The 57671-nt window shown below is 36.6% G+C and carries 58 protein-coding genes and 1 other annotated feature (1 of these 59 running past the window's edge); of the genes, 36 read left to right on the top strand and 22 right to left on the bottom strand.

Annotation, left to right across the window (positions count from 1 at the left end; all coding sequences use genetic code 11):
- Positions 1 to 281: the 5' end (the start) of an aminopeptidase gene (locus BR72_RS19365; protein WP_035435778.1), read on the bottom strand. The gene continues 835 nt to the left of window position 1, outside the view; only the first 281 of its 1116 coding nucleotides appear in the window; it begins with the start codon at positions 279 to 281; its stop codon lies beyond the left edge, outside the window.
- Between the two features lie 223 nt (positions 282 to 504).
- Positions 505 to 1521: a trypsin-like serine peptidase gene (locus tag BR72_RS19360; RefSeq protein ID WP_035435775.1), complete on the bottom strand. Its 1017-nt coding sequence runs from the start codon at positions 1519 to 1521 to the stop codon at positions 505 to 507.
- 645 nt (positions 1522 to 2166) lie between these two features.
- Here BR72_RS19360 and BR72_RS19355 point away from each other — a divergent pair.
- The 4 genes from BR72_RS19355 (at position 2167) to ccpA (ending at position 5760) form a co-directional block, all read left to right on the top strand.
- Entirely contained in the window at positions 2167 to 2712 is a 546-nt protein-coding gene (locus BR72_RS19355) for a DUF948 domain-containing protein (RefSeq protein WP_035435771.1), read from the top strand.
- A gap of 1 nt (position 2713) precedes the next feature.
- Complete coding sequence (gene ytxJ / locus BR72_RS19350) at positions 2714 to 3040, top strand: bacillithiol system redox-active protein YtxJ (protein WP_035435769.1); 327 nt, start codon at positions 2714 to 2716, stop codon at positions 3038 to 3040.
- A 221-nt stretch (positions 3041 to 3261) separates the two neighbouring features.
- Positions 3262 to 4332: a bifunctional 3-deoxy-7-phosphoheptulonate synthase/chorismate mutase gene (locus tag BR72_RS19345; RefSeq protein ID WP_035435766.1), complete on the top strand. Its 1071-nt coding sequence runs from the start codon at positions 3262 to 3264 to the stop codon at positions 4330 to 4332.
- Between the two features lie 429 nt (positions 4333 to 4761).
- The gene (gene ccpA, locus BR72_RS19340; RefSeq protein WP_035435764.1) at positions 4762 to 5760 is read left to right on the top strand and encodes a catabolite control protein A; all 999 of its coding nucleotides are present in this window, start codon (positions 4762 to 4764) and stop codon (positions 5758 to 5760) included.
- Between the two features lie 108 nt (positions 5761 to 5868).
- Here the strand turns inward: ccpA and BR72_RS19335 are convergent, their stop codons facing one another.
- Entirely contained in the window at positions 5869 to 6459 is a 591-nt protein-coding gene (locus tag BR72_RS19335; protein WP_035435761.1) for a GNAT family N-acetyltransferase, read from the bottom strand.
- 151 nt (positions 6460 to 6610) lie between these two features.
- Here BR72_RS19335 and BR72_RS19330 point away from each other — a divergent pair, with 151 nt between their 5' ends.
- Complete coding sequence (locus tag BR72_RS19330) at positions 6611 to 6883, top strand: DUF3917 domain-containing protein (protein ID WP_035435758.1); 273 nt, start codon at positions 6611 to 6613, stop codon at positions 6881 to 6883.
- Between the two features lie 41 nt (positions 6884 to 6924).
- On the opposite strand, the gene mscL is transcribed toward BR72_RS19330, so the two are convergent.
- The 6 genes from mscL to BR72_RS19300 all read right to left on the bottom strand — a co-directional run bounded on the left by mscL (position 6925) and on the right by BR72_RS19300 (position 11779).
- On the bottom strand, positions 6925 to 7323 hold the full coding sequence (mscL, locus tag BR72_RS19325; RefSeq protein ID WP_035435756.1) for a large conductance mechanosensitive channel protein MscL: 399 nt from the start codon (positions 7321 to 7323) through the stop codon (positions 6925 to 6927).
- A gap of 156 nt (positions 7324 to 7479) precedes the next feature.
- The gene (locus BR72_RS19320; RefSeq protein ID WP_035435752.1) at positions 7480 to 8361 is read right to left on the bottom strand and encodes an alpha/beta fold hydrolase; all 882 of its coding nucleotides are present in this window, start codon (positions 8359 to 8361) and stop codon (positions 7480 to 7482) included.
- Positions 8361 to 9218: an alpha/beta fold hydrolase gene (locus BR72_RS19315; RefSeq protein ID WP_035436354.1), complete on the bottom strand. Its 858-nt coding sequence runs from the start codon at positions 9216 to 9218 to the stop codon at positions 8361 to 8363. Before BR72_RS19315 ends, BR72_RS19320 begins: the two co-directional genes overlap by 1 nt.
- Positions 9219 to 9322: 104 nt before the next feature.
- Positions 9323 to 10489: an acetoin utilization protein AcuC gene (locus BR72_RS19310; protein ID WP_081904942.1), complete on the bottom strand. Its 1167-nt coding sequence runs from the start codon at positions 10487 to 10489 to the stop codon at positions 9323 to 9325.
- Positions 10486 to 11130, bottom strand: a complete 645-nt coding sequence (locus BR72_RS19305; protein ID WP_035435746.1) for an acetoin utilization AcuB family protein — start codon at positions 11128 to 11130, stop codon at positions 10486 to 10488. Before BR72_RS19305 ends, BR72_RS19310 begins: the two co-directional genes overlap by 4 nt.
- A 16-nt stretch (positions 11131 to 11146) precedes the next feature.
- Positions 11147 to 11779 (bottom strand): GNAT family N-acetyltransferase, encoded by a 633-nt coding sequence (locus tag BR72_RS19300; RefSeq protein ID WP_035435743.1) that lies wholly within the window; start codon positions 11777 to 11779, stop codon positions 11147 to 11149.
- Positions 11780 to 11967: 188 nt separating this feature from the next.
- Here BR72_RS19300 and acsA point away from each other — a divergent pair, with 188 nt between their 5' ends.
- The 8 genes from acsA to BR72_RS19260 all read left to right on the top strand — a co-directional run bounded on the left by acsA (position 11968) and on the right by BR72_RS19260 (position 18737).
- Positions 11968 to 13686, top strand: coding sequence for an acetate--CoA ligase (gene acsA, locus BR72_RS19295; protein WP_035435741.1), 1719 nt, complete (start codon positions 11968 to 11970; stop codon positions 13684 to 13686).
- A 205-nt stretch (positions 13687 to 13891) separates the two neighbouring features.
- Positions 13892 to 14491 carry a LysE family translocator gene (locus BR72_RS19290; protein ID WP_035436351.1) on the top strand — a complete coding sequence of 200 codons (600 nt, stop codon included), beginning with the start codon at positions 13892 to 13894 and terminating at the stop codon, positions 14489 to 14491.
- 295 nt (positions 14492 to 14786) lie between these two features.
- Positions 14787 to 15242 carry a hypothetical protein gene (locus BR72_RS19285; RefSeq protein WP_035435738.1) on the top strand — a complete coding sequence of 152 codons (456 nt, stop codon included), beginning with the start codon at positions 14787 to 14789 and terminating at the stop codon, positions 15240 to 15242.
- Positions 15223 to 15768 carry an RNA polymerase sigma factor gene (locus tag BR72_RS19280; RefSeq protein ID WP_035435736.1) on the top strand — a complete coding sequence of 182 codons (546 nt, stop codon included), beginning with the start codon at positions 15223 to 15225 and terminating at the stop codon, positions 15766 to 15768. The genes BR72_RS19285 and BR72_RS19280 overlap by 20 nt, the downstream gene beginning before the upstream one ends.
- Entirely contained in the window at positions 15749 to 15991 is a 243-nt protein-coding gene (locus BR72_RS19275) for a hypothetical protein (protein ID WP_035435734.1), read from the top strand. Before BR72_RS19280 ends, BR72_RS19275 begins: the two co-directional genes overlap by 20 nt.
- A gap of 81 nt (positions 15992 to 16072) precedes the next feature.
- Positions 16073 to 16299, top strand: a binding site (T-box leader).
- A 65-nt stretch (positions 16300 to 16364) separates the two neighbouring features.
- Positions 16365 to 17621 (top strand): tyrosine--tRNA ligase, encoded by a 1257-nt coding sequence (tyrS, locus tag BR72_RS19270; RefSeq protein ID WP_035435732.1) that lies wholly within the window; start codon positions 16365 to 16367, stop codon positions 17619 to 17621.
- Between the two features lie 60 nt (positions 17622 to 17681).
- Positions 17682 to 18248, top strand: a complete 567-nt coding sequence (locus BR72_RS19265; protein WP_035435730.1) for a mechanosensitive ion channel family protein — start codon at positions 17682 to 17684, stop codon at positions 18246 to 18248.
- A 330-nt stretch (positions 18249 to 18578) separates the two neighbouring features.
- A complete protein-coding gene (locus tag BR72_RS19260) occupies positions 18579 to 18737 on the top strand; it encodes a hypothetical protein (RefSeq protein ID WP_035435728.1) in 159 nt (52 codons plus the stop codon).
- Between the two features lie 163 nt (positions 18738 to 18900).
- Here the strand turns inward: BR72_RS19260 and BR72_RS19255 are convergent, their stop codons facing one another.
- The 5 genes from BR72_RS19255 to rpsD all read right to left on the bottom strand — a co-directional run bounded on the left by BR72_RS19255 (position 18901) and on the right by rpsD (position 23020).
- Positions 18901 to 19422: a hypothetical protein gene (locus BR72_RS19255; protein WP_035435726.1), complete on the bottom strand. Its 522-nt coding sequence runs from the start codon at positions 19420 to 19422 to the stop codon at positions 18901 to 18903.
- Positions 19423 to 19440: 18 nt separating this feature from the next.
- Positions 19441 to 19704: a hypothetical protein gene (locus BR72_RS19250; RefSeq protein WP_035435724.1), complete on the bottom strand. Its 264-nt coding sequence runs from the start codon at positions 19702 to 19704 to the stop codon at positions 19441 to 19443.
- A gap of 247 nt (positions 19705 to 19951) precedes the next feature.
- Positions 19952 to 20425 carry a hypothetical protein gene (locus BR72_RS19245; RefSeq protein WP_035435722.1) on the bottom strand — a complete coding sequence of 158 codons (474 nt, stop codon included), beginning with the start codon at positions 20423 to 20425 and terminating at the stop codon, positions 19952 to 19954.
- Between the two features lie 815 nt (positions 20426 to 21240).
- Positions 21241 to 22050: a hypothetical protein gene (locus BR72_RS19240; protein WP_035435720.1), complete on the bottom strand. Its 810-nt coding sequence runs from the start codon at positions 22048 to 22050 to the stop codon at positions 21241 to 21243.
- Between the two features lie 367 nt (positions 22051 to 22417).
- On the bottom strand, positions 22418 to 23020 hold the full coding sequence (rpsD, locus tag BR72_RS19235; protein WP_035435719.1) for a 30S ribosomal protein S4: 603 nt from the start codon (positions 23018 to 23020) through the stop codon (positions 22418 to 22420).
- A gap of 350 nt (positions 23021 to 23370) precedes the next feature.
- Between rpsD and megL the strand changes: the two genes are divergently transcribed.
- On the top strand, positions 23371 to 24546 hold the full coding sequence (megL, locus tag BR72_RS19230) for a methionine gamma-lyase (protein WP_035435716.1): 1176 nt from the start codon (positions 23371 to 23373) through the stop codon (positions 24544 to 24546).
- A 235-nt stretch (positions 24547 to 24781) separates the two neighbouring features.
- On the opposite strand, the gene BR72_RS19225 is transcribed toward megL, so the two are convergent.
- Positions 24782 to 25261: a GAF domain-containing protein gene (locus tag BR72_RS19225; protein WP_035435714.1), complete on the bottom strand. Its 480-nt coding sequence runs from the start codon at positions 25259 to 25261 to the stop codon at positions 24782 to 24784.
- Positions 25262 to 25432: 171 nt separating this feature from the next.
- Between BR72_RS19225 and refZ the strand changes: the two genes are divergently transcribed.
- The 8 genes from refZ to BR72_RS19185 all read left to right on the top strand — a co-directional run bounded on the left by refZ (position 25433) and on the right by BR72_RS19185 (position 35132).
- Positions 25433 to 26071, top strand: a complete 639-nt coding sequence (gene refZ, locus BR72_RS19220; RefSeq protein WP_035435712.1) for a forespore capture DNA-binding protein RefZ — start codon at positions 25433 to 25435, stop codon at positions 26069 to 26071.
- A gap of 385 nt (positions 26072 to 26456) precedes the next feature.
- Entirely contained in the window at positions 26457 to 28166 is a 1710-nt protein-coding gene (ezrA, locus tag BR72_RS19215) for a septation ring formation regulator EzrA (RefSeq protein WP_035435710.1), read from the top strand.
- Between the two features lie 259 nt (positions 28167 to 28425).
- Positions 28426 to 29568, top strand: coding sequence for a cysteine desulfurase family protein (locus BR72_RS19210; RefSeq protein ID WP_035435708.1), 1143 nt, complete (start codon positions 28426 to 28428; stop codon positions 29566 to 29568).
- A gap of 6 nt (positions 29569 to 29574) precedes the next feature.
- Complete coding sequence (gene thiI / locus BR72_RS19205; RefSeq protein WP_035435706.1) at positions 29575 to 30786, top strand: tRNA uracil 4-sulfurtransferase ThiI; 1212 nt, start codon at positions 29575 to 29577, stop codon at positions 30784 to 30786.
- Positions 30787 to 30865: 79 nt separating this feature from the next.
- Positions 30866 to 31060 (top strand): alpha/beta-type small acid-soluble spore protein, encoded by a 195-nt coding sequence (locus BR72_RS19200; RefSeq protein WP_035435704.1) that lies wholly within the window; start codon positions 30866 to 30868, stop codon positions 31058 to 31060.
- Positions 31061 to 31261: 201 nt separating this feature from the next.
- Positions 31262 to 32848: an acyl-CoA synthetase MbcS gene (gene mbcS, locus BR72_RS19195; RefSeq protein ID WP_035435703.1), complete on the top strand. Its 1587-nt coding sequence runs from the start codon at positions 31262 to 31264 to the stop codon at positions 32846 to 32848.
- A gap of 129 nt (positions 32849 to 32977) precedes the next feature.
- Positions 32978 to 33550, top strand: coding sequence for a 2'-5' RNA ligase family protein (locus BR72_RS19190; RefSeq protein ID WP_035435702.1), 573 nt, complete (start codon positions 32978 to 32980; stop codon positions 33548 to 33550).
- A gap of 19 nt (positions 33551 to 33569) precedes the next feature.
- On the top strand, positions 33570 to 35132 hold the full coding sequence (locus tag BR72_RS19185; protein WP_035435701.1) for an amidohydrolase: 1563 nt from the start codon (positions 33570 to 33572) through the stop codon (positions 35130 to 35132).
- Between the two features lie 147 nt (positions 35133 to 35279).
- Here the strand turns inward: BR72_RS19185 and BR72_RS19180 are convergent, their stop codons facing one another.
- On the bottom strand, positions 35280 to 36083 hold the full coding sequence (locus BR72_RS19180) for an NAD kinase (RefSeq protein ID WP_035435700.1): 804 nt from the start codon (positions 36081 to 36083) through the stop codon (positions 35280 to 35282).
- A gap of 155 nt (positions 36084 to 36238) precedes the next feature.
- Here BR72_RS19180 and BR72_RS19175 point away from each other — a divergent pair, with 155 nt between their 5' ends.
- The 6 genes from BR72_RS19175 (at position 36239) to BR72_RS19150 (ending at position 45451) form a co-directional block, all read left to right on the top strand.
- Positions 36239 to 36868, top strand: a complete 630-nt coding sequence (locus tag BR72_RS19175; protein ID WP_035435699.1) for a DUF2953 domain-containing protein — start codon at positions 36239 to 36241, stop codon at positions 36866 to 36868.
- Positions 36869 to 37011: 143 nt separating this feature from the next.
- Positions 37012 to 37407 (top strand): GerW family sporulation protein, encoded by a 396-nt coding sequence (gene ytfJ, locus BR72_RS19170; protein ID WP_035435698.1) that lies wholly within the window; start codon positions 37012 to 37014, stop codon positions 37405 to 37407.
- A 502-nt stretch (positions 37408 to 37909) separates the two neighbouring features.
- Positions 37910 to 42028 carry a right-handed parallel beta-helix repeat-containing protein gene (locus BR72_RS19165; protein WP_035435697.1) on the top strand — a complete coding sequence of 1373 codons (4119 nt, stop codon included), beginning with the start codon at positions 37910 to 37912 and terminating at the stop codon, positions 42026 to 42028.
- A gap of 154 nt (positions 42029 to 42182) precedes the next feature.
- The gene (tpx, locus tag BR72_RS19160) at positions 42183 to 42683 is read left to right on the top strand and encodes a thiol peroxidase (protein ID WP_035435695.1); all 501 of its coding nucleotides are present in this window, start codon (positions 42183 to 42185) and stop codon (positions 42681 to 42683) included.
- 286 nt (positions 42684 to 42969) lie between these two features.
- On the top strand, positions 42970 to 43956 hold the full coding sequence (locus BR72_RS19155) for a class I SAM-dependent methyltransferase (protein ID WP_035435693.1): 987 nt from the start codon (positions 42970 to 42972) through the stop codon (positions 43954 to 43956).
- A gap of 301 nt (positions 43957 to 44257) precedes the next feature.
- A complete protein-coding gene (locus tag BR72_RS19150; protein WP_035435691.1) occupies positions 44258 to 45451 on the top strand; it encodes an acetate kinase in 1194 nt (397 codons plus the stop codon).
- 39 nt (positions 45452 to 45490) lie between these two features.
- Here BR72_RS19150 and BR72_RS19145 read toward each other — a convergent pair whose 3' ends face one another.
- The gene (locus BR72_RS19145) at positions 45491 to 45922 is read right to left on the bottom strand and encodes an NUDIX hydrolase (RefSeq protein ID WP_035435689.1); all 432 of its coding nucleotides are present in this window, start codon (positions 45920 to 45922) and stop codon (positions 45491 to 45493) included.
- A gap of 125 nt (positions 45923 to 46047) precedes the next feature.
- Here BR72_RS19145 and BR72_RS19140 point away from each other — a divergent pair, with 125 nt between their 5' ends.
- Positions 46048 to 46878 (top strand): EcsC family protein, encoded by an 831-nt coding sequence (locus BR72_RS19140; protein WP_035435687.1) that lies wholly within the window; start codon positions 46048 to 46050, stop codon positions 46876 to 46878.
- 27 nt (positions 46879 to 46905) lie between these two features.
- Here BR72_RS19140 and BR72_RS19135 read toward each other — a convergent pair whose 3' ends face one another.
- The gene (locus BR72_RS19135; RefSeq protein WP_035435686.1) at positions 46906 to 47556 is read right to left on the bottom strand and encodes a YitT family protein; all 651 of its coding nucleotides are present in this window, start codon (positions 47554 to 47556) and stop codon (positions 46906 to 46908) included.
- Positions 47557 to 48422: 866 nt separating this feature from the next.
- Between BR72_RS19135 and BR72_RS19130 the strand changes: the two genes are divergently transcribed.
- Entirely contained in the window at positions 48423 to 48638 is a 216-nt protein-coding gene (locus BR72_RS19130; RefSeq protein ID WP_035435683.1) for an aspartyl-phosphate phosphatase Spo0E family protein, read from the top strand.
- A gap of 276 nt (positions 48639 to 48914) precedes the next feature.
- Here BR72_RS19130 and BR72_RS19125 read toward each other — a convergent pair whose 3' ends face one another.
- Positions 48915 to 49232 (bottom strand): hypothetical protein, encoded by a 318-nt coding sequence (locus BR72_RS19125; protein ID WP_035435681.1) that lies wholly within the window; start codon positions 49230 to 49232, stop codon positions 48915 to 48917.
- 169 nt (positions 49233 to 49401) lie between these two features.
- On the opposite strand from BR72_RS19125, the gene BR72_RS19120 reads away from it, so the two are divergent.
- Together BR72_RS19120 and argH are read left to right on the top strand one after the other, a co-directional pair.
- Complete coding sequence (locus BR72_RS19120) at positions 49402 to 50607, top strand: argininosuccinate synthase (RefSeq protein WP_035435679.1); 1206 nt, start codon at positions 49402 to 49404, stop codon at positions 50605 to 50607.
- The gene (gene argH, locus BR72_RS19115; protein WP_035435677.1) at positions 50604 to 51992 is read left to right on the top strand and encodes an argininosuccinate lyase; all 1389 of its coding nucleotides are present in this window, start codon (positions 50604 to 50606) and stop codon (positions 51990 to 51992) included. Before BR72_RS19120 ends, argH begins: the two co-directional genes overlap by 4 nt.
- A gap of 25 nt (positions 51993 to 52017) precedes the next feature.
- On the opposite strand, the gene BR72_RS19110 is transcribed toward argH, so the two are convergent.
- From BR72_RS19110 to BR72_RS19100, 3 genes are all read right to left on the bottom strand, one after another.
- Positions 52018 to 52635, bottom strand: a complete 618-nt coding sequence (locus tag BR72_RS19110) for a hypothetical protein (protein ID WP_035435675.1) — start codon at positions 52633 to 52635, stop codon at positions 52018 to 52020.
- A gap of 95 nt (positions 52636 to 52730) precedes the next feature.
- Entirely contained in the window at positions 52731 to 52910 is a 180-nt protein-coding gene (locus BR72_RS19105) for a hypothetical protein (RefSeq protein WP_035435673.1), read from the bottom strand.
- A 117-nt stretch (positions 52911 to 53027) separates the two neighbouring features.
- Positions 53028 to 53486 carry a universal stress protein gene (locus BR72_RS19100; RefSeq protein ID WP_035435672.1) on the bottom strand — a complete coding sequence of 153 codons (459 nt, stop codon included), beginning with the start codon at positions 53484 to 53486 and terminating at the stop codon, positions 53028 to 53030.
- Positions 53487 to 53666: 180 nt separating this feature from the next.
- Here BR72_RS19100 and BR72_RS19095 point away from each other — a divergent pair, with 180 nt between their 5' ends.
- The 4 genes from BR72_RS19095 to BR72_RS19080 all read left to right on the top strand — a co-directional run bounded on the left by BR72_RS19095 (position 53667) and on the right by BR72_RS19080 (position 57104).
- Positions 53667 to 54437: an SDR family oxidoreductase gene (locus BR72_RS19095; protein WP_081904938.1), complete on the top strand. Its 771-nt coding sequence runs from the start codon at positions 53667 to 53669 to the stop codon at positions 54435 to 54437.
- 145 nt (positions 54438 to 54582) lie between these two features.
- The gene (gene ald, locus BR72_RS19090) at positions 54583 to 55716 is read left to right on the top strand and encodes an alanine dehydrogenase (protein WP_035435669.1); all 1134 of its coding nucleotides are present in this window, start codon (positions 54583 to 54585) and stop codon (positions 55714 to 55716) included.
- Between the two features lie 354 nt (positions 55717 to 56070).
- Entirely contained in the window at positions 56071 to 56403 is a 333-nt protein-coding gene (locus BR72_RS19085; RefSeq protein WP_035436349.1) for a cupin domain-containing protein, read from the top strand.
- Positions 56404 to 56705: 302 nt separating this feature from the next.
- Entirely contained in the window at positions 56706 to 57104 is a 399-nt protein-coding gene (locus BR72_RS19080; RefSeq protein WP_051957360.1) for a hypothetical protein, read from the top strand.
- Positions 57105 to 57671: the final 567 nt, after the last annotated feature.

Here is a 57671-nt window from a genome sequence, read left to right as displayed (position 1 = left end):
AGGCCGATATAAGCATCCATATCTTTCATTACGCTTGCTTCATATGCAGCGATTTGCTCGAAATGTTCTTCTGTTGCGCCCATCATTAAAGAGCGGTCTACTTGATGATCTTTTAATAGTACGAATGGATAACCACCAGCTTCATATGCAGCTTTTACAAGTGCTGTTACTAGCTCTTTTTGTAAACCGAAATTTTCGATTAATACTTTTTCGCCTTTTCGTAAACGAATAGAGTAATTAATTAAATTTTTTGCTAATGTTTCAATACGTGGGTCTTTCATAAGTAAAGCCTCCCTTATATGTGTATCCTTCTTTATTGTAACCTACTTATTTGAATTTGTTTAATAATTTATCGAAATATTGGCAAGAAAATTATAAATGTAAAACGTGAAAAGAGTAAGTTGTAGATAGTTGTTATTTTCTGTCCTAAAACAAAGAGTAACCAGTATGTATTTCTAGTTACTCTTTGTTATACATGCTATTTACTAATAAATGGCTTATACGTTATTTCATTTGATCAAACATTGTTTTAACATCCTTAGAGTTAGGGGTTGCATACAAAGTTGGTGTGCCAGAAGTTGAACGCCGAGATGTCACTGCAAAAACATAACCAAGATCTTGATTAATTCTTTCTCTTAACCAAGGCCCCCCACTAGCCCCGCCATTCATACCACACTTCATGGTGGCATCGCTGCTAAACCATCCTCTACTAGTTGTAGGTCCATCGCAATAATAAGCTATCTGTCCATCATATGGGTTTTCGGCGGGCCAACCAAAAATACGAACGTCTGGTTGATTCGTACCATATCCAGTGGAAAGTCCATTTCCTCCAATCGTATTTACTAAGTCTTTTTCATTCCTTGGGAAAACAGTGAAAAATGCTTGGTCATAGCTAGAATTACTATCATTTATCCAGGCGTTGAATGTCCGCGCTTCTTTCCAGTTCCAAATACCATAAGGTGTTGAACCATTACGATATGCCGGAGCAAATGCAATATTTGAGTGCCATCCTTTCCCTTTTCCTCCATTTACACAATGGGCTGCTGTTATAACAAGATTTTTATAATTATTGTTAATTGAAGAAGCAGAACAAACATAATCTTTTCCGCCATATGAAAAAAATACTTTGCCTGCTGTAGATGGAACAACTACATTTGCTTCGTTTATGTTATTGTTAGTTTCGGGTAGAACGGGATCAGAAATATTAGTAGGCTCTCCTATTAAAGAAGATTCAAATTGTTCTGGATTCGTTTCTTTTTTTTCATCATTTTTAATTTTGTCTGCTGGAATTGCATTTTTCATCTTTTCTTTTGTCCAATAGCCGGCAGGATCTTCTGTATTTTTGGGATCTTGAATAGTAGGTGGGATTGTTGGAGCAGTTTTAGATTGGGTAAGAGAATCGTTATTTCTTAAAGTAGTATTTTCATCATTAGATGTTGCAAATGCTAACTGAGTACTTAAACATAATGTGAAAATTACACTAAATATAGTTCCGAAAACCAAAAAATTTAGTCTTTTCATAAATGCCCCCCCCTGGATATATTTGGTTATTCGTGGCCACAATCATAGCATATTTCAATTCGTTATTCACTATGAAAACAAATTGAAACATTCGCATAAAATTTTTTCTTTATATGTAGTCCCTTTCATGACCACATATAAAGAAAAAACGAGTGAAGGCCACTCTTTGTTTTACATGGCAGTGACTTATCCCGCTATTCGTGGGCAGTAATACTCCCACCTCAAAATTCGGCGAAAGCATTGTCCAGCTCCAGCGGCTAGAATCTCCGGTCGTTTCGCCCCCTACGAGGGTCGGGTGCTCCAACGTCCTGCGATTCTGAGCGAGCCGCTTCCGCTTTTCTTAGGAAGTTAGGTGGGAGATAAACTGCCCGTAAAAGCCCGATTGGTTCAACTAATAATCAGTGGGGGATGAAGAAAACCCCCACTGATTAAAGTTTCACTTTATAGGTTCAAAAATTAAAATGGATTCATCTCGCATTCTCATTTCAAGGTACATAGAAAACAAAGAAGATATGCGGGGGATAACTACTGGTATACACTTAATTGGGCGGGCTTTTCATCAGTGGGGAGGAAGTTTCATTTGATTTAAATAAAAGGTAAAATTCATAGCCAAATATGGAACAATTAGAATGAAACGGAAAATGATTGTATAATAGAAAAAAGCATAAAGATAAAGGAGTGATTCGTATGCAAATTCTTTTATACGTCAGTGTAGCTATTATCGCAATTGCGTTTGCCGTATTAGTTGTATATGTATGTCGAACATTACTATCTGTTCAAAAGACGTTAGAAAATGTTGCAAGTACGATGGAAGGTCTGGAAAAACAAATGCAGGGCATTACAGTGGAAACGGAGCAGCTTCTTCATAAAACAAATGTATTAGCAGATGATATCCAAAAGAAATCAGAGTCGTTAAATAAAGTGATGGAAGGTGTAGAGGGAATCGGAACAACGATTCATTCACTAAACACAAGATTACGCGGCGTTTCTGATTCTGTTGCTCATCAAGTAGAAAACAATGCTGATAAAGTAGCGCAAGTAGTGCAATGGAGTAATGCGGTCATTGATGTGTACAATCGCTTCCGGACGAAAAAGAAAGAAGATGAAGTAGAGAAATTTGAAAGAACAGAGAAGAAGCCGAAAAAAGAAAAGAAATTACCGCGGCTTCCGATTCGAATGAGAGGTGAATAATATGAGCATGACAAAGATTGAAACAATGGAACAATTTGAAGAGATCATCGCAAATAAAGAGCCATATATCTTGTTTAAACATAGCACGACATGTCCGATTAGCCACGGTGGTTTCACAGCGTTTCAAGAATACCTTGGTGAAGAGCAAGCTGTACCAGCATATTATTTATATGTACAAGAGGCACGTCCTGTTTCCAATAAGATTGCTGAGCACTTTGGAATTCAACATGAGTCGCCGCAAGTATTATATATCAAAGATGGTAAAGTACTATGGCATGCATCGCATTGGAACATTACAAAGCAATCATTAAAAGAAAATATTAACTAAGGAAAAGCAAGCAAATACGCTTGCTTTTTTTAATTTTCTGAAAATAATGTTAGCAGGCTATATATTTTTTAATTAAATGAAGAAAAAATAACGATTCCATACGCAGTCTCATGCGATGTGTATGAAGTGACATCTGTATATGTATCATATATAATAAATTATCTTATAAATGATATTTATATTTGTTAGTATACATATAACACTTGAAAGAGGTGGCTTTTATGGCATCACAGGAGTTAGATCGGTTACGTTCTCAAATTGATGAAATGAATTTACAAATTTTAAAGTTATTAAATGAGCGCGGTCGTCTTGTACAAGAAGTTGGCAAGCTAAAAGAAGTACAAGGTGTGAAACGTTTTGATCCAATACGTGAACGCAAAATGCTCGATTTAATTGCGGAGAATAATGATGGACCATTTGAAACGTCAACGCTTCAACATTTATTTAAACAAATTTTTAAAACAGGGCTAGAATTGCAAGAAGATGATCATCGTAAGGCACTTCTTGTATCACGTAAGAAAAAGTCAGAAGATACGATTGTTGACATTAAAGGCGAAAAAATTGGTGACGGCAATGCGCATTTTATTATGGGACCTTGTGCAGTTGAAAGTTATGAGCAAGTTCGTCAAGTCGCTGAAGTAATGAAAGCGCAAGGCTTAAAACTAATGCGCGGCGGAGCATTTAAACCGCGTACATCACCATATGATTTCCAAGGTCTTGGCGTTGAAGGATTGAAAATTTTACGCCGAATAGCAGATGAGTATGATTTAGCGATCATTAGTGAGATTTTAAATCCAAATGATATTGAAATGGCGCTAGATTATGTAGATGTTATTCAAATTGGTGCCCGCAATATGCAGAACTTCGAACTGTTAAAAGCAGCTGGTTCTGTGAATAAGCCGGTATTATTAAAACGTGGATTATCGGCAACAATTGAAGAGTTTATGTATGCAGCAGAATATATTATTGCACAAGGAAATGGCGATATTATTTTATGTGAGCGCGGTATTCGTACGTATGAGAAAGCAACGCGAAATACGTTAGATATTTCTGCTGTACCAATTTTGAAGAAAGAAACGCACTTGCCAGTTGTTGTGGATGTAACACATTCAACAGGGCGCCGTGATTTATTATTGCCAACTGCAAAGGCGGCAATGGCAATCGGTGCAGATGCAATTATGGCAGAAGTGCATCCAGATCCAGCTGTAGCACTTTCTGATTCAGCGCAGCAAATGGACATTCCAGAATTCAATGCATTTATGAATGAATTAAAAGCATTTCGTATGAGATAAAGTGAAACTTTAATCAGTGGGTTTTTTTTTCATCCCCCACTGATTATCAGCCCTCACCAATCGGGCTTTTACGGGCAGTTTATCTCCCACCTAACTTCTTTGTTTTTGCTGAATTTTGAGGTGGGGGTATTACTGCCCGTTAATGCGGGATAGAGCGGGATAATGGCTTCAAAAATCTATGTAGCTGTGTGCTACATAGATTTTTTTCGGAAAAATGGGTATTTTTATATAAAAAATATGAAAATATAAGAAAAGGAACGAATTTTTTCGAAACTTTTTCGGGAAAATATTGTCTCAATCCTTATTTGTATCGTATCATTAGTGAAAGGGCTCAGAAGTGGCCTCTTTAAGTAGAATGGATGTCTTTTTTTAATCAAGTCAACTGATACATATTATATAGATGAATTTTATAAAGGAGTGTGTGAAAAGATGAACGTAACAATATATGATGTAGCGCGCGAAGCAAATGTCTCAATGGCAACAGTATCACGTGTTGTGAACGGCAATCCAAATGTAAAACCAACAACAAGAAAGAAAGTATTAGAGGCGATTGAGCGTCTTGGTTACCGTCCAAATGCAGTAGCACGTGGATTAGCAAGTAAGAAAACAACAACAGTTGGGGTTATTATTCCAGATATCTCGAACACGTTTTATGCAGAACTTGCACGCGGTATTGAAGATATTGCAACAATGTACAAATATAATATTATTTTAAGTAACTCTGATCAAAATAAAGAGAAAGAGTTCCATTTATTAAATACAATGCTTGGGAAACAAGTAGATGGTATCGTATTTATGGGAGAAGATATTACCGATGCTCACGTAGAAGAATTTAAAAAATCTCCTGTTCCAATCGTACTTGCAGCATCGTTTGATGAGCAAAATATTACACCATCTGTAAATATTGATTACACACAAGCAGCATACGATGCAATGAAACATTTCTTAGAGAAAGGTCATACTAGAATTGCTTTCGTATCTGGTCCTTACGTTGATAAATCAGGCAGTGCAAAAAAATTACAAGGTTACAAACGAGCATTAGAAGAAGCAGGCATCGCATACGACGAAGAGCTTGTTGTGGATGGCGATTACACGTACGATTCTGGTATGGAAGCATTAGACAAACTATGGGAACTTGCTGAAAAACCAACAGCGGTATTCGTATCTTCTGATGAAATGGCACTAGGTGTAATTCACGCAATGCAAGATAAAGGTTTAAACGTACCAAATGATTTAGAAGTACTTGGCTTTGACAATACGCGCCTTGCTCTTATGGTACGCCCTCAGCTTTCAACAGTTGTACAACCAATGTATGACATCGGAGCGGTTGCAATGCGTCTATTAACAAAATACATGAACAAAGAAACGGTAGAAGATCATACAGTTATTTTACCGCACCGCATTCAGTTTAGAAAGTCAACGAAGTAACAAGAAACTTGTGCAAATACACTAACTGCTTAAAAAGATGCTCAGAATTTTTACATTCTGAGCATCTTTTTTGTTATGGAGCTAATTTCATTAGCTCCATAATAAAAATTAAATTGCAGATAACGTTTGTGCTTCTGCATTGCTTTGCCATTCACTCTTATGAAGAGTATAGTGATTATACTTTTGATTTTTGATTTCAATTTCTTCTACAACTGTAAATCCGCTTTTTTGAATCACTCTATTTGAACTTACGTTTTGTGTTAGAGCAACGGCATTCAGAAGCTCGATATTCGTTTTTTCAAACAAATAATTGATCAACCCTTTTACTGCTTTTGTCGTATATCCTCTATTCCTATAATGTTTTGAAATAGCATAGGCAATCTCGCGGTTAGGAGCAGGTAACTCTTCTTTTATTCCAGTCATACAAAATCCGATAAACTCACCAGTTTCTTTTAATATGATAGCTAACCTCAAATAAGTTTGCTTATCGATATTAGGTACCGCTGCTAAAAACGCCTTATTTGATGGAATTTCATAATTTGTTACCCAATCTAAACGCTGTTCCCTTGTTGTCTTGAAATCTGGTAAAAACTCATAAACTTCAGGTTGTGAGGTAAGTTCGTATATAGCATCAGCATCGTCAATCCTATATTCTCGCAGCAATATTTCTCCGCAGTCGATTGTGAATAAGTCGTTCAAATTGTTTCAGCTCCCATTACTTTTTCTTTACACATTTCTGTTTTTTTTATGAAAATTCCTTTTGAAATTAAACTGTTTCTCTAATGGAAATTTCGCTTTATCACTATTTCTAGTATAATGATACTAAAGGCTATGTGAGGGGGGAGATGAAATGATCATTCTTTGGGGAATTACACTTTGCGTTACGGCTCTATTTGCTTATATGACATTAAAACAGAGTGGTATGAGACGATTTATTCCTGGTAGTGCTTTGGCAGGAATAGCCCTAATCACATACGTTACTTCCATTTTTTTAGAGAGCGCTGGAGAACAAGTACATGAGAAATTTATATTTTTTTCTACCACATTCCTTGTAAGCGCTGTCATTATTTTACTTGTAGCAGGAATTATTTTGTTTATTCATACAAACTCAGAAACATTATAAAAAAAGAGAGTAGGCTTACAAAACCTGCTCTCTTTATCTATTTATGCATTATCTTTTGATGTGTTTTGTTGTTTCAATAAATCGCGAATTTCTGTAAGAAGTACTTCTTCTTTTGTTGGTGCTGGTACTTCTTCTTTCTTTTCTTCTTCTTTTTTAAATGTTAGCTTATTAAATAGTTTAATAAATAAGAAGATAGAGAATGCGATGATGAAGAAGTCAACGATCGTTTGAATGAATGCACCGTATTTTACAACAGCCTTTCCATAAGTAAAGGAAAGTCCTGTGAAGTTTATTCCACCAAGTAGTAATCCCAGTAGTGGCATGATAACATCACTTACTAATGAAGAAACAATTTTACCAAACGCGCCGCCAATTACAACCCCGACAGCTAAGTCCATAACGTTTCCTTTTAAAGCGAACTTTTTAAACTCATTCCACATGTATAATTCCACCCTTTCCACGATTCACTATGAAATTTATAATTCCTATCAACATATTCTATACAAAGTTTTGATAGAAATAAAGGGTAGAAGAGAATGAAAATAAATTCAGAAAACTGAACGTGTTTTCCTTTTTTGTTATAAATTTGTAATTTTTCACAGGCCAAGAAACTCTTTAATTGTCATCGCATACATTTTTGTTTCTTCAATATCTGGGAAATGAGCGCTATGTTCAAAGAATGCAAAGGAAACATTCGGCATATTTTTTGCAAGCTCTTTTGCCATTTCCGTTCCTGTATTTCGATCGTGCTTTCCAATGAGGAAAAGAGAAGGAACAGTAATTTCGTATGTACGCTCTTTCAAGGGAATAGAAGGCGGAGATTGAAATAAAGCTTTCGCCATAACACCTGGATTCGTTAGCCCGCTTTCTTTCCAAAGTGAACGATTATGTTTTGCATATTGTTCATCATGAAAAAGTAAACGATCGACCGCTTTTGTATCAACAATACTCCATACCATATCGTATTTTTCCTTTAAAGATATCGGGAGTCGCAAAATATGTTGAATTTGTTGTTTCATATCTTGATGAGCAACTTTTTCAAATCCAGCAAGCTGAATATGATACGAATGTTTATAGTCACCGGAAGAAGGAGCTTGTAGAAGTAAAGTTTCGACTCGATTTGGATAAGCTAACGCATATTCGAGGCTGAGTTGTCCGCCGAAAGAATAACCAAGTAGATGGAATTTCGGAATCTGTAATGCCTCTCTTAGTTTTTCTAGATCATCGACTAAAATCGCGATCGAGTAATCTTCTTCATTTTTAGGAGCATCAGAACGCCCGCACCCGCGTTGTTCATAATACATGACGGTTGCAAATTCCTCTAGCTTTAGACCAATTGTTCGTTCAAATGTATAATGATTTCCTCCTGGCCCGCCGTGAACGACGACAATCGGGATTGTCTGATGTTCTGCACCAGCAATTTTACACCAATGAGGTATGCCATTCATTGTTATGGAAATAGTTCCATTTTGAAGCATTATAGATGTTCACTGCCTTCCGTTAATGAATGATAAAATGCTGTAATTATAGATGAAAATTTCGCTTCTTCTTCTAAAAATGGATAATGATTGCTGTCTTCAAAAGGAATGAAGGAGGAATTTGCTATTCCTTCCTGTATTTGTACTGAATATGCAACCGGGCACTGTACATCATGCTTTCCGCAAATGATTAACGTTTTTGTTGCTATGCTAGCAAGTTGTTCTCGTAAATCAAAGCTGCGAAATTCCTTTGCAAAATAGTTCATACGGCTTGCGGCCATCGTTTTATAAATTGGTTTTGAGAAGTATGTTTCATACTGGCTTGGACGATGTAAAGATAGCTTTGTACGCTCAGTTGATAAAGTAGTTCTTTCTTCTTTCGTAAGATGCGGCAACTTTAAATCTTCAATGAGCTGTTGCATGTAGGAAAATTGCGGATGCTCTGGATGATAAATGCAGTCTTTCGTTTTTGAATAGTCACTAGCAGCAGCGCCGACTACTAGTAACGATAACAATGATTGTGGATAGTTTATCGCATACATAAGTCCAACCATGCCGCCAGTAGAATGCCCTGCAAAATGCCACGATGAAATGTGCAGCGCTTCTCGAATAGCTTCTAAATCTTGAATTGTTTCTTTCATACTTAATTCATCTTCTTGAGAAGCAGTTATTGAATTTCCTGCATCCTTTAAATTAATTAATATAACTTTATGTAAGGATGTAAAGCTGTCAGCAAAATAGTCGCCCGTCTCATTGAATTGTGAGTAAAGGTGTGTAATACAAAGCGGATCTCCGTGTCCCTTTGTAAATAGTTCAAAGATTCCGCGATCTGTATGGATAAATTGTTGTTTCCACATAAGCATATCTCCCTTTGTTTTAAACATGGCACGTGGCAGAAAAAGGCCCTGACCACTCCTATGCGCGGCCAGGTGCTCTTGTCCCCTAAAAAAGAAAGGCTTTTTTAATACAAAACTTTTTTCATATTATTCCGAATTATCTCAAGGCATTTTGCTACAGTTAATTCATTTTTCTCTTCAATTTCTTGTTTTCGAGGGATAGGGTTATACATGTTGTTAGGATCTTCCCATGTAAGGGGGAGATCAGTAGGTGCTTGTCCTTTCCAAGCTTCAATCCATTCTGGGGGAAGATAACCTGAGATGTTTTGGATGTTGTTCATTTCAAGCCAAATGAGCGCCCAAGCTCTCGGAACGACGCGCCATATATCATAACCACCACCGCCGACTGCAATCCAGCGGCCATTGCAGTATTCGTGAGCAATTTCATGAGCGAGTTTCGGAATTTCTCGGTAAATTTGTATCGTTGAACAAAGATGTGTAAGAGGATCGTAATAATGAGCATCAGCTCCGTTTTGCGTTAAAATAATATCAGGTTTGAAATAGTCAGCGACCTCCCTGATAACGGTACGATATGCATGAAGAAATGAATCGTCTTCTGTAAAAGCATCGAGAGGAACGTTAAAAGAATAGCTATATCCACTCCCTTGCCCACGCTCATTGACAGCCCCTGTGCCAGGAAATAAGTAACGGCCTGTTTCATGCAATGAAATTGTGCAGACGTTAGGGTCATCGTAAAAGGACCATTGCACACCATCACCGTGATGAGCATCTGTATCGATGTACAAAACACGAAGACCGTATTTTTTTTGTATATACTTAATAGCAATCGAGCTGTCATTATAAATACAAAATCCAGAGGCTTTCCCGCGAAAGCCGTGATGTAATCCGCCGCCGAGATTGAGAGCATGCTCCGCTTTTCCTTCAAGAATGGTATCGACCGCAGTTAAGGTGCCGCCAACAAGAAGGGCGCTCGCTTCATGCATGTTTGGAAATATCGGTGTATCTTCTGTTCCAAGACCATATGACATTGCAAGTGATCGTTCTATTGTTCCTTCTCCAGCACGTTTTACCGCATTTATGTACTCTTCTGTATGAATGAGAGCAATTTCTTCATCTGTTGCCATTCGCGGAGGAATAATCTGTGAAGGATGGATGAATCCGCCTTTTTGCAGTAAATCAAACGTTAGCTTTACGCGAAGCTGATTAAAAGGATGATCAGGACTAAAGGAATAGCCCTGATAATCCTCTGAGTAAATGAATACATTTTTCATGTTCCCATCCCCGCAATATTTGGCCATAAAACATGGTAGCCTTTTTGTTCTAGTTCTTCAATTGCTTTAAGAGGATTCATTGTTTGAATGCGGAAAACGAGAACTTTGTCGCTCTCTTCTTTTGCTGGATAGACGAGAACGCTCACAATGTTAATTTTTAGTTCACTGAAAACAGCAACAACTTTTCCGAGAATACCAGGTTCATTTTTTACTTGAATTTCAACTTGTGAACTTGGCTGATGAGCCCCTGTTAGTTTGACAAGTGTATACAATACTGTTGATTCCGAAATAATGCCGACAAGTCTACCGCCCTTTGTAACAGGAAGGCAGCCAATTTTATTTTCAAAAAATAATGTGCCAATTTCTTCAACGAAATCAAGTGGATGACATGTCATAACGGGATACTTCATAATACGTTCAATCGGCTCTTTAAGAGAATCTTTTGAAACGTGTTCATCAAGAATGGACGGGCTTGCATCGCGAACGTCACGGTCGGAAATAATGCCGACAACTTCATATTGTTCATTTACAACTGGAATGTGCCGAATACTATGTGCTGCTAATGTTCTTAAAGCTGTTTCAATCGTGTCGGTTGGGCGCAGCGTTGTTACATTTGGATTCATGATTTCTTCAACGATCATGATGTAATCCCCCTTTTTAGTACATGAAACGATTTTTGAAGCGTAAGCGGTCAAATTGTTGAATGGATGATGTATCAACTCGTTTTCCGATGCGAACCATTAAGCAGTTTGCGGGGTGCGAGCAAATTTCAGGGTCATCTGTTGCCATCCATTCCAGTCCACCAGCATTCATCATCTTCTCCATTACTTTTCGATATTCCCAGACATTGAGTCCAGTTTGTTTTAAATCCCAGTGCCAATAATATTCAGTTGTTAAAATAATGTAGTCTTCCATATGGTCATCCATCATAGAAACTTCTAATAAGTTCTTTCCAACAGCGCAGCCGCGAAAATCAGGAACAACTTCAATGGCGCCAAGCTCAATTAAATTGTTCATTTTTCCTTCAGACCATCGTTCAAGAGGGTCTGGATATAAGTACGTTACATAGCCAACAATTGTATGTTCATGACGAGCAATAATAATCCGAGCTTCCGGTAATTTAGAAATCTCGACAATTGCTTTATATTGCTGAGCCGCAGGTCGAAAGGCAATTAAATCAGGATGAAACTCATACGTTTCTAAATTATGCGTTTTGACAGGGCCTTCAATAATTAAAGTTCCTTTTGGTGTTTTTAAATTTCTTGCATTGTACACTTTACTATGAATCAATTTTAGGCTCACCACCTTCAAAGCTTTGTGAATCTACTATCTATTTTTATACTACTGTACTCAGTATGCGATGTGAATCGAAATTTGTCAGTAAAAATTTGTCTGAAAATCTTAAAAAATACTGAAAATTATAAAAAATATATTTATAATAGACTTATATGTACATAGATAGAAGGGGGATGTAAAGAATGAAAGTAGAAACACTTCCAGTTATTCAAGGGGAAAATAATTTATTAAATTACGATGAAGCATATCAAAATTTTAATTGGGAAGAAGTTAATCAAAATTTTTCTTGGCATGAAACTGGGCGAGTAAATATGGCTTATGAGACTATTGATCGACATGCCAAATCCCACCGAAAAAATAAAGTAGCATTATATTATCAAGATGGTGCGAGAAAAGAGAAATATACGTTTAAAGAAATGAAAGAACTGTCGAATAAAGCAGGAAATGTCTTGAAAAATTATGGGGATGTCGAAAAAGGCGACCGCGTCTTTATTTTTATGCCTCGTTCACCGGAATTGTATTTTACTTTACTAGGTGCAATAAAGCTTGGAGCAATCGTTGGTCCATTATTTGAAGCTTTCATGGAAGCGGCTGTATGTGACCGCTTAGTGGATAGTGAAGCAAAGGTGCTTGTGACAACACCGGAATTGTTAGAACGTATACCATTTAATGATTTACCGGCATTAAAAACGGTATTTGTTGTTGGAGAAGGTGTAGAAGATGGCGGTAAAATTGTCGCATTTAATCCGCTTTTTGAACAAGCTTCTAGTAAGCTAAAAATTGAATGGCTTGGAAGAGAAGATGGCCTCATTTTACATTATACATCTGGTTCAACAGGGAAACCAAAAGGGGTGCTGCATGTTCAAAATGCAATGGTGCAGCATTATCAAACAGCGAAATGGGTGCTGGATTTAAAAGAAGATGATGTATATTGGTGCACAGCAGATCCAGGCTGGGTAACTGGAACAGCATATGGTATTTTTGCACCTTGGTTAGTCGGAGCTTCTAACGTCGTGTTAGGAGGGCGCTTTAGCCCTGACGCTTGGTATGAAACGCTTCAAGATTACGGTGTCACCGTATGGTATAGTGCTCCAACAGCATTTCGCATGTTAATGGGTGCTGGTGAAGATACGCTGAAGAAATATGATTTATCAGATCTTCGTCATATTTTGAGTGTTGGGGAACCATTAAACCCAGAAGTAATTCGCTGGGCGATGAAAGTGTTCCATCTTCGCATTCATGATACGTGGTGGATGACGGAAACAGGTGGACAAGTTATTTGTAACTATCCTTGTATGGAAATTCGTCCGGGATCAATGGGAAAACCAATTCCAGGTGTGAAGGCAGCGATCGTTGATAATGAAGGGAATGAAGTACCGCCATACACGATGGGGAACTTAGCAATCGGAAAAGGCTGGCCGGCAATGATGCGTGCGGTTTGGAATAACACGCAAAAATATGAGTCTTATTTTATGCCAGGAGACTGGTATGTGTCAGGTGACTCTGCATATATGGATGAAGATGGATACTTTTGGTTCCAAGGGCGTATTGACGATGTTATAATGACGTCTGGTGAACGTGTTGGTCCGTTTGAAGTAGAAAGTAAATTAATTGAACATACAGCTGTTGCAGAAGCTGGTGTTATTGGAATTCCAGACCCTGTACGCGGAGAAATTATTAAAGCGTTCATCGCACTGCGCGCAGGTTATGAACCATCTGAAGAATTAAAAGAAGATATTCGTCAATTTGTGAAAAAAGGACTAGCTGCTCATGCAGCGCCGAGACAAATTGAATTCCGAGATAAATTACCGAAAACGAGAAGCGGTAAAATTATGCGCCGTGTATTAAAGGCATGGGAGTTAAACTTACCAACAGGTGACTTGTCTACGATGGAAGATTAAACAAGAAAGGTCTGAACATTCTTCGTTCAGACCTTTCTTGTTTAGCGTATAGTGAAGTTGTGTTTAAATGGTTCAGTGTTACATATAACTTATATGTAATATGTAAAATGCAGCAGATCATGCAAGAATGTTAATATAATAATATAAAGAAAAGATTTCATCTTTTGGAGGGGTATTAGTGACGCAATATTATCTTTTTGTTGCCATGTCAATTTTTCTTATTATTTTGCCAGGACCTGATACAGGTTTAGTAACTCAAAATACAATACTGCATGAGAAACAAGGTGGAATGAAAACTGTTTTTGGTATTCTATGCGGTTTAAGTATTCATACGTTAGCAGCTGTCCTTGGGATTTCGGCAATTCTTGTTAAATCGGCATTTTTATTTTCTATTTTTAAGTATATTGGTGCTATTTATCTTATTTATTTAGGATGTGTCTCATTATGGTCTTTACGGAAGAAAGGAAAACAAACAGAGGATATTACAGTTGAAAATAAGTATCAAGGTGCTTCTTGCTTCAGGCAAGGTTTTCTTACCAATTTGTTAAATCCAAAAGTAGCTATTTTCTTTCTAACGTTTTTACCGCAATTTATACAGCATAATGGAAATACGTTTTTTCAACTTTTTATTATGGGAATGACATATACAGTTTTAACCTTTCTATGGTTTATACTCTATATTTATTTAATTAATGCAATTCGTACATGGATGAAAAAGCCGTCTACAGAGCGGGCTATTCAAGGGATAAGTGGTTTTGTACTTTTGGCATTTGGAATTAAATTAGCGCTGGAAAAACGACCATAGTCTCTTTTAGTAACTACTCAGTCATTCTATGAAAAAAAGGCAGAAAAGCATTTTTTAAAATGGGCGAGAGGTACTGGCTGTGCATAGGAGCGGTCAGGACCTATTTCTGCCACGTGCAATGTTTAAAACAAGGAAAGGTAGCAAGGGGTATGGCCATTTGTTTCTCCATGGTAGCAATCTATATGCTGAAAAGTGAATTATATGGCTGAGTAGTTACAAAAATAAAATAAATTTTGAACCATTTGCCTCCAGTATTTGTATAAGTTTATGAAGAATAAATTAGGGGGCGTTTTATATGTTAAATAAATGGAATCTCTCATTGGCTTTGATTGGCGTTATAGTTGTATTTGCTGCAGGCACGCTTATGCCAATTGCGATAGGGTTTAAAGTTTCGATGATTACAGCAGCAAGCATGATGATTATTATGTTTTCGATCCTTATCCCTTTTGATAAGAAATATATTGTGAGAAAAGCTGGGAATAAAATCGACTTTACAAAAACAAAAGTATATTTTCGCTGGAATGTATTTGATACAATATCCGTCTGTATTGCAGCATATGCTTGTATATGCGTACAAGTATTATTTTTCTTAGTTTCAAGCGGACTAACAGTAAAAAATTCATATGTGCAATTTTTTGCTAGCCAATCTCAAATGTGGACGATTGTTGCAAGTTTATATTTAATCAGCCGGATATCTCTAATTTTAAAGGGGATAAAGGAGATCAAAAAACATGACGCAGATTGGGAATGAGGAGGAATTGATGCTTGCTTATCAAAAGGGAGATAAACAAGCAGGGGAACGATTGTATGTTTTAATCAAACCGGCGTTATATACATTTTTATATCGCTTTAATCGTGATGAACAGCTGAGTCAGGATCTCGTTCAAGATACGTTTCTTACATTAGAACGAAAGAAGAAAATGTATGATGTTAATAAGGGGAAATTGAAAACATATTTGTTTCAAATTGCATATCGGTTAATGATAAATAAGCTTAACCGTCGAAAAAAGTGGCGATCGCTTCTTCCTTTTTTGATTCCGATTGAAGAGAAGGAGATTTCAAAAGAGGACCGCTTTACGATTCGAGAGGCTATTTTGAAAGTTCCAGAAGAGCAGCGAGCTGTCCTTATTCTTTCGTATTATCATGATATGCCTCATAAGGAAATTGCTGATGTATTAGGTATTCCGATAGGGACTGTTAAATCAAGATTGCATCATGGAATAAAAAAATTGAAGCAATTGCTGGAGGTGGATGAAATTGAACGAAAATCCCTTTGATAAAGAATATAGATTGAAACAGCATTTAGATAGTGATTATGTGGAAGTTCCTGATTTTCCACAAAAAGTGAATAGGGGAGATCGATTTTTACGCTTTCTTGCGTCTCCGGCTAAAGATCCTGTTGAAGCGACAATTGGTAATGATTTATCAGTTGCATTTCATATCTCTCTATTAGCAGGTGTTCCGCTTCTTTCTTTATTGACCATACTCATTGCCAGCTAGTAAGCATAAGAGAAAACGAGAAATTTTGGGCTGTATTTGACAGGTATATACAAATGATGTTATAAAGAAAAGTATATAAATAATCGGGCGTGGAAAGGGAACAGTAGTGATCATTTCCCTGTTTTAGAGAGCTGATGGCCGGTGGAAATCAGCACATAAATGATCGCGAATTACGACCCTAGAGCATCTTTCTTCGATTGGATTTTGTCTGAAAGGGGAAAGACGGTGATGAGCCGTTATGTGAATGAAGTGGCAGGTTTTTTACCTGTAACTAGGGTGGTAACGCGATGATTAAAATCGTCCCTTATTGAAGGGGCGATTTTTTTATGTTTTTAAATTCCGCGCACAAACGATTTTTAAAGGAGTGAATAGGGTGAACATTTTACAAGATCTTGAATTTCGTGGTCTGATTAATCAACAGACAGATGCAGAAGGTTTGAAAGAACTATTAGAGAAAGAAAGTGTGAAATTATACTGTGGTTTTGACCCGACAGCTGACAGTTTACATATTGGTCATATGCTGCCAATTTTAATATTACGTCGTTTTCAACAAGCTGGGCATCAGCCAATCGCACTTGTTGGCGGAGCTACAGGTTTAATTGGTGACCCAAGTGGTAAGAAGGCAGAACGTACATTAAATGAAAAAGAAACAGTTGCCTTTTTCAGTGAGCGTATTAAAGAGCAGCTTTCTAGCTTCCTAGACTTCAATAAAGAAGGAAACCCAGCAACAATCGCAAACAACTACGATTGGATTGGTTCTTTAGATTTAATTACATTCTTACGCGATATCGGTAAAAACTTTGGTTTAAACTACATGTTAGCGAAAGATACAGTTGCATCTCGTTTAGAAACAGGTATTTCATTTACTGAGTTTAGCTACATGATTTTACAATCATACGATTTCTTAAACTTATACCAAACGCACGGTTGCAGATTACAAATTGGTGGTAGTGATCAATGGGGCAACATTACAGCTGGTTTAGAATTAATTCGTAAATCAGAAGAAGATGCGAAAGCGTTCGGTTTAACTGTACCGCTTGTAACAAAATCTGACGGTACGAAGTTTGGTAAAACAGAAGGCGGTGCGGTTTGGTTAGACCCAGAAAAAACAACGCCGTACGAGTTCTACCAATTCTGGATTAACACAGACGATCGCGATGTTGTGAAATACTTAAAATACTTCACATTCTTATCTCATGAAGAGATTCTTGAGTTAGAAAAACAAGTTGCAGAAGCACCTGAAAAGCGTGAAGCACAAAAAGCATTAGCTTATGAAATGACAAAACTTGTTCACGGCGCTCCAGCATTAGAGCAAGCAATTAAAATCTCAGCAGCATTATTTAGCGGCTCTGTTGCAGAATTAACAGCAGCAGAAATCGAGCAAGGCTTTAAAGATGTACCATCTGTAGAGCGTAGTGTAGAAGATGCATTGTTAGTGGATGTACTTGTGGAAAGTAAAATTTCACCATCAAAACGTCAAGCACGCGAAGATATTACAAATGGTGCGGTTTATGTAAATGGTGAACGTACACAAGAGTTAGACTACATGGTAACAGAAAAAGACCGCATTGAAGGTAAATTTACAATCATTCGTCGCGGTAAGAAAAAATATTTCTTAATTCGTTACTAAAATGCCAAAAGCGTAAGAATCCTTACGCTTTTTGTATTTTAAGGGAGAGGAGTTAATGTTATGGATATTCAAAAAATTTTAGGAGAGTATGTATTAAATCCAGAGAAGTTAATAAAATTTGGGGGAATTATTCTTAAAATTGTTCTTATTTTAATAGTGGCAAAAGTGATTATTCGCGTCGCTTCTGTAGGAATTGAACAAATATTTAAGATGAGCAGCAAAGCGCCTGTACGTACGAATGAAAGACGTGAAGCAACATTAACGAAGCTTTGTCAAAATATAGTTCATTATGTAGTATACTTCATGGTTGTTATGACGATTTTAGAAACAGTAGGAATCGATATTAAAGCGCTTCTTGCTGGGGTGAGTGTTGCCGGTTTAGCAATTGGTTTTGGGGCACAAAACTTAGTAAAAGATATTGTAACAGGATTCTTTATTATTTTTGAAGATCAATTTTCAGTTGGCGATAAAGTGAAAATTAATGATATTGACGGTGTCATTGAAGAAGTAGGGCTTCGTACAACGCAGCTTGTTGCAGAAGATGGGGAGATTTATTTCATTGCAAACAGTTCAATTATAAAAGTTGCGAACTACTCTTTAGGTGAAAAACGTAAAGAAATAGCGTAAGAATATATATATTAAGAAAACGACATAAAAACGCCCTTTTTTTAGGGAGGACAAGAGCATCTGGCTGCGCATAGAAACGGTCAGGGCCTTGTCCTACCACATGCAAGGTTTAAAACAAAAGGAGCAAGCAAGTAGCGGTCATGGTGTATTTTCCGCAGTTGCGATTTATATGTTGAAAAATTAAAATGGCTATATAGAAATAAACAAAGGACTTCGGTGTAATAATATCGAAGTCTTTTGTTTGAAAATTTTCCGTATGTTCACTTCAAGTTCATAACAAGCATGTATGCTGTAAACATCATAAGTGATAGAAAAGAGGGAGTTATCTATATGTCACTAGAAGCATTAATTATTTTTTCACTGTTAAATGCAGGACAACTAGCAGAAAACGAAAAAAGTCACTTACAAAAAAATTATAGTGAACAACATGTTTATGTGGAGAAACAAGAAGAGAATAAAGCGATGAATATAAAGTTGATTAAACATTAACATAATTTGGATAAAAATAGAATATTCAGTTTTTGGACTTCTGAAAAAGAAGATAATTCCTACTATAATAGGAAACTATCTTCTTTTTGTTTTTAAAGGACTTTTTCAGTGTCCTCATTATGTGCGGTATTTTTCATTTATTTTTATATCGCTTTATTAGTGTTTAAAATTTGCAAATTACCTCTAGAGTTTTAAATGTAGATGGATTATTTGCTCTAGATGCATATATATGTGGACTTTCTAACTTAGATAGTTTGAATATTTCACCGTGTTTAAAGTTTATAAAATCCTTCATGTCCTCCATCAATTTTGTATGATCAACTTCATCGAATACTTCGTTTAAAAAAGTAACTAATATATGCGGAGGTGTTAATCTGTTAGTTCTACATATGTATGCGTTATAGTCAAAAGCAGCAATTTCAAATTCATCTGGAAGGTTGTATAAGGATACAGATGTAATTTCCTCATTATTTTCAATAGATGTATATAATTTTTTTTCAATTCTTTTTATAGGTGAAATCTTGCTACTTTTAATAGACACTGCAGATGCCCCCATATAATTTGGTGTTAAATTATATGAGGTAGTAAAATCAACAATATAATTATAGAAATCCAACCATTTTTTAGAATCTGAAGAATCAATCTCTCCATATAACACAATAGATGTTGTTAGTCGTTCATTCATTAGTTATCCTATCCTTTACTATTTTTTTGGTGGTAATATAAATATATCTCCAGCTCTATCTTTTAAGAGTCTTTGATTATCTTTCATCCTCTCTAGCAAATCCTCCACGTTATCTGTTTTACTTGGAACCTCATATTGATCAATTTTTCCGTCCTTTCTGACTACCATTATATCGGGTCTTCTATTAGGTTTAATTCCTGGTATTTCATTTGATAGTCCTTTATTTAAATAAACCTTAGTTATATCATCGCGTTTGGCTAATTCTTCAGCTTTATCTACCATCACTTCCTAATTAGTAAGCTTTTTGTTCAGTATATGTTTATTTATTACATTGGAAGGTGTAGAAGAAGATACACTCGCTAAATCGAGAAATGATAGCTTTAATGGTGTATTAGAATTGAAAAGAGGTTCTAGCATTAGAGCAAATAAAACAGTATAAAATGGTTTAGATAAATGAAGAAATCCGGCTCTTGTGAGTCGGATTTTCTTTTTTACATTTAAGGTAAAATTGTCTTGTTAATTTCTAAAATCATGAATAGATAGGAATTAATTCTCGTTTAAAATCTTCATACATATCTAAAGCAATTTTAAAATTTTTTTCTAAGCTGTCATAATCGCTAAATAGTACTGGCTTAATTCTAGTATCTGGAGAAATTAAAAGTCTTGAATATAGACTCCATGGGCTACCTAATCTTAGTTCATCATTATGATAGACTACCCAAGTAAAATCCAGAACGTTTACTTTAATACCAATATTAAAATAAAATAAAATTTCTTTTTTATCACCTATTTCTCCAACTTTTAAAAACTTTTCTTTCTTATCATAAACTGATTTATAACCTAGCTTTTCAAGTATTTGTTGAATTTCTTCAATATTGGGATTAGGAATGATTTCTTCGGCATCATAATTTTCTCTTGAAAAAGAAGAAAGCTCTGTGTATCTATTAACAAAGTCAATTTTTTTTAGTGCGGTTTCTATTTCAGGTTTTAATTTTAAGCTCATAATTATTCCTCCCTAAATCTAATCTCAATATCATATTTTTCTTTTGCTAGTTTTATATATTCATCCATTTCTCCAAAATTTTTATTAGATGCTGGAACCTCTAAAATGTATTTTCTTTCTAGTAATTCCCCTCCTTAACAAGTGAATAATACCAATTTAAGGAGAGAACTGTAAAAAACAAGTGTTAATCGTACATAAACTCATTATTGAAGAAATACTTCTCCAGTTTTTTATTTAAGAAGAACTAATTGTTGATGATCTGTAAGTTTATTAAAGTAAATTTTTAAGCGTTTTAAAAGGTATTAATATACCTCAAAGCGAACTTATCCACATTTTTAATGAAGGGGTAAAATATATTAGACAACCCGCCAAATGAGGAAACAAAGTTGGAAATGGTTGAGTTTTTCATGAAAACGTCAATTCCTCATGTATTGGCTGCTGAAAAAGAGGAGACCGGGGCTAAAAAGAAAGCGGTAAAAACGATGGAGAAATGACCTTCATCATAGAATGAAAATACTTTTTAGAGGTAAAGAGTACGGCATAACTCGCATTGATGATTTTGAAGGATATAAACAAGATTTAACTATATATGCTTATACAATTAATTAAGCAGGGAGGACTATCCAAAGTTGTACTTACCTTTTTCAGTGGGGGTATGCTCAAAGTTGAGCTGTCCCCGTTTTTGGCTAAGTGGGTTTGAACCACCGGGTTATTAGTAATAGAACAAGAACAGTAATAAGAAAAAAAGGGCTATCTTCCTGGTGGGAAGTCGCCCCTTATTTAAAACACAACAATTGGCGTATTTTATCAAGAATCTATAGTTGTTTTAATATTTCGAATTTCCCTTGTTTATCCACGGTAAACATGACATTATTATTACGACGATCATCCATTTCTTCTGATATTTCATTAGTGCTGGAATAGATGGTCTTAACTGCTATGTTATAAATACCCTCTGTTAACACGTGGCTCTTTTCGAAATCATCCATAATATTTTGAGCATTGGGAACAGTTTCACTATTTTTGTAGGTATTGTAATAGTAACTAAAATTGATGACTCCTATATAATTAGCATGATCTCTAGGTGTACTATCTTTTAACGTTTTCATTATGTTGTCAGTGTTTATTTTTTGATCACGTTTGAAATTTTCAATTAATTCCTTTTCTTGTTGTTCATCTATATTTATATGTAAATAGTAATAGAAATTTTGTTTCCCTTTGCCATATTCGGTAGGAGATTCACTTAATAAGTTATACTTTTTTATCATCTTATCGGATTGTTTCAAAACATCAGGATGCTGTTCAACATAAGCCCCTTTGAATATTTCTAGAAAAACATCATCGCTTTCATTTTTAACTACTTCATAATGGGAGTCACTGTTTACAATTAAATAAGCAACAGTGTGGTATGGTTTTTTTATTTCCACGTAAGTGTTATGATCAGAAACTCCAAACGCACTATCAGCAGAAAGAATTTTAAATTCCCCATTCTTTATCCCGTAGTTTTCGGACAAATAATCTTCTATTGGTTTTTCAAATAGTTTTGTGTCTGTAGAGCAACCATTTAATAGGAATAGTGGTATGCTCAGTAATAAGATAAAAACAGTTATTTTTAGTTTCCTCATTCTTCCCCCTCCTAAAACTACATTTTACCATTTTTTAAAACAATAGGTTGCACTCACATAAAGAAACAAGGGGCTCTCTATCTATTATGAGAGGTTTCTACTTATTTAAATCACAACAATTGTTGTGTTAACATCAATTTGATGTAGGTATGGTTGTCCGCTGTGGACAATTATTATTGTATTTACACTTACCTATTTCTATACACACGCCAGCCTTGTTTATTTGTATTGTGGCCCCCAATTGGCCCCAATTACATGCTTTTTTATGCCTTATATTGCATTATTAAATAAAATAAAAAAAGCCCAGAATCCTTGAATTAACAAGGTTTCTAAGGCTTTTAATACTACTCTTTGCAGAGCATCGAGATTAACGAGAGTAGAACTCTACGATTAACGCTTCGTTGATTTCAGCAGCTAACTCAGCGCGCTCTGGTAAGCGAGTGAAAGTAGCTTCTAATTTGTCAGCATCGAAAGTTAAGTACTCAGGTACGAAGTTGTTAACTTCAACTGCTTCTTTAACAACAGCTAAGTTCTGAGATTTTTCGCGAAGGCTGATTGCTTGACCTGGTTTAACGCGGTAAGATGGGATATCTACGCGAGCGCCATCTACCATGATGTGACCGTGGTTTACTAATTGACGAGCAGCGCGACGAGTGCGAGCTAAGCCCATGCGGTAAACTAGGTTGTCAAGGCGAGCTTCAAGAAGGATCATGAAGTTTTCACCGTGTTTACCCATCATTTTACCAGCTTGGTCAAATGTGCGACGGAATTGACGCTCAGTCATGCCGTACATGTGACGAAGTTTTTGTTTTTCTTGTAATTGTAAACCGTATTCAGAAAGTTTCTTACGTTGGTTAGGACCGTGTGGACCTGGTGCGTAAGGGCGTTTTTCTAATTCTTTACCTGTGCCGCTTAGAGAGATTCCAAGACGACGAGAAAGTTTCCAAGATGGACCTGTATAACGAGCCATGAATGACTCCTCCTTTAAATGTTTTTATTTTTGTAAAATAAAAACAGACGTAATTGACATTTATGCGTATTTCATTTTCATGTATCCTCGCTCCAGCAGCAGGGAGTTACACGATACACCTCATCGTGAGGAACAAAATACAAACAATAAACTCATATTACAAAGCTGCCTTTTTATTTTACACAAAGGCTATTATATCTGTTTATTAGGAGGGAGTCAAGAACATCAAATTTCATTTTATACATTCAAATTTTGGAAAAATGCAAGAAGGAATTTTGTAAATGCTCATGGAAAGGATAGCAACAGATAGAAAACGCTTACATAGGATGAGATATAAGGGGGATGTTTGTATGAAAAAGAAACATATCGAAACGACGTTAATTCATCATGGGTATGATGCCACGCAGCATAAAGGAAGTTTAACACCGCCGTTATTTCAAACATCTACGTATACATTTGAAACAGCGCAGCAAGGAGAAGCAAGCTTTGCAGGGTATGATTCAGCTTATATTTATTCTAGACTTGGAAATCCGACAGTTGAGTTATTTGAGGAAAGAATGGCAGCATTAGAAGGAGGGGAAGCGGCACTGGCATTTGGCTCTGGTATGGCAGCAATTTCGGGAACACTTTTAGCCTTTTTAAAAGCGGGAGATCATATTGTTTGTTCGAATGGTCTATACGGTTGTACGTATGGCTTTTTAGAAGTGTTAGAAGAGAAATTTGCAATTACGCATACATTATGCGAAATGGAGACAGCAGAGGAAATTAAATATAGTATTCAGCCGAATACGAAAATCATTTTTGTAGAAACACCGATTAATCCAACGATGAAATTAATTGATTTAGAACTTGTTGTTAAAGTAGCGAAGCAGCATGGATTGCTCGTTATTGTTGATAATACATTTTGTTCACCATACTTGCAAAGACCGCTGACATTAGGCTGCGATGTTGTGTTGCATAGTGCGACAAAATATATTGGTGGTCATGGCGATGTAGTAGCGGGTGTTACAATTTGTAAAACGAAAGATATTGCTGAAAAAATTCGTCCGATTCGTAAAGATGTAGGCGGGATAATGGCACCGTTTGATGCATGGTTACTTTTACGAGGTTTAAAAACATTAGCAGTGCGGATGGATCGCCACTCTGAAAATGCGGAAAAAATTGCTGCTTTTCTCCGAAATCATGAACTAGTGGAAGATGTTTGGTATCCGGAAGGGTTGCTTGCAAATAAACAAATGAAGCGCGGAGGCGGTGTGTTGTCATTTACAGTAAAAGGCGGAAAAGAAGAGGCGCAAGCTGTAATGGATAACTTGAAATTAATTGCCATTGCAGTGAGTCTTGGTGATACAGAAACGTTAATTCAGCACCCAGCAACGATGACACATGCGGTGATTCCAAAACATGTTCGTGAGCAAATGGGGATTTCTGATAACTTATTACGCTTATCTGCAGGGCTTGAGTCCTGGGAAGATATTGTAGGTGACTTAGCTCAGGCACTACAAAAAGAAAAAACAGCTTTATCGTAAGAAGACCGCTGTCTACAATATATCGGTGCTTCGACACAATATAAAGTGAAACTTCCATCAGTGACGCCTTTCCCACTGATGGAAAGCTCTCACCAATCGGGCTTTTACGGGCAGTTTTCTTCCCTGCTCTTCTGCAGCTTTTACTGCCCGTTAATGCGGGATAAAGACCTGTCAACGATGTTCGACACCGCAAGTGCATTAAGAAGGAGCTGACCTTAAGGTCAGCTCCTTTGCATTATATATGTTTCAATAAAATATCGACAAATTCTTCTAAATATGTTTGATCGATTTCATCAAAGCGTCCTTTGTTTGGGCTATCGATGTCTAATACGCCGATGACTTCATTGTTTTTGATTAGCGGTATAACAATTTCTGAATTAGAGGCTGCATCGCAGGCGATATGTCCAGGGAACTTGTGAACATCAGCGACAAGCTGTGTTGTTTTCGTTTCTGCTGCCACTCCGCATACACCACGGCCAAATGGAATACGAACACAAGCTGGTAATCCTTGAAATGGCCCAAGTACAAGCTGATTTCCTTCTGTTACATAAAAACCTACCCAGTTAATATCTTGCAAAAACACATTGAGTAAAGCGGATGCATTTGCTAAGTTAGCTACTACATTTGACTCACCTGTTAATAGAGCATCGAGTTGTTTGATTACTGCCTTGTATTGCTCCTCGCGTGTACCAGTAAAATTTTCTGCTGTGAACATGGAAACGCCGCCCTTTCTGTAGGTAAATGTAAAATTATTGCAAAATAAGCGATAATTCGCAAGACTTTGTCGATAGAAAAATAAAGGAATTTGTCTTAAAAGTCAAGAAATTTACATCAAGTTCAATTAATCGTGTTTTTACTGCCCACAAATAGCGGGAGGAGTGAGTGTATGACACAGGCAAGACAGAAGATTATCGATGCGGCAATTTCATTATTTTATGCAAAAGGCTATAATGGTACATCAGTGCGTGATATAGCAAAACAAGCAGATGTCAATGTTGCAAATATTTCCTATTATTTCTCTGGAAAACAGGGGCTGCTGGAACAGTTGGTATCAGACTTTTTAGAGGGCTACTTACGTATTGTTGAAATGACATTTGAACAGCGAAATTTTTTGTCTGCAAAAGAAGTTTTATTTCAGATGGTGAGAAACATTTTACAATATCAATTTGAGAGAAGAGAACTTACTCGATTTTTCTACAGGGAACTTTCGTTAGATAGCACGTTAATTCGCGAAATCATGACGATCTACTTTTCAAAAGAGAGATACTATATAGAGCAACTTATTAGACAAGGGCAAGAAAAGAAAGAATTTCAAAATGTATCATTCACGATGTTTATGACGCAGTTAAAGGGAATGATCAGTATGCCGTATTTATATCCGCAATATATATCAGAAGTGCTGCATTCTTTTCCGTCAGAAATCTTTTTTATTGAAATGTATATGAAGGAAGTAGAGCAGTGGATGGAGCAAACGCTTTGTATAAGGCATTTACAATATCCTCTGCCGAGAGTGGCGTATGTATAAAGAAAACAAAAAAACATAAAACAGCTTGTTGCCAATATGTATGGGAATAAGCTGTTTTTATTTGCTTTTTATGAAATGGTATCTTCCTTTTCAAACTCTTATATGGTGGTATAACTATCATATAATCACAATGGTTTTTGCATAGAAATAATATACAGTCTTTTAGTGATTATAATTTTGGGCTAACGGTGTGTATGGAATCGACTTAGAAGCGGTAAATTCTTTCATGAAATTTTTCGAAAAACTAGGCCAAAAACATATAATTACATGGTATGATTAATACATTGCGAGTTGTTAAATATAGGGGATTTCCCTTTTCTTACATAAAGCCTTCCATTTTAAAAAACGGAACGGACAAAAAACAGATAAATAGGAGGCATTTTGAATGGATTCAATCTTAACGATCGTTATCATCATCGTAAGTGCTATCTTGCTCTTCCTCATCGTAGAACTTGTGATGAGAAATCGTTTATATAAAGATATCGAAGCGCTAGGACAATGGAAGAAAGAAATTAAGGATAAACCTGTAGCGGATGAACTGAAACGAGTGAAAGAGTTAAAGATGACCGGACAAACAGAAGAGCTATTTGGAAAATGGCGCAATGAATGGGATGAAATTGTTGCGAATACTCTTCCGAAAGCAGAAAAAGACTTAGAAAGCGCTCAGAAATTTGCCGCGCAATTTTCCTTCCGAAAAGCTAAACATTCAATGAATGAATCCGTTAGCGGTTTAGATGAGGCAGATCATCGAATTACAGAAATTTTAAATGAACTGCAAGAATTGTTGGAAAGCTATGAGAAAAACAATTCAGAAATTGAGCAGTTGCGTGATACATATCGCAATTTGAAAAAGGGTGTGCTTGCTCATCGTCATATGTTTGGCGCAGCCGAGAAGAAGATTGAAGGACAGCTTGATGCAGAGTCAAAGAAATTTCAAACGTTTGATGAAGCAACACAAAATGGAGATTACTTAAAAGCGCGTGAAATTGTAGTGAGTTTAGAAGAAGGACTAGCACATTTGGAAGTAATTGTGCATGAAATACCAGAGCTATTAGTAGAATGCCAAGCGACATTACCAGTACAATTAGAAGATCTATCACAAGGTCACGATGATATGAAAAAACAAGGCTATGTATTAAATCATTTGGAAATCCCAAAAGAAGTAAGAGAGATGAACAAACAACTGCAAACGTGCCTTGCCGATTTAGAATCTTTACACGTAGTAGAAGCAAAAGAAAAAATAGAAGTGTTAAAAGAGCAACTTGATACATTATATGAACAGTTAGAGCTAGAAGTAAGAGCTAAACATTATGTGGAACAGCAGACGGTAACTGTATACGAAGATTTAGGGATTATTCGAGAACAAGCACTGGAAACGAAAGCAGAAACACAATTTGTGAAACAAAGTTATCAATTACAGGATAAAGATATCGAGTCTCAAAAAGTGGTTGAAAAACAGATGCACATTTTAATGAAACGTTTTGATGTGTTGCAACTTCGTATTGCAGAGCAAGATATCGCATTTTCTGTCATTCGAGAAGAGTTAGAAGAAATTTATGAGCAATGTGAAACATTAAAAGTACTTCATGCTGAGTACCAAGACATGTTGCAAACGATGCGTAAAGAAGAATTTGAAGCGCGTGAGGCATTAAAGGAAATGCGTCATACGATGGCGGAATCAAAGCGCATGATGCAAAAGTCGAATTTACCTGGGTTGCCAAATCGTATCGTGGCTGATCTGCAAAACGGACAGCAGGCGATGCAAAGTGTGTATGAACAATTAGAATTAAAGCCGCTTGATATGGGGGCGGTGAATCGTACACTAGAAGAAGCGGTAGCTGTTGTAAATGGTGTTCACGAAGCAACACAAGAGTTAATTGAACAAGCATATTTAGTAGAGAAATTAATTCAGTATGGTAATCGTTATCGCAGTCATGATGATATGTTGGCGAAAAGTTTAGATAACGCTGAGCATCTGTTCCGTGAATATGAATATGATGCAGCGCTAGAACAAGCAGCTTCTGTATTAGAGCAAATTGAACCAGGTATTGTGCAGAAGATTGCTGAATTTGTTGACTTAGAACAAACTCCTTAATTGATTAAGGGGTTTGTTTTTTGTGCAAATAACTTTTGTATGCATTATGGTGTAATATTGCTATAATGAATAGCGGAATATGGAGCATTTTTTCATTAAAAGCAGAAAAGCATACTTCCGCTCTAATGACGGAAACTATGAGTAAGCTTAGCGGAAATACATGAGTGTATGATATGATTATCCCGCTACGAAGGTCTTTCTCGTAAAGTAAAGGAGTTTCACTTTATAGGATTTCGATATCGGTGAAAGGGGAATAACAATGATTTACTTTGATAATAGTGCGACGACAAAGCCGTACCCGGAAGCCTTGCAATCTTATGTGACAGTTGCAGGAAAATATTTTGGAAATCCTTCTTCTATTCATTCCCTTGGAGGAGAATCAGAGCGTTTATTAACGCAATCACGTACGATTGCAGCTCAGCTTCTTCGCGTAAAGCCTTCAGAAATTGTCTTTACGTCTGGAGGAACAGAAGGAAATAACCTTGCAATTAAGGGGATTGCGATGAGAAATCGCTCCCGTGGTAAGCATATGATTACAACAAACATTGAACACGCTTCTGTGTTTGAAGCATATAAGCAGCTAGAAAATCTTGGTTTTGACGTTACATATTTGCCGGTAAATGAAAATGGTGTTGTATCAGTAGAAGATGTGAAACGTGCTCTTCGAGATGATACCATTCTTGTTTCGATGATTCACGTCAATAACGAAACAGGCGCGGTTCAGCCGGTTGATGAAGTTGGGAAGTTATTAACGAACTATCCGAAAGTACGATTCCACGTTGATCATGTGCAAGGAATTGGAAAAGTCCCGCTTGATTTGTATGAAAGTCATATTGATCTTTGCACAATTTCGGGGCATAAGTTCCATAGTGTAAAAGGAACAGGACTTCTCTATGTTCGTGATGGTGTAAGACTCGATCCAGTTTTATCGGGTGGTGGACAAGAGTTGCGTTACCGTTCTGGTACAGAAAACTTACCAGGAATTGTTGCGATGATCAAAGCTTTGCGAATGACTTTAGAAAAACAGTCCGAAAATACGGGGCATCTTCGCGAGTTAAAGGAAGAACTGATTCGCATGTTTAAAGGTATGAAGGATGTTACAATTAATACACCGAAAGAACAGACGGCACCACATATTCTAAACGTATCATTTGTCGGATTAAAGCCAGAAATTGTTGTGCATGCTTTGGAAGAACGTGGTGTGTATGTATCAACAAAATCTGCTTGTTCTTCAAGAGCAAACGAAGTAAGCCATGTTTTACTAGCGATGGGCTTGCCGCATGCGGTAGCAGAAAGTGCGATTCGTATTAGTTTAACTGCGGAAAATACGATAGAAGAAGTAAAACAATTCGAAGGAATTATAAAAGAAACATTGCCAAAATTATATGAAGTGATGAGGTAAGGAAAGATGATGACATACGAGTATATTTTAGTTCGCTACGGCGAAATGACAACAAAAGGAAAGAACCGTTCGAAGTTTGTAAGTACATTAAAAGATAATGTAAAACATAAATTAAAAAAATTTCCAAACTTAAAAATTGATGCGACGCATGACCGCATGTATATTCAGTTAAATGGTGAAGATCATGAAGCGGTTGCGGATAAATTAAAAGACGTGTTTGGTATTCATAAGTTTAACTTAGCAATGAAAGTGCCAACAGATTTAGAAGAAATTAAAAAAGGAGCCCTTGCTGCTTTTCTGCAAGTAAGTCGTGACGTAAAAACATTTAAAATTACAGTTCACCGTTCTTACAAGCATTTCCCGATGCAAACGATGGAGCTACTTCCAGAAATTGGTGGATATATTTTACAAAATACAGAGGATATTACCGTAGATGTTCATAATCCAGATGTAAATGTCCGCGTCGAAATTCGAAGCGGTTATAGCTATATTATGTGTGATGAGCGCATGGGAGCTGGCGGCCTTCCAGTTGGTGTTGGTGGAAAAGTAATGCTTCTTCTTTCTGGTGGCATTGATAGCCCGGTTGCAGCTTACTTAGCAATGAAGCGCGGCGTATCAGTGGAAGCTGTTCATTTTCATAGTCCCCCGTTTACAAGTGAGCGTGCTAAGCAGAAAGTAATCGACTTAGCACAGGAGCTAACGAAGTATTGTAAACGTGTGACACTTCACCTTGTTCCGTTTACAGAAGTGCAAAAGACAATTAATAAAGAAATTCCATCTAGCTATTCAATGACAATTATGCGCCGTATGATGATGCGTATTGCAGAGCGAATTGCAGAAGAGCGTAACGCACTTGCTCTTACGACAGGGGAAAGCCTTGGACAAGTAGCGAGTCAAACGTTAGATAGTATGCACACGATTAACGAAGTGACAAATTATCCAATTATCCGTCCGCTTATTGCGATGGATAAACTAGAAATTATAAAAATTGCTAACGAAATCGGTACGTACGACATTTCTATTCGTCCGTACGAAGATTGCTGTACAGTCTTTACACCAGCAAGTCCGACAACAAAACCGAAGCGTGAAAAAGCGAATAAATTTGAATCATACTATGATTTTACACCGCTTATTGAATCAGCTGTTGCAAATACAGAAAAGATGGTATTACAAACAGTAGAAGTAGCAGAAGAAGAACAATTCGAAGATTTATTTTAAAACCATAAATTACCATTAAAAGATATGTATGAAGCCATATAGTTTATCACACTCTATACTCACAAGGAGGTGATACTATATGGCAAACACAAACAAATTAGCAGTTTCTGGAGCAGAAGCAGCTTTAGATCAAATGAAATACGAAATCGCTCAAGAGTTTGGTGTACAACTTGGAGCTGATACAACATCTCGTGCTAACGGATCTGTTGGTGGAGAAATCACAAAACGTTTAGTTGCAATGGCTGAACAACAATTAGGCGGTTTTCAACGCTAACAACCATATATAGTGGCTTAGAAAGAGTGGGATTTCCCGCTCTTTCTTTTTGTTGTTTTATGTCAAAAAATAAGAGAAAACATCTACTATTGTAGCCAATTGGTCAAAATATAAACAAATTTGTCAAAAGAAGAGGGTTTAAAATTTACAGAAAATTCTATACTATTAAAGGGAGGATGGACAGAATAAAGGGGGAAGAGTATGAACCGGGAAGAGCTATTAGCGCCGCCGATGTATAATTTAGTCGAAGAGATGGAGCGTTATGCACATGAGCCAAATAGACTTGCACTTATTTGGCAAGATGATCAAGGGAATAAAAGAGAAGTCACATACAAGGAATTGTTACAAGGTGCGAATAAAATTGGAAACGCTTTTATAAATAGCGGTCTCCAAAAAGGGGGCAAGCTTCTTATTATGATGCCGCGTCTTATTGAAACATATATGACGTATATTGCCGCAATAAAAGCGGGATTTGTCGTGATTCCAAGTTCAGAAATGCTGCGCAAAAAAGATATTGAATATCGAATCGAACACGGAGAAGTAAAAGCGATTGTAAGTTATGAACCGTATATAGGACAATTCGACGGAATCGAAGCTGTGCATTCTCTTCATAAGTTTGTATTAAGCGAAAAACCGCTAGAAGGCTGGAATAATATACAGGAAGCACTTCATACAGAGAGTGCTGTATTAGAAATGGCAGAAACAAAGTGTGATGATATGGTTTTCTTATCGTATACATCTGGAACAACAGGCAATCCAAAGGGTGTCGTACATACGCATGCTTGGGCTTATGCTCATCTTCGTACGAGCGCTGCGAATTGGTTAGCAATTGAAGAGAATGATGTTGTATGGGCAACAGCAAGTCCAGGGTGGCAAAAGTGGGTGTGGAGTCCGTTTCTTGCGACGCTTGGTTCAGGTGCAACGGGATTTGTGTATCACGGGAAATTTGATCCAGAAACATATTTACAGTTATTAAGTGATAACAAAGTAAATGTACTGTGCTGTACGCCGACTGAATATCGTTTAATGGCGAAAGTGGAGACCTTACAGCAATATGATCTTTCTTCTTTGCATAGTGCGGTTTCAGCAGGAGAGCCATTGAACAGAGAGGTTATTGATACATTTCGAAAGTATTTTCAAGTAACGGTTCGTGATGGATATGGGCAAACAGAAAATACATTACTTGTTGGCGTATTAAAAGGAATGGACATCAAACCTGGTTCGATGGGGAAACCAACGCCAGGCAATCAAGTTGAGATCGTGGATGAGGACGGTAATCCAGTTCTTCCGGGAGAAGTAGGGGATATTGCCGTACATGTGAAAACACCGGCATTATTTAAACAGTACTATAAAGACCAAGAGCGCACGGCTATGCAATTTCGCGGCGATTATTACATTACAGGTGACCAGGCCAAAAAGGATGAAGATGGCTACTTTTGGTTTGAAGGGCGCGGCGACGATATTATAATTAGCTCTGGCTATACAATCGGACCATTCGAAGTGGAAGATGCACTGGTCAAACATCCGTATGTCAGAGAATGTGCAGTTGTGGCAAGTCCAGATGAAATACGAGGAAATATCGTAAAAGCCTTTATCGTATTAAAAGAAAATATCGATGAGCAAGACAGCACGTTAATTCCGCTCTTACAAGAACATGTGAAAGAATTAACGGCGCCTTATAAATACCCGCGTAAAATTGAATTTGTGAAAGAACTGCCAAAAACGATTTCCGGTAAAATTCGCCGCGTAGAGCTGCGAAAACGTGAAATGGAGTTGGCCTCCAAGTAATATAACACACTTTACTCTGCCCGATTCTATTCAAATAGAATTGGGTTTTTTGTTTAATCGGAGGGAGTGTTTTATAATGTTATTATAAGAAAATTGAGATAATAAGAAATGATGTTTTGGAGGGAGAAAATGTACGGTGTAATGGCTTTGTTCGATGAAACAACAGAAAAAGAACTACATGCAGTATGGAATGAGTTGTGTGGAAGCGGGATTTCTTATTATTCTAAAGAAGCTCCTAATAGAAGACCTCATATTACAATTGCTAGTTATCAAAACATTGAGCCAGAATCTTTTATAGAAGACATGAATCAAGTTTTACAAGAGACGAGTAGCATTCCCATAACACTAGGCACATTAGGCACATTTTTAGCATCTCAGACAGTGTTTTTATCTCCTGTACCTACAAAAACATTATTGGATTTTCATCACAATTTCCATGAGAAAATGAAAAAATATAGCGACAATCCATCTTCATTATATCTTCCAGGAAATTGGATTCCGCATTGTACAATTGCTAATCACTTAAAGGAAGAAAAGTTTCATGAAGCGTTTCAATATTGTACAAACAGAATAGAGAAAGTAGATGCGGTTATTCGTGAAATTGCGCTTATTAAAGTTGAATATAAAAATAAAAAATGTGTGGATGCACCGATTATTTTTTCAAAAAGGTTAACCGGTGTCACAAACAGTGTTCATAGCTAATAAAAAAGGGGGAGAAAAAATGGGAGAACTTTGGCACGGCGGAAACATTTATACGATGGAAGAAGAAGGAGGGGGAGTCGAAGCTGTTTATGTAGAGAACGGTAAAATTATTGCCGCTGGAGGGAAAGAAGAACTAGAAGAACGGTATCAGCCGAAACAGTTCGTCAATTTAGAAGGGAAAACAATGCTTCCTGGTCTTGTCGATAGTCATATGCATCTTATCGGACACGGAGAACGATTGCTTCGCCTAGATTTATCAGCATGCACATCTTATGAGGAAGTGCTAAACCTTGTTGCTGAGCGAGTGAACAGGGCGAAGCAAGGAGAATGGATTATTGGCGAGGGCTGGAATGAAAATAATTTTACAGATCGAAAAGATGTACATAAACGGGATTTAGATGATTTATCACTTCATCATCCTATTCTATTGAAACGTGTTTGCCGTCATGTAACGTTGGTGAACTCTTATATTCTTGAGAAAGCTGAGATTATGCAAGGTAGAGAAGACCCAAAAGGCGGAGAGATTGGCCGTGATCAACATGGTGAATTCACAGGTTTATTGTATGAACAAGCGCAGGATTTAATCGCTCCTATTCAACCGGAAATCGATGCAGTTTATTTAACGAAGGCACTGCAAACAGCAATTCAAGATTGTTGGCAATACGGACTAGTTGGCGGTCATACAGAAGACTTAAACTACTATGGTGGTTTTCAAAAAACATACAATGCCTTTACGGAAGTCGTTCGAAATTTGTCGTTTAAAGCGCATCTTCTTGTTCATCATGAAGTAGCACACGAACGTAAGCAATATGAGAATACACATTATATTGAGTTTGGGGCAATGAAAATTTTTTCAGACGGTTCCTTTGGTGGTCGAACAGCGCTACTTAGTGAAGCATACGAAGATGCAAAGGAAACGAATGGCGTTGCGATTTTTTCTCGCGAAGAGCTTGCGGAACTCGTCAAACAAGCAAGAGAATTCCATATGCCTGTTGCTATTCATACAATTGGTGATCTATCGCTTGAATATGTAATTGATGCGCTTGAAATGCATCCGCCAAAAGAAGGACAGCGTGACCGTATTATTCATTGTCAGCTTGCGCGTGAAGCATTAATCCAGCGCATGAAGAAGCTCCCAGTGATTTTAGATATTCAGCCTGTCTTCGTTTCTTCTGACTTTCCATCTGTTATTGAAAAACTAGGAGGGCACCGGCTTCGGTATGCATATGCATGGAAAACACTCCTCTCTGCTGGTTTACACTGCGCAGGCGGTTCGGATGCACCAATCGAGCATGTGAATCCACTTTTAGGAATATACAGCGCCGTAACAAGAAAGAGCTTTGTGGATGGAAACTGTTACATGCCAGAAGAAAGATTAACAGTATTTGAAGCAGTTTCACTGTTCACAACAGGAAGCGCATATGCAATCGGAAAAGAAGAAAGCCGCGGTAAAATTGCAGCGGGATATGAAGCGGATTTTACGATATTAGATAGAGATATATTTAACGTACAGGAAGAGGAAATAAAAGAGATAGACGTTATGATGACGGTTGTGGATGGGGAGATTGTGTATAAGAAATAAAAGGCGGCACATGCCGCCTTTTATTTCTTATACCGTTATTCGTGGGCGGAGAAGAGCAGGGAAGAAAACTGCTGGCATGCGCCCGATTGGTTCAACTAATAATAATCAGTGGGGGATGAAAACCCCCCCACTGATTAAAGTTTCACTTTATAAAAACGTTCTTTGTACTTTTTCCCAGAACGAATTGTTTTTTAGTTTCACTGTTTTGATTTGTTTATCGCTTAAACGAACAACTGCTTTTTCCACTTGCTTAATGCTAAGTGCTTCATTATCCATACCCATAACAGGATAATCTTTGTCGTTATGAGTTAATTTTAATGTTAACGTACGATCGTTGCTTAAGATGAACGGAGAACCAAGGGTACGGTACGTATTGTTATTTAAAGAAGCAAGCTCACTTACTTGGAAACATGGAATTAATGGATCTACGACAGCGCCGCTTAGTGACTTATTATATGCAGTGCTTCCTGTTGGGGTAGAAACGACTAAGCCATCCCCTCTGAATGTTTCAAAATATAAATCATCGATGTACACATCTAACACAAATGTTTTAATTACGCTAGAGCGCAGTGAAAATTCATTTAGGCAATAAAAAGATGTGTCATGATCGACAGTTACTTGAATGGTTGGATATCTTCTTACTTCAATTTCATTTTTTGTGATTTCTTGAAGGGCGCTATCGACATGGTCGATGTGGAAGTCACAGTAAAAGGAAATATCATCTGTTGCCGAAACCCCTGCGTATAAGCAATCATCACGAAATCCTGTTTTTCTAACAGCCTGCAAAAATGTCCCGTCGTCGCCAACACTAACGATAGCGTTTGCGTTCTTTGGATGGTCTAGTATTGTAAATCCGTTTTCCTTTAAAATGTCGTATACTGGTGTCATTTTTTCGATAAGCGTTGATTTGTCATCACCGTAAAAGAAAAATAAATTGCGACGATCTTCCATTTTGTATCCCTCCATGCAGTAAATAATATGTTCAAATATTATATTTCGATAAAAATATGAAAAATCCTTTTGTTTTTAGAAAAATCTATATTTTCAAGTTCGTTTAATTTTTTCATATCGTGTCGATAATGGATACGAAATGAAAGGATGGTACGATGAAGTGGCTTGTGATTGGAATTGGAATTCTTATTTTATTTGTCTTACTTATTTTGTTATCGAAATTATCGTTGAAAATTAGTTTGTTATATACAGAAACAGAAAAGCAATGTTTGCTTCAAATAAAAATTTGGATGTTTCATTATACGTTTGATGTGCTAGAACGGATTGAAAAGCAGCAAAGGAAAACAAGTCAAAAAATAGAAAAAGCAGGAGAGGAAGGCGGAACTGAGGATAAATTGGTGGCAGCGCTTGACAGTGTAGCTGAGATTATAAAAAGGCTGCAAGAAATCCATACTATGTTTAAAGATTTTCTTCAAAAAGTGAAAATCAACAATTGGAGATGGTATTCGCAAATTGGAACAGGTGATGCAGCGAGTACTGGAGTTATTACAGGCTATGTATGGTCGGCAAAAGGAATCATTGTTGGCGTTGCCGGTCAATATGTAGAAATTATTGGTGCGCCGCAGCTTGAAATTACTCCAATCTTTCAAGGGAAAACTGTGGCATCACATTGTGAATTAACGGCTTCGTTTCGCATATATCGAGCAGTTAGGATGGCAATTCGGTTGTTTATATTTCTGAAGAAGCAAGGAGTTATTCAGGCAGATCATGCGATGCAGCAATAAAGTGAAACTTTAATCAGTGGGGATTTTTTTCATCCCCACTGATTATTAGTTGAACCAATCGGGCTTTTACGGGCAGTTTTCTTCCCTGCTCTTCTCAAGCCTTTACTGCCCGTTAATAGCGGGATAAATATAGGGGGGATTATATGGAACATCCAATTCAAGGATTAATGACAACAGCGATGCAGCATTTAAATCATATGATTGATGTGAATACAATTATTGGTGATCCAATTCAGTCACCTGATGGAAGTGTTATCTTAACGGTTTCTAAAGTAAGCTTTGGCTTTGCGGCAGGTGGCAGTGAATTTGGGAAGTTGGAAAATAATAATCATCATCCATTTGGCGGCGGGAGCGGCGGCGGTGTTTCTATTAATCCGATTGCTTTTCTTGTTGTAAATAGTGAAGGTGTGAAAGTGCTTCATTTAGATAAACAGACGCACATACTTGATAAAATAGTGGAATTAGCACCGCAAGCAGTTGATAAAGTGAAAGAAATGATGAACAAACAAAAAGATGAACAGCCGGAGTATGAAATATAGAAAATGAAATGTACCTTTTGTAAAAGACGTTAAAAAATGATGCTATATGAAGAAGATGATTTCTGCATTAACAGAAATCATCTTCTTTAGATTTATCCCGCTATTTGTGGGCAGTAATACTCCCGCCTCAAAATTCAGCGGAAGCATTGTCCAGCTCTAGCGGCTAGAATCTCCGGTCGTTTCGCCCCCTCGGACGAGGCAAAAAGCGCCTCTCTGTCAGGGGCGTGGGCGTCCTGCGATTCTGAGCGAGCCGCTTCCGCTTTTCTTAAGAAGTTAGGCAGGAGATAAACTGCCCGTAAAAGCCCGATTGGTGAGGGCTGATAATCAGTGGGGGATGAAGAAAACCCCCATTGAATAAAGTTTCACTTTATTCAATCCTGCTTATATAAGAGCTCCCCTATGGAGAAAGACTTTTCGTTTAATTCCGAAAATTAATTCTTTTCATTTTTATATTTATGTATAATATAAAATATGGATTATTGTGGAAGGGGAGATCCAGCGTATGAGTGAAGTTGTAGTTTCGAAATCTTTTTTTTCAAGGTATAAAACAATTGCAGATGCCGTAAAAGGCGCTTCACCAGGTACAACAATAGTAGTAAAACCTGGTGTGTATCGAGAAAATATACATATTGATAAAAATATTAACATAATTAGTGAAGGTGACAAGAGTGATACTGTAATTGAAACATTTCAAACAGCTCTTTTAATTGAGAATGGGAGCAAAACATTTATAAAAGGGATTCAAATTCGTCAGCTTGGACAAGATGATACAGCTTTAATAAAATGTTCTTCTGGAACATTACAAATACAAGACTGCGATATTTATCCCCAAAATGGTTCAGGTGTATATGTGAACCAACAAGGGATATTGTATATGCAATTCTGTCAAATAACTGGTGGATATACAAATGCAATCAACTTTGGAGAGGGAAGTCAGGGGACAATAGAAGATTGTGAAATACATGGAATGAAGGGAGAAAAGTATCCATCCTTATTTATCAATAATAGTAATCCGATTATAAAAAAATGCCGCATTTATAATAGTCCGGGCAATGCTATTTTTATGAAAAATAATAGCAAACCATTTATAGAAAACTGTGACTTGTTTGATATACAAGATGCCATTCTGTATATGTCTAATAGTGCTCCTACCATAAAGAACTGTAAAATACATGATGGACAAAAAAATGCTATCTACATAGAAAAGGGAAGTAAACCGATAATAGAGAATTGTGAGATATTCAAGTTTAAACGTACAATGATATATATTCATGAAAGTCAGCCAGCTATGAAGGGTTGCAAAATGTTTGATGGAAACACAAATGCGGTAAATTTTAATGAACAGAGTGCAGGGTTAATTGAGGAATGCGAAATATTTAATTTATTAGGTGAAGAATATCCAGCAATTTATATAGAAAAAAGTCAACCAACATGGAAGAAATGTAAAATTAGTTATACTGCAAGTAGTGCGTATTATATAAGTGAAGGAAGTAAACCGGTAATAGAAAATTGTGAGATTTATAAAACGGAAGGCGATGCTTTTCGAATTGTGAAGTCAGAGCCTAGCATTAGATTTTGTAAAATGTATGATGGGGAATCATCTGCTTTTTATATTCAAGAAGAAAGTTTACCTTTTATTGAAGAGTGTGAAGCGTTTCATTTTAAAGATCAAATTGTAGCAGTAATTACTAGTAGCCCAATGTTTAGAAGGTGTAAATTTCATGATGGTGAAGCGAATGGAATATCATTTTATCAAAATGGCCGGGGCATCTTTGAAGAATGTGAAATATATCAATTTTTAAATGAAAAATATTCGGCTATATATGTTAACCAAGGTAGTCCGGAGTTGAAAAAATGTAAAATTTATAAGGGGAATAGTAATGCAATCTATTTAGAAAATAACAGTGATTTCATTATGGAAGAATGTGAAGTCTGTCAATTTCAAAATGAATCCTATGCAATGATTCAAGGCGTACAAAGTAATTTCAAATTAATAAATTGTAAATTATATGAAGGGAATAATAGTGCTTTTTATTTTAAAGAAAACAGTCTGGGGACAATAGAGGGATGTGAAATATTTAATTTTTCTAGTGATAACCATTCAATGGTTCGGATAGAGGAGAGTTATCTAACACTTACAAAGAATAATTTGTATAAAGGGCAATATACGGCTGTAAATATTAACAAGAATAGCATTATTTCCATTGAAGATTGTACTATATCAGATTTTAATGAAGCGTGTGTAACAATTTGTGAAGAAAGTGAAGTATCGCTCCAACGAAATAAAATGTACAACTCTTTAAGAGGGGTTGGAGTCGTAAGTGGAAGCAAATCAAAAATAATAGAGTGTGATATATATGATTGTCGAGAAACAGCTATCTGGCTAAATCAGGGACAAGCTGTAATCGAGAAAATTCAAATTGAAAATTGTGGTGGAAATGCACTTAATATTAAAAATAATAGTAATGTTGTTTTTGTAAATGGGAGTATTTCTCAATTTGAATATCCAATGATATATAGTGAAGAAAGTCAATTTGATGTAAAGAAAAGTAGTTTTGATCATTGTAAGAATCCAATATTTTTAGTGGGAAAAGAAAGTGAATTTTGGATAGAACAATGTGAAATGTCTCAAGTAGATGCATCACCAGCAATTGAAATCAATTCACATGTAAAAGGTACTGTTCAAAAGTGTAACATTTATGATGCTTTTATGGGCGTTAAGATTGCTTCTGAAAGTCAAATTACTTTAAAGGATATCAAGTGTTTTGATATAGAAAAAACGGCTTATCAAATTACCGATGATTGTTCAGCTACATTAGAAAATTGTAAAACGTATGTAGAGGTAACGCGTCAGAAAGTACAATCCACTGAAGAATCAAAAGAAGAAAAACAGGATGTAGAAGAAGTACAAGAACAGCAGGAAATTATAGAATCGAACGATATAATGACGGAGTTAGACCGTTTTGTCGGAATGAACAGTATTAAAGAACAAATGAAACAATTAATTAACCTTGTAGAAATTACTCGTTATCGAAAAGAAGCAGGTCTTGACTCCGGGGGAGATATTAAACCAAAACATACCGTTTTTTATGGGAATCCAGGGACGGGAAAAACAACGATTGCTCGTTTGTTAGGGAAAGTATATAAATCGCTTGGATTGCTTGAAAAAGGGCATGTTGTTGAAGTGAAGCGTGAAGACTTGGTCGGAGCGTATATTGGTCATTCTGAAGAGAAAACAAAACAACGTATCGATGAAGCAATGGGCGGGGTTTTGTTTATTGATGAAGCATATTCGTTAAGTATTGAAGACGGTGCACGTGATTTTGGAAGACAAGTTATTGAAGTTTTATTAGCAGCTCTTGAAAATCATCGCGGAGAATTTTTATGTATCGTTGCTGGTTATGAGAAAGAAATGGAACGATTTATTGCTTCTAATCCAGGTTTGAAAAGCCGTTTTGTATCCTATATGAAATTCGAAGATTATACACCAGATGAATTGATGGAAATTGGAAATCGCTTGTTAGCTGATAAGAAATACCGCTTAACAGAGGAAGCGGAAAATTATGTATATGAACAATTTGTATGGTTGTATAGAAAGCGGGATGAACATTTTGGAAACGCACGTATGGTTCGGGAACAAGTAGATAAATGGATTACATTGCAAGCAAACCGAATTAGTACATTACCAAGAAGTGAATGGAATAACAAAGAAGTATTGACGACAATTCGTTTGGATGATGTTGAAAAAGCATTCCAACAAAGAGGCGCAAGAAAAGTGGCTGTTCCAATTAATGAGAAGTTACTACAGGAACAAATGGACCGTTTGAATAGTTTAATCGGTTTAACAAAGGTGAAAAAAGAAATTGAAAGATTAATCCAGCTTGTTTCTTATTATCGAGAAGAAGGTAAGGATATAAGAGAACTTTCCATGCATATTTCATTAATTGGTAATCCAGGAACAGGAAAAACAGAGGTTGCGCGAATTATTGCAAAAGTGTATGAGGCATTAGGAATTTTAGAGCGCGGAGATTGTGTGGAAGTAGACCGAAAAGAACTGGTTGATAAATATCAAGGGGGAACGGAAGAGAAAACAGCGAGTGTATTACAAAAGGCAATGGGAGGCACACTGTTTATTGATGAGGCATATACACTGACGAATAAAGGGAGCAATGATTCTGGACATATAGCTGTGGAATTATTGCTAAAACAAATGGAAGATAAACGTGGAGAATTTATCGTATTAGTTGCTGGATATGAAGATGAGATGGAAGAGTTCCTTGATAGCAATAAAGGTCTTCGGCGTCGCTTTGATCGCCGCCTTGTATTTGAAGATTATACACCAGAAGAAATGATTCAAATTGCAAATTATTATATGACTAAAAAGCAATATAGCATGTCAGCCGAAGCAAGACACATGCTTGTTGAATATTTTACTTATCTGTATGAAAATCGCGATAAAACATATGGGAATGCAGGTTTGGCTCGTAAGATTATTGAACAGGCAATGAAAAATTTAGATTATCGTATCGCTACCTTACCAATAGAAGAGCGAATGGAAGAACGGAAATATACAATTAGTGTGGAAGATATACAGGCACTTTTACAACAACAGCAGCAATAATAAAGTGAAAACAGGGGATATATGTAAAGTAAAACGGGCTCTTTTGTTGAAAAAAATTATATAAATTGAGTTAGTTTCATTTGTATTTTAAGGGCATTATGACTATCATTAACACTGTACATATTTTGTTTATTAGAAAAGGGAGGATTTTCAAATGGCAAACGTAACGTTTAAAGGAAACCCAATCACTTTAGTTGGCACAGAAGTGAAAGTAGGCGATCAAGCACCAAACTTCCAAGTGTTAGCAAATGATTTATCTCCGGTAACTTTAGAGACATATAAAGGCGCAGTGAAATTAATCAGTGTTGTACCATCTATTGATACAGGTGTATGTGATGCACAAACTCGTCGTTTCAACGAAGATGCAGCTAGCATTGAAAACGCAAAAGTATTAACAATTAGCGTTGATTTACCATTCGCTCAAAAGCGCTGGTGTGCAGCTAACGGTTTAGAAAATGTTGTAACGCTTTCTGATCACCGCGATCTTTCTTTCGGAGAAGCATACGGTGTTGTAATGAAAGAACTTCGTTTACTTGCACGTGCAGTATTCGTAGTAGATAGCAACGACAAAGTTGTTTACGTAGAATACGTAAGCGAAGGAACAAGCCATCCAAATTACGAAGCAGCATTAGAAGCAGCAAAAGCTGCGAAGTAATATAGGCAACAAAGAGCGACCTCTTAATAAAGAGGTCGTTTTTTTTCGACAAATAATTTCTTGCCACGCAGAATAAAACATGCCCAGCACTCGTTTTCTACCTTTGTTTTCATATGGCACGTGGCAAAAAAAGGTCCTAACCGCTCCTGTGCATGGCTAGATGCTCTCGTCCACCTAAAAAAGGTTTTTTATATGTATTTATATTGTTGATTCAATAAGAATGAAAAGAACTAAGAATATGTTATGATATAAGTTATGTGTATTTTAGTTTGAAGGAGGAATTTTCGTGAGTTCAACAGTAGAAACATTATTTTCTATTTTTGATTCTTCTGCCGTAATTTTACGTAAAGAATTAGACATAACGTATTTAGAAGCACTTGTAGAGACAGGTGATAATTTATTTGAAGGAACAATTTTACAAGAAGGCTTAGAACAACCAACAATTGACCGATTAGAACGTGAATACAGTAAGTTTAATGAAGAAAACTATAAAGGCGAAGAAATTCGCAAAGCGTTCCAACTTGCTATCTTAAAAGGGATGAAAGACGGCGTACAAGCTAATCATGAAATGACGCCTGATGCAGTTGGGATGTTTATGAGTTATTTATTCCATAAATTTATGAAGGATCAACAGGAAATAACTGTGCTTGATCCTGCAGTGGGAACAGGCAATTTATTGACGACAATCTTCAATAGCGCTCTAGAAGGGACAACGATGAGTGGCTTTGGAGTCGATGTGGATGACTTACTTGTTAAACTTGCGTTAGTCAATGCAAATTTACAAAAACAAGCGGTCGAGTTTTTTAATCAAGATGGATTAGCTTCCCTTTATATTGATCCAGTTGATGTGGTTGTATGTGATTTACCAATCGGCTATTATCCAAATGAAATGGGTGCAAGTGAATATACGCTAAAAGCAGACGAAGGTATGTCTTATGCACATCATCTTTTTATTGAACAAAGTGTCAAATATACAAAAGAAGGCGGCTATTTATTTTTCTTAGTGCCAAACTTCATTTTTGAAAGCGATCAGGCGCCAAAGCTTCATGCGTTTATTAAAGAAACATGTTTTGTACAAGGATTACTACAGTTACCTGTTTCCATGTTTAAGAATGAGAAAAATGCAAAAAGTATATTTGTTCTCCAAAAGAAGGGGCAAAACGTAATCATGCCAAAACAAGCGTTATTAGTAGAATTACCAAAATTCTCTAATATGCAAGCGATGGAGAACATTATGCAGCAAATTAATGGTTGGTTTGTTGTAGAGCAGTAAAACTAGTTATTATGTAACAGGATTATACGAATATATAATACAGTTTTCTTTCTTTGGATAGAGTAAGTAATATATACAAGATGAAAAATAAAAAAAGATAAATCTGTAATATAAAAAAAAATACTGTGTTATAATTATTTCACTTGAAATATATGTCGTACGATGTTTAAATAAAAATCGTGAGTATTAAATTTTATCAGTGAAACAATTTTGTTAGCTGACAAAAATTGAAGACATAAAATTGAGCGGTTTGTGGAAGTATTCCACACGGCTAACAAGAGAAAAAGGGGCGAAAGACTAGATGTCAAAAATCATCGCGATTAATGCAGGAAGCTCTTCCTTAAAATTTCAATTATTTGAAATGCCAAGTGAAACAGTATTAACTAAAGGTTTAGTAGAGCGTATCGGTTTAGAAGATAGCATCTTCACAATTACTGTGAACGGTGAGAAACAAACAGAAGTAACAAATATCGCAGACCATGGAGTAGCAGTTAACATGTTACTTAACAAATTAACTGAAAATGGAATTGTGAAATCTCTTGATGAGATTAGCGGTATCGGTCACCGTGTTGTACACGGCGGTGAAAAATTTGAGGATTCTGCTTTAATTACTGACGAAGTATTAGCAGAAATCGATGCTTTAAGCGAATTAGCACCACTTCATAACCCAGCACACGTTGTTGGTATTAAAGCGTTCCAAGCGGTACTTCCAAACGTACCATCAGTAGCAGTATTCGATACAGCATTCCATCAAACAATGCCGGAAGAATCTTACTTATACAGCTTACCATATGAATACTATGAGAAATTCGGCGTTCGTAAATACGGTTTCCACGGTACTTCTCATAAGTATGTAACACAGCGCGCAGCTGAATTATTAGGTCGTCCGCTTGAAAGCTTACGTCTACTTTCTTGTCACTTAGGTAACGGTGCAAGTATCGCTGCTGTAGAAGGCGGAAAATCTATCGATACTTCTATGGGCTTCACTCCACTTGCTGGTGTAACAATGGGTACACGTTCTGGTAACATTGACCCTGCGTTAATTCCGTACATCATGGAAAAAACAGGACAATCTGTAGAAGAAGTTCTGAACGTATTAAACAAGAAAAGTGGTATGCTAGGTCTTTCTGGATTCTCTAGTGACTTACGTGACATCGAACAAGCGGAAGAAGAAGGAAACCACCGTGCAGAAGTAGCACTAGAAGTATTTGTAGGTCGTATCCACAAATATATCGGTTCTTATGCAGCTCGTATGAAAGGTGTAGACGCAATCATCTTTACAGCTGGTATCGGTGAAAACAGTACACTAATCCGTGAGCGTGTATTAGAAGGTCTTGAGTTTATGGGCGTATACTTCGATCCAAAACGTAACAATATTCGCGGTGAAGAAGCATTCATCAACTTCCCACATTCTCCAGTGAAAATTATCGTAATTCCAACTGACGAAGAAGTTATGATTGCTCGTGACGTAGTACGTCTTGGAAATATTGGTTAATATATAATGAAAAGACGGGATGATTCCCGTCTTTTTTTATTATTTTTTTGAAAGTAGTTCGGTTAATCCGTTTGGGTATAATGTTTTTTCCTTTTTTAAAAACATTTCAATTGGAATCCATACAGCATAAGAGATGTGATCTCCTTCTGTTATTGTGAACTCATTCTTTTTATAAAGTTCTTTGTTTGAAAAGGAAGCAGAATATAATTGGACGATTTCATGCCCGGTTGTATTGTCTATTTGAAAAATGTTTTCTAAACAGCCTAAGTATGTACCGATTTCTACAATGACGCCAAGCTCTTCTGCAAATTCTCGGATAACAGTTTGCGCCGCGTATTCCCCAAGTTCAATCGTTCCTCCAAGTGGTCGATAATAATATCCCTCGCCACCTTCATGTTTTCTGTTATATTCTTCAACAAGGATACAATCATTGTATTCAATAATCCCTAACGCTTTCGCACGTGGATACATAACCTACCTCCTCTTTTTATTGTGATTTATTTGAAAATAACATATTTTTCAGAAAAAAACAGGGTGTACGGTCTCGCGCAGCAAATATAGTACAATGTAGAAAAATAATCCAGGAGGACGTTTGTATGCTGTCAAAGGGTGAGGAACGAATTTTACAGGATCTAAAAAACTGGGAGCAGCAACTCATGCAACACGAATCAACGGATTTTCAGCAAATGTTTGATAAATGGTTAAATCGTACATTTTCGAAGTTACCAGAGAAGAAACGAAATGAATTTTTTTCGGAAGCAGATGGATGGCTCTTTCATTTGCATGCGCTTATACAGAGCTCGCAGTCACAGCTCGATGCACGTGGGCGGATTTTGGGAGCGGCGCGCGTGTTTGATGATTCTATTGAACACATTGAAGAAATGAGAGAATTATCCATTCATCAATTAACATACATAGCAGAACAACAAACAGCTCGTCATCGTTTATATTCTTTCGTGCAAGGAGGAGTAACAGGAATTGGCGGTTTTTTCTTATTAAGTGCGGATTTACCTGTATTGATTACTTTAAATGTGAAAGCTGTGCAGCTTATTGCCACATCATTTGGTCATGATGTGAATAAACCGTATGAAATGATGTTAGCGTTAAAAGTGTTTCATGCGGCTATATTGCCAGTGCACCTGCAGCAGTATGCTTGGTATAACTTACTGCAAGAGTTAGAACAAGAAGAATCAGCTCCATTTTTTTATGAGGGAGAAGAGGAAGTATTAAATCCGGCATCAGTACAAGTACTACTAAAACAAATTTTGAAAACGTTCATTATTTATTCATTGCGTCGCAAGTTGTTTCAAGGTGTACCAGTACTTGGAATCGCGGTTGGATCAACGGCGAACTATCGATTAACGCGGAGTGTGACAGAATTTGCGAATCGGTTTTATCAAATGCGTTATTTGCGTCAAAAAATATAAAAAGCGAAAGGCGGCTGCCTTTCGCTTTTAATTTGTTGCATGTTGTTTTGATAATGGAATTGCCACTGTCTTCTTTTCCGCTGCTGGATAATAGATTAAATCTAGTGCTTTCGCCTGTACAGCAAGGGAAAGAATCGTAAAGGCAATCTCAGTCCATGTTAAATAATATAATGAAAGTGCAATGACAATTACGTCAAAAACGAAGAAAATTTGCCCAACTGTAAAGCGTGTCTTTTTACTTAATACAATTGTTAAAATATCATCTCCGCCTGTTGCACCGCCGAATCGTAAAATAAACCCAAGTCCAACTCCAGCTAAAGCTCCGCCTATTACTGCTGCTGCAAATAAATGATTAGATAAATCAACCGTAAACGGAGAATAATTTTCCATTAAAGAATAAAACGCTCCGAATGAAAGTGAACCGATAAATGAATAGCCGACCATTTTTTTACCTAAAAGTGTAGCACATAGTAAAATGACTGGAATATCCATTAAAACAGTTGAAATAGATGGTGAAATATCAAAAAAGTTTTGTATAAACAGTGCGATTCCGACAAAGCCACCTTCAGTTAAGTGGTTTTGAAAATGAATGTGATATAGCGCGGTAGCTAAAATAAATGAACCGAGTAAAACCATAAAAATTTCTTTAATAATTTGTCGACTTTGGATGTTCCTCATCGTTATTCCTTCTCTCCGTAGTTAGTAGTTTTATTTTTCATAAACTAACTACGCCTATATAGCAGCAGTTAGTTTCCATACGTCTAACTACGCTATATATCACTGAAGAAATAACGAATAATCCTCTCGTCCATCAATTCTCCCTACTTTCGTTTTAGTTTAGGCCTAAAATAGACTAAACAAAACTTAGAGTAGGATTTTTTATTTAGCAATCCTATTCTCTTCTGGGTTTTGTTTAGTAAGTGTCAAACAACCTAAACAAAACGCTACGTGTAAGAAGAGTCTTTTCGTTGCCAAATTATCCTTCGGGCAATCATAATTTCCCCACTTTCGTATTTTTTTCGCTAGACAAAGTATCTGAGCTGCAAAAATACGCTACGTGTAAGATTCGTCAATTCGATGCCACATGCTCCTTCGAGCGATCATGATATCTAAATCCTTTCTGTAAAAGATTTTATACTATTATATCATACTCTTGAAAAATGTATGTTGTTGGAACCTGAAAATGGGCAAAGAAAAACCTACATACTTCGTAAATATGAGGGTTTAAGGTGAAATTTAGTTAAAGTTTGAGAGGAAATGGTGTAATAAACTAATATTTGCTGTCGAAAGTTTTTTTGTTATGAAAAATGAATTTTTGTTCGCGCTCTCCCTTTTGTTTAACCCTTGTACGTGGCAGGAAAAGGCCCTGACCGCTTCTATGCATGGCCAGATGCTCTTACCCGCTTAAAAAGAAAGAGGTTTTTATGTTTGTTTTTCAACCTGTATTTCTCCAGAAATGTACTTTAATTAATTACATAATATTCGTTTTAAGGTGAATATTCTCTATAATTCGAGTCATATTAGCGATGACTGGAGAGATTCGTATGAAGATGATAGATATACAAGCAAGTATAGAGAAAAAAAGGGAGGAACTAATTGAACTTGTAAGAATGCACGGGTTTAACCATGAAAAGGTAGTTGTGTGTAGCCAAGAGTTAGATGAGTTAGTCTATCGTTTGATGGAAAACATTACTTACCAAGAAAGTATGCTTTCTATTTCTGCAAAGAAAAATACGAATAATAGTATACATTCACCGTAGCTAAAAGAATATTTCATCATGATGCTAATATATTTAGTGTATGGGAAAGCATTCTTTTTTATTTATTCACATTCGAAAACGTTTACATTTCCTCGTGATAGAAAAAAGAAGATAGTCGTCCATAATAACTTAATTGGTCAAAGATTTCCATCAGTAGGGCTCCACTGATGGAAGTTTCAACATATAAGTCGAAGCTATGCAGAATAACACATGACCTGCATTCGCTCATCTAAAAAGAAAGAGGTTTTTAATTTGTATTTATATAGCTTATTTTCTTTACTGATGCGCCTTCCCTTCAGAAACATTTTGAGTGAGACGATACCAAAGCCAAAGGTCGTTAATGATGGAAGCAAGATCGGCAATTTCTGTATTCAATTTACAGGAAAGCTCAAAGTTTTCTTCATTATTTAATTTATGTTGTTTCGTGTTAATAGTATGTTCAAGTTCTTGAATCCAATCAGGTATTTTCCCGCGAATTTGTTCCCACTTTAATAAAATGGCATGCTGCACAGCTGTAGGAATCTCTTCCCATTCTTCTTGTAAATCAGGTATTTCAATTCCTAGATGCTCATTATATGTGAAATATCGTTTCATGCCTCTTCCCTCCATTTTCTGTTTCTATTGTATCGAAAAAGAGAACGAACTTCGATGAAATTGTTTAAAAAATATTTGCAAATATCCCTTGCGCCATTTTTTAAAAGATGATAAATTATGAATTAATATTAATAATAATGAATAAATATTCTTTTTAGGGGGATATAAAATGGAGAACAAAAAAGTTGTATTAGCATATTCCGGAGGCCTTGATACTTCCGTTGCAATTAAGTGGTTACAAGAAAAAGGATACGATATTATTGCACTTTGTTTAGATTTAGGAGAAGGAAAAGATTTAGAATTTGTGAAAGAAAAGGCATTATCCGTTGGAGCTATTAAATCGTATATGATTGACGTGCAAGAAGAATTTGCGAATGAATATGCATTAAAAGCATTGCAAGCTCACACGTTATACGAAGGGAAATATCCACTTGTATCTGCATTATCTCGTCCATTAATTGCGAAGAAATTGGTAGAAATCGCAGAGGCGGAAGGAGCAAGTGCAGTTGCACATGGATGTACTGGAAAAGGAAACGACCAAGTACGTTTTGAAGTTTCTATTCAAGCGTTAAATCCATATTTAGAAGTGATTGCACCGGTACGTGAATGGAAATGGTCACGTGAAGAGGAAATTGCGTATGCAAAAGAAAATGATGTACCAATTCCGATTAACTTAGACAGTCCGTTTTCAATTGATCAAAATTTATGGGGACGAAGCAATGAGTGTGGAATTTTAGAAGATCCATGGGCAGCGCCGCCAGAAGAAGCATATGAAATGACACTAGCACTGGAGAATACACCAAACAAACCAGAATTTGTAGAAATTGGGTTTGAAGCAGGGGTGCCAACAACATTAAATGGTGTATCTTATTCTTTGTCAGAGTTAATTAAATCGTTAAATTCTCTTGCTGGTAAGCATGGGGTTGGTCGCATTGACCATGTAGAAAATCGTCTTGTCGGTATTAAGTCGCGTGAAGTGTATGAATGCCCAGCGGCGATGACGTTAATTACTGCACATAAGGAATTAGAAGATTTAACGCTTGTAAAAGAAGTAGCGCATTTTAAACCGATGATTGAACAAAAATTAACAGAGTTAATTTATAACGGCTTATGGTTCTCACCTTTAAAGGATGCTCTTGTTGCCTTTTTACAAGAAACGCAAAAACATGTAACAGGTACAGTACGTGTGAAACTATTTAAAGGACATGCAATTGTAGAAGGGCGTAAATCAAAGTATTCTTTATACGATGAAAAATTAGCGACGTATACAGTAGAAGATGAATTTAATCACGATGCAGCTGTTGGTTTCATTTCATTATTTGGTTTACCGACAAAAGTATACAGCCAAGTGAATCAGAAGAAGGTGGAGGCATGAGTAAACTTTGGGGAGGACGTTTTACTGAGCAGGCTGAACAGTGGGTCGAGGAGTTTGGAGCTTCCATCTCCTTTGACCAGCAATTAGCGGTAGAAGATATAGAAGGAAGTATTGCGCATGTTACGATGCTCGCGAAATGCGGCATCGTAACAGCGGAAGAAGGAGAAAAAATTAAAAACGGCCTTCAGTATTTACTGGAAAAAGCAAGGAAGCAGGAGCTTGCGTTTTCTGTTGAAGCAGAAGATATTCATTTAAATATTGAAAAGATGTTAATTCAGCATATTGGGGAAGTTGGCGGTAAGCTGCATACAGGAAGAAGTCGTAATGATCAAGTAGCAACCGACATGCATTTGTATTTGCGAAATGAAGTGCAGTATATTATCGAGGCAGTGAAGCAAGTGCAGACTGTACTTACAGTGCAAGCAGAGAAACATATTGAAACAATTATGCCAGGATATACGCATTTACAGCGCGCACAGCCAATTTCTTTTGCGCATCATCTTCTTGCATACTTTTGGATGCTAGAGCGAGATGCAAATCGTTTTACAGATTCACTAGGTCGCATTAACATTTCTCCGCTCGGAGCTGGTGCACTTGCTGGGACAACATTCCCGATTGATCGTGAATATAGTGCCCAGTTGCTCGGGTTTGATGGGATATATGAGAATAGTTTAGACGCAGTAAGCGACCGCGATTTCATTCTTGAATTTTTAAGTAATGCTTCTATATTAATGATGCATTTATCGCGTTTTTGTGAAGAACTGATTTTATGGAGCAGTCAAGAATTCCAGTTTATTGAAATGAGCGATAGTTATGCAACGGGCAGCAGCATTATGCCGCAAAAGAAAAATCCGGATATGGCTGAACTCATTCGCGGTAAAACAGGGAGAGTATATGGTAACTTATTTAGCCTATTAACCGTAATGAAAGGATTGCCGCTTGCTTATAATAAAGATTTGCAAGAGGATAAAGAAGGCATGTTTGATACAGTTAATACAGTAAAAGGGTGTTTACATGTAATGGCCGGTATGCTTGAGACGATGACGGTGAAAAAAGATATTATGTCGAAAACTGTTACGCAAGACTTTTCAAATGCGACCGAGATCGCAGATTATTTAGCGAGTAAAGGTTTACCGTTTCGTCAGGCACATGAAATTGTAGGGAAGCTTGTTCTTCTTTGCATTAATAAAGGTGTATATTTACTAGATTTACCGTTAGTAACTTATCAAGAGATGAGCCCATTATTTGAGGAGGATTTATATGAAGTACTTTCGCCATACGCGGCAGTAAAAAGAAGAAACAGTGCAGGCGGTACAGGATTCGAACAAATTGGGCAAGCACTTCAAAAGGCGAAAGAGCGAGTAGAAACCCCCGTGAACATGTAATATTTCACGGGGGTTTTCATAATGGTTACCTATATTTAATTAATGTACTTTCTAATGCTTTCGTTCTTTGCAGGGATGTTGTTTGCCTTTTACGGGTTGTGGCAGTTCCAAACATAATGTTTTTAGAATCTAGACTATGTGTTCGATACGAGTTTGTATCTGGATTTTTTCCTTGTAGTTTTCGATGAGAGTAGAATAAAATATGTCCGAGTTCATGCGCAAGTGTATTTTCTAATGAAGATTTTGTGAGAATAATATGATTAAAACGGCTTTTTGTCATAAGGGAAGAGAACGATCGTCCCGTTGTATTATTTGAGAGGTGTCTTGCATTTGTATAAAAGATTGAAATGCTATTTGGATTTGGAAAGAGATATTTTCTTTCGCTAAATAATTGTTTTATATTTTTACTTTGTTTTTTCCGAAATGAAGTATCATTCGTTCGAATAGAAAAATCTTTCAGCATTGTGATGCTAGTAATAACAAATTCTATCTTCCATATTTTTGTTGCTAATTCAACTTGCTTCTTAATTTCTTTTTCTGATACATTACAGCCGGAAAGAGTAAAGATGCATAAGTTTATAAACGGAGTAGTGCGTTTGCTTTTAACTGTGGTTTCGCTGTTTGTTTTCTTTTCATTATTCAAAAAAAAATCACACCTTTATGCTTGGACATATATATAGTGTATGCATAAAGAAAAAGGTTGCTTATACAATATAAGCAACCTAATGTCTATATTTTTCATTCGTATTTGTGCTTTCCTTCTGTAATACGAATATACTCGATGTCCATTAAGTCGCGAAATAGTGCACCGTGACTTAATTCTACACCGTGTTTTTCTTTGAAGTGAGCACAAATTGCTTCTACCATGTCGACTTCTTGTTCATTTAGATCAAGTATAATCCGTTCAGAACTTTCCATGTTATCTCTCCCATTCCTTTTTTTCTTATCATAACCGTAGAAGATAATTTTATTTAACAGGAATGAAAAAACACCAAGCCTATTACATAGAGGCTTGGTGCGGATTCGTTATCGTTATTAAATGTCACCTTGTTCTTCTTCACCGCGAACAACAAGGACATCGCATTTCGCATAGCGAATAATATGTTCAGAGACGCTACCGATTAAGAAACGCTCTACTGCGTTTAAACCAGTTGCACCGCACATAATTAAATCTACTTTATGTTTTGGAGCAATATCTTTTGAAATTTTTGATTTCGGATTACCGAACTCGAGTACAGTTTCTACTTTTGTAACACCTGCTTCTAGTGCAACCTTTTTGTATTCTTCTAATAGATCTTCAGCAAATAAATTTGCACGTTCTGCGATTGCGCGGCTATATGCCTCTACTGCAGAGTAAGCTTTGACGTCAACGATATGAGCGATTGTTAATGTAGCATCGTTACGCTTTGCTACTTGAATTGCTTTTTTAAATGCTTTTTCAGCTTCCTTAGAGCCATCGACTGCAATTAAAATATTTGTATATGTATTATTCATGAACAATTCCTCCCCGTTTTATAAGCGTTATAACTCTTTACATCTTTATTATAAAACAAATTATGGAAAAGTGTTTGACAGAAACGTTACAGAATTTCGAAAATTCCGTTTCGAACATTTTAGTTGTAATTGTATAAAGAAGTTGTTACATATGAATTATAGCAAGAAAAAAGGAGGCCTATGTTTGTGAGACATGCGCTCATTACAGCCGGTACAAAAGGTTTAGGGAAGAAGGTCACAGAGAGTTTATTACATAAAGGATACTCGGTAACCGTAACATATCGCAGTGATGTTCAAGCGATGGAAGCGTTAAAGCAACAATATAAACATCTTGCACATCGCATGCAATTTGTGCAAGCGGATGTAACAAAACAGGAAGATTTACATACAGTAGTAACAAAAGCGATGGCACGTTTTGGCCGCATTGATTTTCTTATTAATAATGCAGGTCCTTACGTATTCGAGCGTAAAAAGTTAGTTGAATATACAGATGATGAATGGAATGAAATGATTCATGGTAATTTAACGGCAGTATTTCACTTACTAAAGCTTGTTGTTCCGATTATGCGTCAGCAAAAATTTGGTCGTATTGTAAATTATGGATTTCAAGGAGCGGATAGTGCGCCAGGATGGGTATATCGCTCTGCTTTTGCGGCTGCAAAAGTCGGACTAGTTTCACTTACGAAAACAATTGCTTATGAAGAAGCTGAATATGGGATTACATCAAATATGATCTGTCCTGGTGATATTATTGGTGATATGAAAGAAGCGACAATTGCGACGGCGCGCGCATTATCTGATTATCGCACACCGATTGGGCGTTCTGGTACAGGGGAAGATATCGCTCGCACAATTTCATTTTTATGTGAGGAAGATTCGGATATGATTACGGGAACTATTATAGAAGTAACTGGAGCAGTTGATGTCATTCATCGATATCGTCAAAATTAGACAAATTCTATCGGACAACTTGTCTTGTTTTTGTCCAAAAATGAAAACTTATGATAAAATATAAGAGAATAGAAAGCGCTTTATAAAAGTGTAAATGCCATAATTATTTAGGGGTAATTTTTAACATTTCAAGGGGGAATTTTCAATGCGTATCGGTGTACCAACGGAAATTAAAAACAATGAAAATCGTGTAGCAATGACGCCAGCAGGTGTTGTTCATTTGATTCACAACGGTCATGAAGTTTTTGTTCAAAAGGGTGCTGGTTTAGGGTCTGGATTTACAGATGAAGCGTATGTTGAAGCAGGCGCAACAATTGTAGAAACAGCACAAGAAGCTTGGAATCAAGAGATGGTTATGAAAGTAAAAGAGCCAATCCCAAGTGAATATGGTTATTTCCGCGAAGGCTTAATTTTATTCACGTACTTACACTTAGCTCCAGAACCAGAATTAACAAAAGCATTAATTGACAACAAAGTTATTGGTATCGCTTATGAAACAGTTCAATTAGACAACCGTTCTTTACCATTACTTGCACCTATGAGCGAAGTAGCAGGTCGTATGGCTGCGCAAATTGGTGCACAATTCCTTGAAAAAAATAAAGGCGGTAAAGGTATTTTACTTGCAGGCGTTCCGGGAGTAAAACGTGGTAAAGTAACAATTATTGGTGGTGGCCAAGCTGGTACAAACGCAGCGAAAATCGCTGTTGGTCTAGGAGCGGATGTAACAATTATTGACTTAAGCCCAGATCGTCTTCGTCAATTGGATGATATTTTCGGCAACCAAGTAACAACGTTAATGTCTAATCCATATAACATTGCAGAAGCTGTAAAAGAGTCTGACCTTGTGATCGGTGCGGTATTAATTCCAGGTGCAAAAGCGCCAAAACTTGTAACAGAAGAAATGATTCAATCGATGGAACCAGGTTCTGTTGTAGTTGACATCGCAATTGACCAAGGTGGTATCTTTGAAACAACTGACCGCATTACGACACACGACAACCCAACTTACGAAAAACATGGCGTTGTTCATTACGCAGTTGCAAACATGCCTGGTGCGGTTCCGCGTACATCAACAATCGCGTTAACGAACGTAACAGTACCATACGCAGTACAAATCGCAAACAAAGGCTACAAAAAAGCTTGCTTAGATAACACGGCCTTATTAAAAGGTATTAATACATTAGATGGTTATGTAACATTTGAAGCAGTTGCAGAAGCACATGGTTTACAATATGCAGATGCAAAAGAGCTTCTTGAAAAAGCACCTGCTTTATCATAAGAAAGACTGTAAGGGAGCTGACTAAAAAGTCCACTTTTTAGTTAGCTCCTTTCACTTTTCAGTATGATTCAGCTTAGCGAATCGACTACTCGCATGTCGATAACGGAAAAAAGACAAAAAAACTATTTTTTTAGGTGGACGAGAGCATCTGGCTGTGCGTAGTAGAGGTCATGCTATATTCGGCATAGCATTGATTAATATGTTTGAAAATTCAAATAGATATGTATAGTTTTATTTTTCTGTATTTATATCTGCTAAACGAGAAGAAGATTTGATATGATGGAATTAGAAGAAATTGTAATATACCACTTGGATAATGGAGCGATAAATATGAAGAATGAACTAACAAAAGAAATGAATCTAGAAAAAATGAATTTACTAGAAATTACGAAACATATCACAGAAAATCATAAAAATTTTGTTGTTTCAAATGTAAATAACCACTGTTTACGCATTGCAGTTTTTACGGGAGAATATGACTGGCATTTTCATTCGAATTCAGATGAGTTATTTATGGTAGTAGAAGGAGAGTTATTGATTGATTTTCAAGATCGAGAAACGATTGCTTTGAAGCCAAATGATACGCTGTTAATTCCAGCTGGAACCATTCACCGAACAAGAGCGTTAAAACGCACTGTAAATCTTTGTTTTGAAGATTTAGAGGCTGATACAGTTATCGTGGAATAGAAAAATATAAATGTTAATTTAGAGGAAATTTAGGGGGATTGTTAATCGAGGAAGAAATTTATGTGGTATAATGTAGATTTGGTGTTACTGTATATATGTATATTAAGAAAATGACGTAAATACCCTTTCTTTTTATGAGAGAAGACGAGAGCATCTGACCGTGCATAGGAGCGGTCAGAACCTTTTCCTACCACGTGTGAGAGTTTCAACCGCAAATGCAAGCAGTTTATATGTCGAAATGTTTAAAAGAATTTATATAATTTAGATATACAAATATTTATAATTAAGGATGATGTACAATAATGAGAGAAAAGAGAATGGGCAGGACGGTTTTTAAATTTGTATTTACTATTGCATGTGTAGCTATGCTAAGTGCGTGTGGAAATAGTGGGATAGATGGGACGTGGGAATTGTCTCAAGAGAAACAAAATCAATGTCCGGTATACTATAAATTTGAAACAGTTATAAAAAAGGAAGAGAAAAAGGATGTTATTTATCATTTAGTAGAGATGTATACGAATGATCAGACAGAACATGACAAATATAAAGGGACATACAAACAAGAGAATAAAGGAGATTCATATATTCTTGACTACGGTAATTCCTTCATCTCAAACCAGCAAATGAAAAGAGACGGAAACAAATTAGAAGTGTATTTCAGTGATGTGAAAAAACGATGCACTTATAAGAAAAGTGAGTGAAAGTTGAATTAACGAGGTTTAAAGTAAAACAGGGAAAGAGTAGTCGTATCGACCGTTCTTTGCAATATATCAGCGCTTTTCACGATATATCAACGCTTCGACAATATTCGCCATACAAATAGCCGATTCACTGAGCTGAATCATACCGAAAAGTGGACTTTTTAGTCAGTTCCTTATATAAAAATAAAGAGGATGTCTCAAAAGTGAAACTTTTGGGACATCCTCTTTGTATATTTATCCCGCTATTTGCGGGCAGTAATACTCCCGCCTCAAAATTCAGCGGAAGCATTGTCCAGCTCTAGCGGCTAGAATCTCCGGCCGTTTCGCCCCTCGGACGAGGTAAAAAGCGCCTCTCTGTCAGGGGCGTGGGCGTCCTGCGATTCTGAGCGAGCCGCTTCCGCTTTTCTTAAGAAGTTAGGCGGGAGATAAACTGCTGGCATGCGCCCGATTGGTGAGGGCTGATAATCAGTGGGGGATGAAGAAAACCCCCACTGATTAAAGTTTCACTTTATTTTACAAACTGCAATTCTTTCGGGAACTTCGTTAAAATTTCCACGCCATCTTTTG

It is taken from the genome of Bacillus sp. UNC322MFChir4.1 (genome assembly GCF_000746135.1).
GTDB lineage: Bacteria > Bacillota > Bacilli > Bacillales > Bacillaceae_G > Bacillus_A.
The sequence above is the reverse complement of the archived record's forward strand: the minus strand, read 5'-3'. Positions and strand labels throughout refer to the sequence as shown.

Coding starts and splice junctions, on each gene's coding strand:
- BR72_RS19095 (WP_081904938.1), top strand. CDS start 53,667: ATGTTTGTGAGACATGCGCTCATTACAGCCGGTACAAAAGGTTTAGGG.
- BR72_RS19315 (WP_035436354.1), bottom strand. CDS start 9,218: ATGTGGAAACAACAATTTATCCATACAGATCGCGGAATCTTTGAACTA.
- BR72_RS19255 (WP_035435726.1), bottom strand. CDS start 19,422: ATGAATGAACGACTAACAACATCTATTGTGTTATATGGAGAGATTGAT.
- ytxJ (WP_035435769.1), top strand. CDS start 2,714: ATGAGCATGACAAAGATTGAAACAATGGAACAATTTGAAGAGATCATC.
- BR72_RS19280 (WP_035435736.1), top strand. CDS start 15,223: ATGACGCAGATTGGGAATGAGGAGGAATTGATGCTTGCTTATCAAAAG.
- thiI (WP_035435706.1), top strand. CDS start 29,575: ATGATGACATACGAGTATATTTTAGTTCGCTACGGCGAAATGACAACA.
- BR72_RS19320 (WP_035435752.1), bottom strand. CDS start 8,361: ATGCTTCAAAATGGAACTATTTCCATAACAATGAATGGCATACCTCAT.
- BR72_RS19180 (WP_035435700.1), bottom strand. CDS start 36,083: ATGGAAGATCGTCGCAATTTATTTTTCTTTTACGGTGATGACAAATCA.
- BR72_RS19085 (WP_035436349.1), top strand. CDS start 56,071: ATGAATCTAGAAAAAATGAATTTACTAGAAATTACGAAACATATCACA.
- BR72_RS19145 (WP_035435689.1), bottom strand. CDS start 45,922: ATGTATCCACGTGCGAAAGCGTTAGGGATTATTGAATACAATGATTGT.
- BR72_RS19260 (WP_035435728.1), top strand. CDS start 18,579: ATGTCACTAGAAGCATTAATTATTTTTTCACTGTTAAATGCAGGACAA.
- argH (WP_035435677.1), top strand. CDS start 50,604: ATGAGTAAACTTTGGGGAGGACGTTTTACTGAGCAGGCTGAACAGTGG.
- ytfJ (WP_035435698.1), top strand. CDS start 37,012: ATGGAACATCCAATTCAAGGATTAATGACAACAGCGATGCAGCATTTA.
- BR72_RS19165 (WP_035435697.1), top strand. CDS start 37,910: ATGAGTGAAGTTGTAGTTTCGAAATCTTTTTTTTCAAGGTATAAAACA.
- BR72_RS19225 (WP_035435714.1), bottom strand. CDS start 25,261: ATGTTCACAGCAGAAAATTTTACTGGTACACGCGAGGAGCAATACAAG.
- BR72_RS19310 (WP_081904942.1), bottom strand. CDS start 10,489: ATGAAAAATGTATTCATTTACTCAGAGGATTATCAGGGCTATTCCTTT.
- BR72_RS19285 (WP_035435738.1), top strand. CDS start 14,787: ATGTTAAATAAATGGAATCTCTCATTGGCTTTGATTGGCGTTATAGTT.
- BR72_RS19130 (WP_035435683.1), top strand. CDS start 48,423: ATGAAGATGATAGATATACAAGCAAGTATAGAGAAAAAAAGGGAGGAA.
- BR72_RS19305 (WP_035435746.1), bottom strand. CDS start 11,130: ATGATCGTTGAAGAAATCATGAATCCAAATGTAACAACGCTGCGCCCA.
- BR72_RS19290 (WP_035436351.1), top strand. CDS start 13,892: ATGTCAATTTTTCTTATTATTTTGCCAGGACCTGATACAGGTTTAGTA.
- rpsD (WP_035435719.1), bottom strand. CDS start 23,020: ATGGCTCGTTATACAGGTCCATCTTGGAAACTTTCTCGTCGTCTTGGA.
- BR72_RS19080 (WP_051957360.1), top strand. CDS start 56,706: ATGAGAGAAAAGAGAATGGGCAGGACGGTTTTTAAATTTGTATTTACT.
- megL (WP_035435716.1), top strand. CDS start 23,371: ATGAAAAAGAAACATATCGAAACGACGTTAATTCATCATGGGTATGAT.
- ezrA (WP_035435710.1), top strand. CDS start 26,457: ATGGATTCAATCTTAACGATCGTTATCATCATCGTAAGTGCTATCTTG.
- BR72_RS19265 (WP_035435730.1), top strand. CDS start 17,682: ATGGATATTCAAAAAATTTTAGGAGAGTATGTATTAAATCCAGAGAAG.
- BR72_RS19240 (WP_035435720.1), bottom strand. CDS start 22,050: ATGAGGAAACTAAAAATAACTGTTTTTATCTTATTACTGAGCATACCA.
- mbcS (WP_035435703.1), top strand. CDS start 31,262: ATGAACCGGGAAGAGCTATTAGCGCCGCCGATGTATAATTTAGTCGAA.
- ccpA (WP_035435764.1), top strand. CDS start 4,762: ATGAACGTAACAATATATGATGTAGCGCGCGAAGCAAATGTCTCAATG.
- BR72_RS19185 (WP_035435701.1), top strand. CDS start 33,570: ATGGGAGAACTTTGGCACGGCGGAAACATTTATACGATGGAAGAAGAA.
- tpx (WP_035435695.1), top strand. CDS start 42,183: ATGGCAAACGTAACGTTTAAAGGAAACCCAATCACTTTAGTTGGCACA.
- BR72_RS19125 (WP_035435681.1), bottom strand. CDS start 49,232: ATGAAACGATATTTCACATATAATGAGCATCTAGGAATTGAAATACCT.
- BR72_RS19175 (WP_035435699.1), top strand. CDS start 36,239: ATGAAGTGGCTTGTGATTGGAATTGGAATTCTTATTTTATTTGTCTTA.
- BR72_RS19120 (WP_035435679.1), top strand. CDS start 49,402: ATGGAGAACAAAAAAGTTGTATTAGCATATTCCGGAGGCCTTGATACT.
- acsA (WP_035435741.1), top strand. CDS start 11,968: ATGAAAGTAGAAACACTTCCAGTTATTCAAGGGGAAAATAATTTATTA.
- BR72_RS19200 (WP_035435704.1), top strand. CDS start 30,866: ATGGCAAACACAAACAAATTAGCAGTTTCTGGAGCAGAAGCAGCTTTA.
- ald (WP_035435669.1), top strand. CDS start 54,583: ATGCGTATCGGTGTACCAACGGAAATTAAAAACAATGAAAATCGTGTA.
- BR72_RS19250 (WP_035435724.1), bottom strand. CDS start 19,704: ATGGTAGATAAAGCTGAAGAATTAGCCAAACGCGATGATATAACTAAG.
- BR72_RS19330 (WP_035435758.1), top strand. CDS start 6,611: ATGATCATTCTTTGGGGAATTACACTTTGCGTTACGGCTCTATTTGCT.
- BR72_RS19150 (WP_035435691.1), top strand. CDS start 44,258: ATGTCAAAAATCATCGCGATTAATGCAGGAAGCTCTTCCTTAAAATTT.
- refZ (WP_035435712.1), top strand. CDS start 25,433: ATGACACAGGCAAGACAGAAGATTATCGATGCGGCAATTTCATTATTT.
- BR72_RS19140 (WP_035435687.1), top strand. CDS start 46,048: ATGCTGTCAAAGGGTGAGGAACGAATTTTACAGGATCTAAAAAACTGG.
- BR72_RS19105 (WP_035435673.1), bottom strand. CDS start 52,910: ATGGAAAGTTCTGAACGGATTATACTTGATCTAAATGAACAAGAAGTC.
- BR72_RS19360 (WP_035435775.1), bottom strand. CDS start 1,521: ATGAAAAGACTAAATTTTTTGGTTTTCGGAACTATATTTAGTGTAATT.
- BR72_RS19245 (WP_035435722.1), bottom strand. CDS start 20,425: ATGAGCTTAAAATTAAAACCTGAAATAGAAACCGCACTAAAAAAAATT.
- BR72_RS19135 (WP_035435686.1), bottom strand. CDS start 47,556: ATGAGGAACATCCAAAGTCGACAAATTATTAAAGAAATTTTTATGGTT.
- BR72_RS19100 (WP_035435672.1), bottom strand. CDS start 53,486: ATGAATAATACATATACAAATATTTTAATTGCAGTCGATGGCTCTAAG.
- BR72_RS19190 (WP_035435702.1), top strand. CDS start 32,978: ATGTACGGTGTAATGGCTTTGTTCGATGAAACAACAGAAAAAGAACTA.
- BR72_RS19345 (WP_035435766.1), top strand. CDS start 3,262: ATGGCATCACAGGAGTTAGATCGGTTACGTTCTCAAATTGATGAAATG.
- BR72_RS19210 (WP_035435708.1), top strand. CDS start 28,426: ATGATTTACTTTGATAATAGTGCGACGACAAAGCCGTACCCGGAAGCC.
- mscL (WP_035435756.1), bottom strand. CDS start 7,323: ATGTGGAATGAGTTTAAAAAGTTCGCTTTAAAAGGAAACGTTATGGAC.